This is a genomic window from Nocardia sp. NBC_01009 (assembly GCF_045208035.1).
GTDB lineage: Bacteria > Actinomycetota > Actinomycetes > Mycobacteriales > Mycobacteriaceae > Nocardia.
Genome location: NZ_CP108695.1, coordinates 7,008,248 through 7,065,918, shown reverse-complemented (window position 1 = coordinate 7,065,918; position 57,671 = coordinate 7,008,248). Strand labels below are relative to the sequence as shown.

The following is a 57,671-nucleotide window of genomic DNA, read 5'->3' as shown; positions in this document are numbered from 1 at the left end:
TCACGACCGACGAACTGGACCGGATCGCACACGAGTACATGTGTGATCATGGGGCCTATCCATCGACCCTCGGGTACAAGGGATTTCCGAAGTCGTGCTGCACCTCGCTCAATGAGGTGATCTGCCACGGGATTCCGGACTCGACCGTGATCGAGGACGGCGACATTGTGAATATCGACGTCACCGCCTACATCGACGGGGTGCACGGCGATACCAACAAGACCTTCCTCGCGGGCAATGTGGACGAGGAGGTTCGGCTGTTGGTCGAGCGGACCGAGGAAGCGACCATGCGGGCCATCAAGGCTGTTCGGCCCGGTCGTGCGCTGAATGTGATCGGCAGGGTGATCGAGTCCTACGCCAACCGCTTCGGCTACGGCGTGGTCCGGGACTTCACCGGTCACGGCGTGGGCCCCACCTTCCACAGCGGCCTGGTCATCCTGCATTACGACCAGCCTGCCGTCGACTCCATCATCGAGCCGGGCATGACCTTCACCATCGAGCCGATGATCAACCTCGGCGGCATCGACTACGAGATCTGGGGCGACCAATGGACCGTGGTTACCAAGGACCGTCAGTGGACCGCACAGTTCGAGCACACCCTGGTGGTCACGGACACGGGCGCTGAAATCCTGACCCTGCCGTGACAGGTGGCTGCGCTGGGCCGCGCGGTTCGACGCGGGTGTGCGCGCACCCGGGCGGCGCGGCAGCGGCGTGAAAGGCGCACTGCTCGTCGCGGGCACCACCTCGGATGCGGGCAAAAGCGTTGTGGTGGCGGGGCTTTGCCGAATGCTGACGCGTCGCGGCGTGCGCGTCGCGCCGTTCAAAGCGCAGAACATGTCCAACAACTCCGTCGTCACCCTCGACGGCGGGGAGATCGGGCGGGCACAGGCGCTGCAAGCGCAGGCGTGCGGGCTGGAACCGAGCGTGCGGTTCAATCCGGTGCTGCTCAAGCCGGGCAGCGACCGCCGTTCTCAGCTGGTGGTGCGCGGACAAGCGGTCGGCACGGTGGGAGCGCGCGATTACTTCCGGCACCGACAGGATTTGCGGGAGGTCGTTGCGGCCGAACTCGCCTCTCTGCGTGCGGAATTCGACGTGGTGATCTGCGAGGGGGCGGGTTCGCCCGCGGAGATCAACCTGCGGGCCACCGATCTGGCGAACATGGGACTGGCTCAGGCGGCTCGGCTGCCGGTTCTCGTGGTCGGCGACATCGATCGCGGCGGGGTGCTCGCCCACCTCTTCGGAACCGTTGCAGTGCTCGATCCCGAAGATCAGCAACTGATTTCGGGCTTCGTGATCAATAAGTTCCGCGGCGATGTCGAACTGCTGCGGCCCGGACTCGAACGGCTCACCGAACTCACCGGCCGTCCCACACTGGGCGTGATCCCCTTCGCCGACGAACTCTGGATCGACGCCGAGGACTCCCTCGGCACCGTCGCCGATGCTCCGGTCGGCCGTCCCCGCCCGCCCGTCGGTGCCGAATGGCTGACCGTTGCCGCCATCAGGCTGCCGCGTATCTCCAACTCCACCGATGTCGAGGCCCTCGCTTGTGAGCCGGGAGTCGCGGTGCGCTGGGTGAGCGAGCCGTCCAGGCTGTCGGAGGCCGACCTCGTGGTGCTGCCCGGCAGCAAGGCGACGGTCGATGACCTGGCCTGGTTGCGCCGCACCGGGCTCGCCGACGCGTTGACGGCTCGCGCGGCTGCGGGCAAACCGATCCTCGGCATCTGCGGCGGCTATCAGATGCTCGGCCGCCGGATCACCGACACCGTCGAATCCGGTGCGGGCGTCGTCGAGGGCCTCGGACTGCTCGATCTCGATATCGAATTCGCCGACCCGAAGGTACTGCGCCGGGCCTCCGGGCGCACCCTGCTCCCAGACGGGGAGCGAATGCCGTTGCAGGGCTACGAAATTCATCACGGAAGGGTGTGTCGCAGCACCGATCCCGCCTGGCTGGAGCTGGCAGGCGTACCCGAGGGCAGCGTCCGCGGTGCGGTGTGGGGCACCCACCTGCACGGTCTGCTTGAATCGGACGGGTTCCGTCGAATGTGGCTGCGGCAGATCGCCGCCGCGGCCGGACGACCGGGTTTCCTTGTCGCCGAGGATGTTTCGGTTGCTGCGATTCGCTGCGCCCAACTCGATCTGCTCGCCGACCTGGTCGAAGAGCACCTCGACTTCCCACAGCTGGAACGCCTGATCGTCGACGGTGCGCCCGGCGGCCTTCCTGTCCTCACTGCCGCGATGGCGCCGAGCTCCGCAAGTCGCTGAGCTGGGTGAACCCAGGAATGCATGGCCGGAGAAATAGTGGTGAACCCCACGTCTGACTCGCAGGTGAGGTTCGACACGCGGCTCTGTTCAACCGGGCCGTGTACCGTACTCCGGCATGAAATCTCGGCGGATCACGGTCGGTGACCGGGCTTGGACCGTGCGGGTCGACGGGCCCGAATCTCGGCACAGCGTGTTGCTGCTGCCCGACGCGGGTGATCCGGTCGATGTGTACGACCAGGTCTGTGCTCGACTGCACAATTCGGACCTGCGCACCATCGCGGTGGAATCGATAGCGGACCTGGACACCGCCGGTGTACACGGCATTCTCGACGAGCTCGGCGTGCCATGGGTGAATGTCGCCGGGCGCGGGTCGGGCGCGGAACTGGCCTGGCAGCTGTGTGCGGGCGGTTTCGGCCGGTTCATCAGCCTGGTGGTCGCCGATCGCGGCCACCCCGCGGTGCCCGCCGCGGATGGGACCGTGCTGGACGCAGCGTGCCGGCCGGTCGAACTCGCTGTCACCGTGCTGGTGACCAAGAACATGCCGCGTATGGTCGCGGATACGTCCGGACGCTACGTCTACGGCGAGTTCCGGGTGGTGGAGATCGACGTCGACAATGTGGCGACCGAAGCCGACCACGAGCTGGCGACCGAGATCGTGTTACGCACCAGCCTCTGGTGAGGCGGACTTGCGCAGGTAGATCGCCAGCCAGTCCAGCCAGTTGTCGAGTTCGGTGAACGCCTTCGCCAGCGGCTCGGCCGAGGACAGGAACACGTCGTGCCGTGCGCCGTCGATCGGGACGATGTTGGTGCGATCGCCGAGGCAGCCGGACCAGCGCTGGATCTGCCTGACGTCGAGCACCGCGTCCGCCACGTCGACCGTGGGTCCGTACTTGCGCGCGAACTTGGTGATCCGGGAACGCAGGATCAACGCGGGCACCCCGATTGCGAGACCCGCCTGCAGCTGGGCATGACCATTGCGGATGGCCCGCAACCAGCCGAAGCGGACCGGGAAGCCGCTCAGCGGCTTCCAATCGAGGTTGTAGTCCCATTCGCCCGCGACACTGTGGTGCAGGCTGTCGCCGTAGGAGCTGATCTTCCCGCCGGGTAGCTCGATCATCGACCGGAACTTGCCGAGCGCCTTGATCACGGGTGTGCCGATGGTCCGGTAGTACGAGGGGCCCTGCAGGTCGAACCACGGGCTGTTGAGCACCAAACCGGTGATGCCGGATGCGACGGTGCCCTTGGCCCGATTCAGCCGGTCCAGCCACAGCGGCACGATCAGCCCACCGGTGGAGTGCGCGACGAGCAGCACCTCGCCACCGGTCTCCTCGCGCACGATGCGCAGCGACTCGTTGAGCTCGGCGTCGTAGAGCGCCAGATCGGTGACGTAGTGCGGTGTCTGCCCATCGCGGAGCGAGCGTCCGCACTTGCGCAGGTCCAGGGCATAGAACTGGTGCCCGCGCCCGGCGAAGTGCTCGGCGAGATGCTGCTGGAAGAAGTAGTCGGTGAAGCCGTGCACGTACAGCACCGCGAGCTCGGTGGCCGCGGCGCCGGAATCCGGGGTGTACTTGACCAGTGTGGCCACCGCGTCACCCTCGCCGTCGGGATCGGGGCCGAACGCCAGGGTCCGCTGCTCGTAACCCGCGCCGAGAACGTCCGGTTGCCACTTCGCGCCCGTCGTGATGTCCGACACGCCTAGCGAGGTTTCGTTCGTCACGACAACCAATCTAGGCGACGTTTGCGTCGGATTGAAGTTCCAGCGTCGCCGAGGGCAGGGGAGGAATCTATGTCACATTCGACAGGTTCGTTGCCGGTGATCGAACCGGTGAGGTGCACAATTGGCAATAGGTGAACGGCGGGTAACCTACTCACCGCCGAGTCACGCCAGGCTCGTAAAACTCCATATAGCGCCCGTGCCAAGGCTAACCACCAAGAGGGTGGCAGCCGCAGAAGTGACAAGGAAGTCGATCTACCCGTGCCGAACGCTGCCATGACTGAAAAGACCGATGTGGTACTCATCGGTGCCGGCATCATGAGTGCCACCCTCGGCGCGCTGCTTCGCCAGCTGCAGCCGGATTGGTCGATCTCCCTGTTCGAACGGCTCGACGCCGTTGCGGCGGAGAGCAGCGACCCGTGGAACAACGCGGGCACCGGCCACTCGGCGCTGTGTGAGTTGAACTACAGCCCGCAGAAGCCCGACGGTTCTGTCGACGTCTCCAAGGCGATCGACATCAACGAGCGCTTCCAGGTCTCACGGCAGTTCTGGGCCTACGGTGTGGAGAACGGCCTGCTCAGCGATCCGTCGGGCTTCATCAACCCCATCCCGCATGTCAGCTTCGTGCACGGTGCCGACGACGTCCAGTACCTGCGCAAGCGCTACGAGGCGCTGTCGCGCCACCCGCTGTTCGAGGGCATGGAGTACATCGACACCCCTGAGGAATTCAGCCGACGACTGCCGCTGATGGCCAAGGGGCGCGACTTCTCCGACCCGGTCGCGCTGAACTGGACCGATGCCGGCACCGATATCGACTTCGGTTCGCTCACCAAGGAATTGCTCGCCTACCTCGGCAAGTCCGGCGCGGACCTGGCCTTCGGCCACGAGGTGCGCAACCTGACCAAGCAGTCCGACGGCACCTGGCTGGTGCGGGTGCGTAATCTGCGTACCCGCGAAACCCGCACGCTCATCAGCAAATTCGTTTTCGTCGGGGCAGGCGGTGGCGCGCTGCCGCTGCTGCAGAAGGCGGGCATCAAGGAGATCGCGGGCTTCGGTGGATTCCCGGTGAGCGGCCAGTTCTTCCGCTGCACCAACCCTGAGCTGATCAAGCAGCACGAAGCCAAGGTGTACGGCAAGGCCGCCGTCGGCGCGCCGCCGATGTCGGTGCCGCACTTGGATACTCGCGTCATCGGCGGACAGCCGGGCCTGCTGTTCGGCCCGTACGCGGGCTGGACGCCGAAGTTCCTCAAGGACGGCAAGCTGACCGACCTGTTCAAGTCGGTGCGTCCGGGCAACCTGTTCTCGATGCTCGGCGTCGGCGTTACCGAATTGGGCTTGGTCAAGTACCTGGTCAGTGAGCTGCTGAAGTCCGAGGCGGGCAAGGTGTACACGCTGCAGGAGTTCGTCCCGCGGGCCGACGGCCACGACTGGGAACTGATCACCGCGGGTCAGCGCGTGCAGATCATCCGTCGCAAGGGTGCAGGCGGCGTGCTCGAGCTCGGCACCGCCGTGATCGCGGCCGAGGACGGCTCCATCGCCGGTCTGCTCGGCGCATCGCCCGGCGCGTCGACCTGTGTGAGCGCCATGGTCGATGTGCTGGAGCGCTGCTTCCCGCGCGAGTACGCGGACTGGATGCCGAAGCTGAAGGAAATGGTCCCCTCGCTGGGCGTGAAGCTCTCGGAGAACCAGGCTCTGTACCGCGAAGTGTGGGACTGGACCAGCAAGACGTTGAACCTCACGGGCGTGTCGGACAACACGCGGAAATACGAGGGGGTCGCGCCGACGGCGTAGGTGTGGTACCAAAACGCGATGATGTCAACGGTTGCACTCAAACGGTCATGGGCGCAGGATCTCGACACCGCCACCCTTTATCAGCTGTTGAAACTCCGCGTGGAAGTCTTTGTGGTCGAGCAGAAGTGCGCCTATCCGGAACTGGACGGCCTGGATCTGCTGCCGGAGACCCGACACTTCTGGCTCGACGACGAGGGTGAGGTCATCTCGACGCTGCGATTGCTCGAAGAGCACGAAAACGGCGTGAAATCCTTCCGCATCGGCCGCCTGTGCACCGCGGTCCCCGCCCGCGGCCACGGCTACACCACCAGGCTGGTCCAAGCTGCCCTGGCCGAAGCCGGCTCCGCCACCGTGCGCCTGAGCGCCCAGACATACCTGGTCGACATGTACACCAAGTTCGGTTTCAAGCCCGACGGTGAAGAGTTCGACGACGACGGCATCATGCACACCCCCATGCGCAGGGGCTGAGTTTTTTTGGCAGCGCCTGCGGCGCTGCGTGTTCGCGGCCCCCTTGGTCTCGCTTCCGAGCCGTCGAGACTCGCGCCTTCGGCGCATGCGCTTCGACGGCTCGGAAGCGAGACGGGCCGCGAACTCTAGTGCTCGGTCTCGCTGCGCTCGAAAGGCGCATCGTGCCGAGTGGGGGCGTCGGTAGGTCGCGGCTGGTGGAGGGTGCTGGGGATCGGCTGGTGTGGCGCGAATAGAGTTGGGGCGTGTCCTTGTCCCATACGGAAACTGCACCGCATGCCCATTCGCTGAGTGGTTCGCGTCCTGGCGCGGATGGTGAGGCGGGGTTCCCGTTCTCGGCGGTGGTGGGGCAGGAGCGGTTGCAGCTGGCGTTGATTCTGTGCGCGGTGCATCCCGGGATCGGGGGGGTGCTGGTGCGCGGGGAGAAGGGCACCGCGAAATCGACAGTGGTGCGTGCGCTTGCGCAGCTGCTGCCGCCGGTGGTCGATGAGACGGGCGCGCGGCCGGCTCGGCTCGTGGAACTGCCGGTCGGCGCGACCGAGGACCGGGTGGTCGGTTCGCTGGATCTGGAGCGGGTGCTGCGGGACGGGGAACAGGCGTTCCGGCCGGGCCTGCTGGCGGCCGCCCATCACGGCGTGCTCTACGTCGACGAGGTGAACCTGCTGCACGACCATCTGGTGGATGTGCTGCTCGATGCGGCGGCGATGGGGCGGGTGCATATCGAGCGCGACGGTGTTTCGCATTCGCACCCGGCGCGGTTCGTGCTCGTGGGAACGATGAACCCGGAGGAAGGGGAGCTGCGTCCGCAGCTGCTGGACCGGTTCGGGCTGACCGTCGATGTCGCCGCCTCACGGGAGGTGGATGTGCGGATGGCCGTGGTACGCCGCAGGCTGGATTACGAGGCGGACCCGACCGGGTTCGCGGCGAGTTACGCGGCCGCCGACCGGGATATCGCCGAACGGATTCTCACTGCCCGCGATCGCGTCGCAGGCGTAGCGCTCGACAATGTGGAGTTGCGCCGAATCGCCGCACTGTGTGCGTCTTTCGATGTGGATGGGATGCGCGCGGACTTGGTGGTTGCCAGGACCGCGACGGCGCACGCGGCTTGGCGCGGCGCCGACACCGTGGGTGAAGAAGACGTGCGTGTTGCCGCCGAGCTGGCACTGCCGCACCGGCGACGGCGCGATCCGTTCGACGAGCCGGGCATCAGCGAAGAACAGCTCGACGACGCGATGCGCGACGCGGGCGAGGAAGCGGCGCGCGCCGAGCAGCCGGGTGGCGAAAACGGTACGGAGCAAGAAGAATTCGGGACCGACCGGGCGCAGGATCAGCCTTCGCCGGATCCGAGTCGCGCGGACGATTTCGGTCCGGACAGCGAGGGACCGGATTCCCCGGACGACGGACCCGACGGCGGCCCGGATTCCCCGGACAGCGGACCCGGCGGCGGGCAGTCGCCCGCGGCTCGCGAAGGCCGAACCGGTGCTCCCGCTGCGTCGGTCGTGGCTCCGCCACGCTGGGAAGTCCCCGGCGTCGGTGAGGGTGCGGCGGGCCGCCGCTCCCGAGCGCAGACCAGGCAGGGCCGCACCGTCCGCTCCAGTACGGACACCTCCGCCGGACTACATCTGCTCGGCACCGTCTTCGCGGCCGCCCCGCACCAGCACGCCCGCGGCCGCGGCGACGGTCCGCTGATGCTGTCGGCCGAAGATCTGCGCGGTGCGTATCGCGAAGGGCGCGAAGGCAATCTGGTCATCTTCGTGGTCGACGCCTCCGGATCGATGGCGGCAAGGGACCGGCTTTCCGCGGTCACCGGCGCTGTCGTCGCCCTGCTGCGCGATGCCTACCAGCGCCGTGACAAGGTCGCCGTGATCACCGTTCGCGGACAGGAAGCCGAACTCGTGCTGCCGCCGACCTCCTCGGTCGATATCGCGGTCCGCCGCCTGTCCGGCATGCGTACCGGCGGCAAAACCCCGCTCGCCGCAGGCCTGTTGAAGGCCCGCGAGGTGGTGCACCGCGAACGAGTCCGTGACCCTCGCCGTCGCCCCATGCTCGTGCTCCTCACCGATGGCCGCGCCACCGGCGGCGCCGATCCGGTGCCCCGTGCTCGCGCTGCGGCCGCGATGCTGGCCCACGAAACGGTGACCTCGATCGTTGTCGACTGCGAACGCGGCATGATCCGCCTCGGCCTCGCCGCCGACCTGGCCCGCAGCCTGCGCGCCGGCTACCTGCGACTCGGCGAGCTGACCGGTGAATCGGTAGCCGATGTAGTCCGCGCAGGCTCGGGTCGTTACGGCGCGCACCCGGCAATGCGAGCCGCTTGATCGTGACGGCACAACTGCCTGTCGTCGATAGCCGACGCCGCCTGCGCCGGCCATCGGGGCTGGTGTACCGCGGCGCGAGTTGCCTCAGCGCACCGCCGCTACGCCCTGGCCTCGACAGTCGATGTCGTCTGTACCTGATCCAGTCACCTCGGCGCGTGCACAGCGCTACGAACTACCTGTTCGTGGTGGCACAGCTATCTGCCCCCGACCCTTCGGCGGCTCCAGGTATGGCGCAGCCGGCCGACCGTCGGCACTGTTCGGCACAGCGTAGATCGACAGGCGATGGCGTCCACATGAGTGCGGGCGTACTGATCAATGGACTACCAAGGAGTTTCGATGCCTAAGGGTGTGCCGGAGACCGTTCCGGATGATGGGCTGACCACGCGGCAGCGGCGCAATCAGCCGGTGCTGGCGGTGCACACCGGGCCGGGCAAAGGGAAGTCGACCGCGGCGTTCGGGATGGCGTTGCGTGCCTGGAACCAGGGATTCGACGTAGCGGTGTTCCAGTTCGTGAAGAGCGCCAAGTGGAAGGTCGGCGAGGAAGCCGCTTTTCGTACCCTCGGCCGGCTGCACGAGGAAACCGGCGCTGGTGGCGCGGTCGAATGGCACAAGATGGGCGAAGGCTGGTCGTGGACCCGCAAGCCGGGCAGCGACGAGGACCACGCCGCCGCCGCGCTGGCAGGCTGGCGGGAGATCGCCCGCAGACTCGAAGCCGAGCAGCACCGCTTCTACGTTCTCGACGAATTCACCTACCCGCTGAAGTGGGGCTGGGTCGACACCGACGAGGTCGTCGAGACACTGCGAAACCGACCGGGCAACCAACACGTCGTGATCACCGGCCGTGACGCCCCGGTGGCCCTCGTCGAGGCCGCCGACCTCGTCACCGAAATGACCAAAGTCAAACACCCCATGGACGCAGGCCGAAAAGGCCAACGAGGCATCGAATGGTGACCCTCGCTTCGACGAGTGGGACATGGCTGCGCCGAACGCCGAGCAGCCCGCTGCACCATGTACCGCTCGCCGGCCGGCAGTGCGTGGGCCCGGTGTCGGCGGCCGATGGTGCTGAATGGCGGAGTGGATGCGGGTCCCGAGGGGTGCGGATTCGGTGAGCGTTCCTGCGGTGGTGATTGCCGCGCCGGCGTCGGGAAGTGGGAAGACCACGGTGGCGACGGGGTTGATCGGGGCGTTGCGGCGGGCAGGGCATCGGGTTGCGCCGTTCAAGGTCGGGCCCGACTACATCGATCCCGGGTATCACGGACTTGCCGCGGGGCGGCCGGGGCGCAACCTCGATCCGGTGCTGGTCGGCATGGAACGTGTTGTGCCGCTGTATCGGCACGGTGCGCAGGGATGTGACCTCGCGGTGGTCGAGGGTGTGATGGGGCTGTTCGACGGCCGCATCGACGAGAACCAGTCCGGGCCCATCGCCGAGGGATCCACCGCGCAGGTCGCCGGATTACTTGGCGCACCAGTGGTTTTAGTGGTCGATGCCCGCGGCCATAGCCAGAGCCTCGCCGCGCTGTTGCACGGGTTCGCCACTTTCGACAGCACGATCAGGCTCGGCGGTGTAGTCCTCAATCGCGTCGGCAGCGAACGCCACGATCAAGTACTGCGCGCGGCCTGCGAGCGCGTCGGCCTGCCCGTCCTCGGCTCACTGCCACGAATGTCCGAGCTGGAAGTCCCTTCCCGCCACCTCGGTCTCATCCCCGCTGTCGAACACGGCGCCGCCGCCACTGCCGCGGTCGATGCAATGACGGATCTCGTTTCCGCCCACGTCGATCTGCGCGCCATCGCGAGTCTTGCCCACACGACGGCCGCAGGTCCGATCTGGGATCCGGGAGTGGAGTTGCGCGCGCATTCGGCCGCGCCGCCGGCTGCGAGCGTGGCATGGGATCAGACGGTCGGAGCGAGTAGGCCCGGTCCAGCCTCGTCGATACAAACCGGTGCGTTGGTGGGCGCACACTCCGATGCTGGAGCTGAGGCAACGCGGCCAGACGAGGAAGGGCTGAGCGGTGACAGCCGGTCGGTGGTGCGGCCGACCTCGGAAGGGGAGCCGCACGGAACGCACGTCACCGGGCGGGAGACCACGCCCACGACCGTCGAGTCGCTGCCCCTCAGTGGTGCAGACATCGACCATGCCGCCGAAACTCTCACTGAGAAGGCAAGATTCGCGCCGGTGATCGCCATCGCCGGCGGGCCTGCGTTCACCTTCGGGTACGCCGAGCACCGCGAGCTGTTGATCGCGGCGGGGGCACAGGTGGTGGTTTTCGACCCGATGCACGACGAACTTCCCACCGGCACAGCAGGTCTGGTATTGCCGGGCGGGTTCCCGGAGGAACACGCCGCCGACCTGGCGGCCAATACTCGTCTGCTCGCGCAGGTGGCCGAGCAGGCCGGGCGCGGGATGCCGGTGCACGCCGAATGCGCCGGCCTGCTGTATCTCACCCGATCGCTCGACGGCCACACGATGGCAGGCGTTGTCGACGCGACTGCGGAATTCGGACCGCGCCTGACCCTCGGCTATCGAGATGCGGTGGCGCTCACCGATTCTCCGCTCTGGCGAGCGGGCGAGCGGGTGCGCGGCCACGAATTCCACCGGACCCGACTCGTCACCACCGGACCCGACACCCCCGCATGGGGTTGGCACGCCGGCGGCGACCGAATCCGCGAAGGCGCACTCGTCCACCGCGTGCACGCCTCCTACCTGCACACCCACCCAGCCGGAAATCCGCGAGCTGTAGCACGTTTCGTGGCCGCCGCAGCCGACTACACACCCACCCGTGCCGCCACGTGAGTTCGCCGTCGGCCTCGGTTTCCGACCGGGAACCTCGGCCGAGCGAATCCTCTCTGCCATCCGAGAAGCACTGGGCGACAAACCTATCCGCTGCCTGGCAACGCTCGATCGCCGTGCCGCCGAGCCCGGCATCCGGGCCGCAGCAGCCCACCTCGCGATTCCGGTCCGCGCCTACACCAACGCAGAACTGGCCGAAGTCCGTGTCCCCAATCCATCAACCCGGACCAACACCCTCCTCGGCACCCCCAGCGTTGCCGAAGCTGCCGCGATCCTGGCAGCCAACGGCTCGCTCACTATCCCCAAGCGAACCATCGACCACATCGTCATCGCCGCCGCACTCCATCGTCCTGCCCGCAGCGAATCAGCCTGCTCCCGAACAGCCCACGACGGCGAATTAGCAGGCAGCTCGTTGGTCCACGCGGGCGAATCGCGCATCGGCGATGACCCAGAATCATCGGGCCGCGAATCCCATCACCCCTCTGCTGTGGTGCTCCGCCGACCGGTCCGAGAGTTGGGAAGGCCGAGCCGCAGTCTGGTTCGGCTGTCGTCGGCGTCGGGGCGGCTCGCTCTGTTCTTGCCGGAATCTGCCGCGCCCACAGTAGGTTCTGCGCTCGGGCGCAGGTCGCCATTCTCCGGCAGTGCCCGTATCGGTGGCGTCGGCGTGGTTCGATGGCGGGATGGAGATCCGAGGTATCGACAACGTGCTGGTTCCGGTCGGCGACCTGGGTGCTGCGGTGGAGTTCTACGAGGGTGCGTTGGGGATGGCGGTGAAGTTCACGCTGCCGCAGGACGGTATCGCGGTGTTCGATGTCGGCGGGGAGGTAGCCGGGGTAATGGTCCGGGTGGATCCGAGCGCGGGTGCACAGGGGTTGTCGGGGATGCGGTTGTGGTTGGAGGTGCCCGATGCGCTGGCCGCGGCCGCGGAGCTCGAAGGGTACGGGGTGCCAGTGCTCGGTGCGCCGTACGAAGTCGGCACGGGATGGAGTGTCGAGGTCGCCGATCCCTGGGGGAATGTGATCGGGTTGACCGACTACGTCAAACGTCCGGAGCTGGCTCGACCGGAGAGCTGAAATCCGCACGGGGCGAGGCATTGTGGTGCATTGCTTCCGCACTGGAACATAGCGTAGCCGGGTGCGGGCACCGTTCGGAGTGCCCGCACCCGGTGCGGTATCAGGGCGCTACCGAGCCCCAGTCGGCGAAGCCGGTCGGGTCGTGGCGGCCGAGGCTGGCGTGTTCGAACAGGCCCCAACCTTCGGCGTCGTCGCACCGGGCGTGCGCGACATGGTCGATGACACCGAAGGGGACTCGGCTCGCGATGGCGGGATCGGTGAGGTCGTAGCTGCTGCTGGAGGACCAGTCGCGGCCCATCCAGCGGCCGTGCAACCAGTCGGGGTCGCCGCCGTAGCCGCAGCCGACATGCAGGGCGACATTGGTGACGGTCTTGATTTCGACCTCGAGCGGTTTGCCGTCGGGTGTGGTGAGTTCCAGTCGTGCGCCGACTGGATGCCTTGTGCCGGAACGGTAGTCGATGTGGATCCGCGGCCAGCCCAGCTGTTCGGTGCGGCCGTCGGGGAAGACGCGGACCGCGTCGTTGAGGGTGCGGGTCCCGTCCGGCTCCTCCTGCACGATGACCACGATGGCGAAGTCGTCGAAGCGAATCGGCACATACATCCACCAGAAGCCACCCGAGGGCTCCGCGGCGGCGCGGCCGGGCGGTTCGGGCTCGCCGACCGGTCGGATACCCCAGGAACGATCCCTGGTGCCCATCCAGATGTCCGGGTCAACGGTGAAATCCGTGCCGTCGACGTGCAGCGTGCCTGCCCAGGAGCCGACCTGTGCGAAACGGGTCGCCTGGATGATCGGCCGGTTGCCGTTGAGGATCAGGTGCGGCTGCTCCTGGACTGTCGGGAACGAGCCTTCCCACGTGAGGTCGAAGCCGAGGTCGTCGTGTTCGCAGATCACTCGGATCCGCTGCAACGGCTCCAGCACCTCGATGCGATAGCCGCCCACCTGCTGGTCCAGGCTCCGATCGCCGAGCGCGTCGGAGAAACGGACCGAACGCTGGGTGTCGCCACGCCGGACGGCCGCGTAGGCGTCGGTCACGCCGAGATTCGGGTACACGCCGAAGCCGGTGACGAAGAACGTGCCCCCGTCGCGGTCATGGCCGTTGAAATAGCTTCTGTCGTAGAAGTTCCGGTCGCTGCTGGCCACTCGGGCCAGGGACAGGTGTGTCTGATGGATCGGGTACTCGTCCAAGGGCACAGGCATTGCTGGTCTCAATCCCACTCGTAGGTTCCGGCGAGCAGCGCCTCCAGGCTCGCTCGATGCATCACGTAGTCGTCGCGGTCGGGGGTGTCGGTGTCCTCGCCGAAATGGATCATCCGGCGCTTGACTCTGGCCATCACGATGGCGTGGCGCAGCGCGGCGTAGACGATGTAGAAGTCGAGATCGCGGACCGTATATCCGGTGATCTCTTCATATTTGGCGACGATGTCGTCGCGGCGCAGGAAGTCGGCGAGGCCCGGCTGATCGAAGCGGGTGGCGATGTCCTGGAAGAAGCGGTGGATGAAGATGAGCCAGGCGATATCCAGCTCGCGGGGACCCAGGCCGGCCATCTCCCAGTCCAGCACACCGACCGGTTCGAAGCCGTTGTACAGGATGTTGCCCGGTCGCGAGTCACCCCAGGCGAGGACATCGGGCCCCGGATCGGCGGGCCAGTGCGCGTCGAGCCAGTCGAAGGTGCGCTCGATGATCGGGATCGGGTACCCGTCGTCGGCCAGCGCCCACCGATACCACTTGCGATGCCACTCGACATGCCTGCGCAGCGCCTGGCCGGGGCCGTCGAGCATCGGAAACCGGGTGGCCGGATCCGGGATCGCGTGGATTTTGGCGATGACCTCCACCGTGCCGGCGGTGAGCTGGGCGCGCTCTTCGGGGCTCGCATCGAACAGCCAGCCGATGAACACATACGGCGGATTGTCCGCGGGCACCCGTCCGTCGATTCGTTTCATCACGAAAAACTTGGTGCCGAGCACCTTTTCGTCGGTTTCCAGCCAGCACAGTTCGGGCACCGGCACGTCGGAGGCTTCGGCGACGCCCGCCATGATCTTGTATTGCGTTTCCAGATCATAGTTTTCGAACACGGGGAACGATTCGGCCTCCGGCGTCATCCGCGCCACGAACGATCCGGCCTCGTGCCTGCCGTCCACGCTCCATTCGGCGTCGAACAGCACCGTCGGGCTCGACATCCCGGCGCCCTGCGGACGCGACAGCGCCGAGATCTTCGGCGGGTGGTCAGCGGAGACCTTCGAATCCAGCCACCGGGACAAATCCTCGGCGAGGGCGTCGAGATCGCGGTCGCTGACAGTCAGCTGCCGTTGCGCGGTGGGATCGGGATCTTCGGCCATATTTCATCCTCCTGCACCATGAACCTTCGGCCAAAATGTAACGCGTTCTAGTTGCGTATGGCCAGGAAAACAGCAAGAAAATGTAACCCGCTCACTGGGTGGCATCGAGGGTTGACAGTACCGGGGTACTCATCCTTCGGGCTAGATCTCATACCCCGGAGGTAGGGGCTGAAATCGGGGACTTCCTGGAAGCGGACAGCCTCTCCGCCTCGATACGTTGCCCTCTTGTGGAGTCATCGACAGGCAGAGGGGTTCGGTGTGAGCGCGAGCGGTGTGGACGTTCTGGAGCGAGCGGACGGCGGCACGCCGAACGTCGAAGACAGGCCCCGCTGGACCGCGGCGACGCGGATCGCATTCCGTTTCAGCTTCGTCTACTTCGGCTTGTTCTGTGCTCTGTTCCCACAGATCCCGTTCGTTTTCACCGGCCTCTTCGCCAAGGATCTCGCCGAGGACACGGCGATGGGGTTGTGGGTTCCGCTCGGTCCGATCTTCGAGTGGACCGGACGGCTGATCTTCGGTACCGACGTTGTGCTGCACAAATATTCGGGCAGCGGCGATCAGCGGTTCGTCTGGGCGTTCGTGTTCAGCCTGCTGGCTGTGGCGGTCGTGGCGACGGCGATCTGGACCGTGCTGGATCGGCATCGACCGAATTATCGGATCCTGAATGCATGGTTCCTGCTCGCGGTCAGACTGTGCTTGGGCGGGCAGCTGCTCTGGTATGGGGTGGCCAAGATGATCCCGACCCAGATGCCGGAGCCTTCCCTCGCGGCATTGCTCCAGCCCTACGGCGAGTTCAGCCCGGCGTCGGTGCTCTGGAATCAGGTCGGATCGTCGCCGGTGTACGAAATCCTGCTCGGCTGCGCCGAAGTGTTCGGTGGCCTGCTGCTGTTCCTGCCGCGGACAGCAACCCTCGGCGCAATGCTCAGCCTGGTGAGTTTGGCGCAGGTATTCGTACTGAACATGACCTTCGACGTTCCGGTCAAGATTCTGGCGCTGCACCTGTTGTTGCTGAGCGTGGTGCTGCTCGCGCCGCAGGCTCGGCGGCTCGCCGACATGCTCTTGTTGGCGCGCCCTGCTGAGCCGGCTACCCAGCCGGAGCCGTTTACTCGTCGTCGGACGAAAATCATCGCGGTCACGGTGCAACTTGCGCTCGGGGTATGGGCGTTGTCCGGTGCGGTCCAGGTCGGGATGAAGTTCTGGGAAGAAGATGGCGGGGGTGCGTCGAAGCCGCCGTTGTACGGAATCTGGCAGGTTTCGGAGTTCACCCAGGACGGGCAGCCGCTCCCGCCGTTGACTACGGACGAGAACCGTTGGCAGCGACTAGTTTTCGATGTCCTCGGCGCGACCTATCAACGCATGAATGGCACGCTCGTGCCTGCTGCCGTCGTCGTGGACACCTCCGCGCACACGATCGTCCTGTCCGATCCGCCGCCGCAGCCGGGCGAGCAGTCGGCCCCGATTGCCACCTTCACCTTCGATCAGCCGTCCCCGGATCGGCTGAAGCTGGTGGGGCAGTTGGCCGGCCGGCCGGTGACCATCGCGCTCGAACAGGTCGATCTCGAGCAATTCCCTTTGCGTAGCCGTGGGTTCAACTGGGTGCAGGACTACCCCTACTTCCGCTGATCGGGTGCAGGCACCCCGACCCTGGTTCGGTTAACCCCCCGACGGAGACGGGGGTTCGCTCTGAGGACACCGAGTGGTTGGCCTCGATAGTTTCGAGCCGTCACCATTTCGTCGTCAGACAGGGAGTCCGCGTGGGTGCGATAGTAGGTCCGGAGCGGACTCGTGTTCGGGCACAACAGCATTCGGCCGCCGAAACCGGCAACCCGCGCTGGCGCCCGCTCACACGAGTCGCCTTTCGCATGTGCGTGGCCTACTTCGGGCTCTTCTGCCTGGTCTTCGCGCAGATCACCTACGTATTCACCGGGATTGCCGGGCAATGGCTTCCGGACGAAGCGATCCTCTGGCAGATGACCGCTGTCGAACCGATCGTCGCCTGGGTCGGCAGGCAGGTATTCGGCGTCGACGCCGTGCTGCACGACTCGGGCAGCGGTGATCAAGCGATCATCTGGCTGCTGGTTTTCTGTCTGCTGGTGCTCGCCGCCGTGATCACCGCCGTCTGGACCGCACTCGACCGACGCCGCGGCGACTACTCCGGGCTCACTGCCTGGTTCGTGGTCGTCATCCGGCTGTGCCTCGGCGGTCAGATGATCTTCTACGGGATGGCCAAAGTCATTCCGACACAGATGACGAGTCCGCCGCTGGCCGCCTTGGTCCAGCCCTACGGCGAGTTCAGCCCGATGTCGGTGCTGTGGATGCAGGTCGGCAGTTCACATCCGTACGAGATTCTGCTCGGCAGCGCGGAAGTCCTCGGCGGGCTACTGCTGTTCGTTCCGCGCACCGCGACGCTCGGTGCGATGCTGAGTTTGGTCAGTCTGGCCCAGGTTTTCGTGCTGAACATGACCTTCGACGTTCCGGTCAAGATCCTCTCGTTCCATTTGGTGCTGCTGTGCCTGGTGGTGCTGGCTCCGCAGGCGCGCAGACTGGCGAATGTCCTTGTGCTGGAACGGCCGTCCGAGCCCGCCACCCAACCACGACTCTTTCGCACCCTGCGAGCCGAACGCATCCTCGTTGTCGTACAGATCTTCCTCGGCATCTGGGTGCTGATCGGATGTGTGCGCAGCGGCTGGGACGCGTGGCGCGAATATGGCGACGGGGCAACGAAACCTGCCCTGTACGGGATCTGGGATGTCACAGAATTCGATGTGGACGGAGTTGCACTGCCACCACTGACTTCCGACGAAAATCGTTGGCAGCGACTCATTGTCGATACCAGCGGCGCGGCATATCAGCGGATGGACGGCAGCAGGGTGCCCGCCGAGGCCGTTGTCGATCCGGAGGCGAGGACGATCGCCCTTTCCGAACCCGCGCAGGAACCCTCGCGGCAGCCGAAGCAGTTCGCCTCGTTCACCTTCGAACAGCCGGGTCCCGACCGGCTCGTCCTGCGGGGGCAGGTGAACGACCGTCCGGTGACCGTGTCCTTGACCGAGCTGGATCTCGACAGCTTCCCGCTGCGTAGCTGCGGATTCCACTGGGTTCAGGACTACGCGTACTTCCGGTGACCCTCGCGGACCGGAAGGTCTCGGTGTCAACCGTCGGAGGCGATCGCGTTCAATTCACGGCCTTCCTGTCGGGTTCGGCTGCGGTGGTCGAGCCCAGCGGCCACCGGTGCGGATCCGGTGCGCTCACCGCGCCTCGATCTCATCGGCGACGCCGATGTCCTCGTGCCACAGTGCGGGCTGTTCGGCGATGAACGTGGTCATCACGTCGATGAGGCGCTGGTCGTCCAGGACCGTGACGTCGACCCCGTGCTCGGCGAGCCAGTCGTGGCCGCCGCTGAAGGTCTGCGCTTCCCCGACGATCACCGCGCCGATGCCGAACTGGCGCACCAGCCCGCTGCAGTACCAACACGGCGACAGCGTGGTCACCATGATCGTCGAGCTGTAGTCGCGGCGGCGGCCCGCCGCGCGGAACGCATCGATTTCGGCGTGGAGGCTGGGATCGCCGGATTGCACTCTGCGGTTGTGGCCGCGGCCCAGCAGTGTGCCGTCCGCGGCGAACAAGGCCGCGCCGATCGGAATACCGCCCTCGGACCGGCCGCGTAGCGCCTCGTTGTAGGCCACCTCGAGCAACTGTTCTGTCGGTACCCGTGTCATGGCTCCACACTGCAAGCAACCGGGCCGTGTCGCAACATGCAGATTGTCCGTGCCGTTCGTGGTTGTGGATGACAACGACCTAGTGCGCCGGCCGCCGGCTTACCCGACCGTCGGTCATCGAGTTACCGACCGCCTCTCTCGACCTCTCCGCTCGGCCGCAGACCAACCCGCCGAATCAACCCTGCCAACGCTCCGGCAGCGCAATGCCGACGCCGAGCTGACCACACATCGACGCGGATCAGCGGCTGACAGTGCTCGACTGATTGCGCCAATTCGGTGCGGGAGCGAGGAATTCGCCGGTGCCGGTGCGGAATGCGTCGCGCGCCTCGGCGTCGTCGCGCAGTTGCGCCATCATCCATGCCGTCGGATATCCCAGATAGCCGTAGACGCCGCTGGTGCACGGAGTCGACGCCTGTGCGCAGTCCGGTCGGCCTTGCACATCATTGTGATCGGGGCCGTTGAGCGTCGCCCATACCTTCGGCACGCTCGTTGCGGTCGCCTCGTAGTACGCCTGATTCGACTGCAAACCGACCGCCTGCCATGGCAGCGCCTGCGTCGAAGGGGAGATGAACCGGTCGGCCGAGCCGTTGACGAAGAACACCGAACCCGAGGTGAGCTTGCGACTGTCGGCGCACGTAGTCCCCGAAGAGCACCACAGCTGCGCCGGTATTTCGATCGGCACCGCAGTCTTGATTGCGCCTTCCGACGCCACCATCGCGTTGAGCACGCCGCTGGCGCCTTGCGAATGGCCCATCGCGCCGGCCGCCGCTGTGTCGAGCTTTCCGAAGAACATGCTCGCCGGATCGGCGGCGAGCCCCTTCAGATACGACAGCGAGCCGAGAATGTCACTGCCGGAGCCGGTCTGCTGGTTCTCGGTGCCGATCACCACGAAACCCCACGATGCCAGGTGCCGAAGCAGATAGGCGTACTGGCTCGGTACGGCCTTGGTTCCGTCGCCCCACACCACAATCGGGTGCTTTGCGCTGCCCGCGCCGAGGTCGGTCGGGTGCCAGACGTCATATTTCGCCCCGGTGGAATCGCAGCATCCGAACCCGATTTCTTCGGTCACCGCCCACGGGCCCTGCTGGAAGTACTTCGACTCGATGCCGGGAGCCGGTAGGTAGGGCTGCGAATCTGCCTGTGCGACACCCACTGTCGTACCGACCCCGGTCAGCGTCGCCGCTACCGCCACCGCACACATCGCTCGCGCCCACTGAGTCACGAGCTCGAGTATAGGAACGACGTCGTGTCGTACTCGGTTGGCGGCGCAGGCAAATCGGTCGGCTGCGGAGACCGTTTCGGCATTAGTGGGCCAGTGTCGGACAGTCGGATCGCGAGCTCCGCAGTGTGCAGCCGGGACGAGCTCGTCTGGCATATGCCGTGTTCCGAAGGTATATCCGGCATACTGAGCGGCACAGTCAGCGCTTGGTTTCGCCGTTTCGTAACCGATGGAGATCCATCAACTGCGGAGGTGACGACATGAGTGTGCTCGATCGTCGAACTGTTCTAGCAGGTGCTCTGACAGCGACAACCGCCCTGGTAGCGGGATGTAGTCGCGATGAACCATCCGAGCACACCGATACGACGCCGACCGCTCCGCAGACTGCGAAGGCTGCCTTCGATCGCCTGATGGCGGGCAACCGGCGGTGGGTCGAGGGCAACCTGAACCACCCGGACCGAGATCCGGATCGTCGTCGGTTACTCGCCCAGAATCAGCAGCCCTACGGCGTCATACTGTCGTGCATCGATTCGCGGGTCCCGCCGGAGCTGCTGTTCGACACCGGGCTCGGCGATCTATTCGTCATGCGAACCGGTGGACTCGCAGTGGGCCCCGTCGTGACCGGTTCCGTTGAATACGGCCCGATGACCGGCCGCACCCCGTTGATCGTTGTCCTCGGGCACCAGCGCTGCGGTGCGGTGGCCGCCGCCTATAAAGCGCTGCGCGAAGGCCCGCCACTGCCGGGCAATCTGCAGGCGATCGTGGAGGCGCTGCGCCCGGCATACGAGCGCATGGATTCGCCGGGCGCAGACCCGGTCGAGACGATGACCCGCATCCAGGTCGAGTTGACCGCCGGAGAGCTACGGCGCAACGACGACCTCGCACCCCTGGTTGATACCAACGCCCTTTCGGTTGTCGGCGCCTACTACTCGCTCGACACCGGGCAGGTCGAAGTGCTCGACGGAGCTCCGGCCTGATATCGACGGCCGCATGCCGCAGGTGATGGAGAGTTCCCCACCGCCCGCGGCTTGCGGTGCAGGGTCTGACACAAAGCCCGAATATTCAGGACGTAGGCTCGAATACTGTGCCGAATACGCCAACACCCACCGATGACCAGACGGAGTTCGATCCCGTCACCCGCCACGAGGGCGACCCGAACTACCTGGTCGGGCTCGATCTCGAGGGGCGGCGTGTCGTCGTAATCGGTGGCGGGACGGTGGCGCAGCGCAGGCTCGGACTGTTGATCGCCTCCGGTGCGGCTGTCCACGTGATCAGCCGTGAAGTCACTCCGGCAGTAGAAGGTATGGCCACCTCGGGGCAGCTCACCGTGACCCTGCGCGCGTACGCGGACGGCGATCTCGATGGCGCCTGGTACGCGATCGCCTGCACCGACGAACCCGAGACCAATGCCGCCGTGGTCGACGAGGCCACTCGCCGCCGCATCTTCTGTGTGCGCGCCGATGTCGCGCGGCTCGGCACCGCCGTCACTCCCGCAACGGCCCGCTACGACGGACTCACCCTCGGCGTGCTGGCGGGCGGTCAGCATCGCCGCTCGGCCGCCGTGCGCACCGCGCTGCTCGAGGCGCTGCAATCCGGTGTGGTGACCGATGATTCGACACCGGTCACCCCGGGCGTCGCGCTGGTCGGTGGCGGACCAGGCGATCCGGATCTGATCACCGTGCGTGGCCGCAGGCTGCTGGCCAGAGCAAACCTGGTGGTTGCCGATCGGCTGGCGCCGCCGGAACTGCTCGCCGAACTCGGACCGGATGTCGAGGTGATCGACGCGGCGAAGATCCCGTACGGCCGCGCGATGGCGCAGGAGGCGATCAATACGGCGCTGGTCGAGGGCGCCAAGTCGGGCAAATTCGTGGTGCGGCTCAAGGGCGGTGACCCGTATGTGTTCGGTCGCGGCTACGAGGAAGTGGAAGCGTGCGTTGCGGCCGGGATCCCGGTCACCGTGGTGCCCGGCATCACCAGCCCCATCTCCGTCCCGGGGGCCGCGGGCATCCCGGTGACCCACCGTGGTGTCACCCATGAATTCGTGGTGGTGAGCGGGCACGTCGCACCGGACCACCCGGATTCACTCGTCGACTGGTCGGCACTGGCCAAGTTGCGCGGCACCCTCGTGCTGATGATGGCTGTCGAGCGGATCGAACAATTCGCGACCGTGCTCATCGATGGCGGGCGGTCCGCCGACACGCCGGCGACCGTGATCCAGGAGGGCACCCTGCGCACCCAGCGCGTGCTGCGCGCGGACCTCGGCACCGTCGCCGCCCGGGTGCGCGACGAAGGCATCCGCCCGCCGGCCATCGTGGTGATCGGCCCGACGGCCGGGTTCTCCACCGATTCCGTGCACCCGCTTGCGGAATCCACGGGCGGATAGGGCATTTTTCGCTGACCCGCGCCGGTGGTGGCGACTCGGTCGAGTGTCACAAGTCCTCGCCTGATCCGTTGTGACTCGCCCGCGCGGACTCATGTCGGCCCGAATCGATACCGCCGAGTCAACTACAGTGGCTCACCGTGCTCGAGAATCCCCCTGCGACGATGCAGTATCCCGTGACGCAGCGGGCCTTCGGGCTCGCGATCCTAGTGCTGAGCGGGCTGCAGCTGATGGTTGTGCTCGACGGTACCGTGGTGATCTTCGCCCTGCCACGGCTGCAACAGGAAATGGGAATGTCCAGCGCGGGCGGCGCGTGGACAGTGACCTCGTACGGTCTCACCTTCGCGGGCCTGATGTTGCTCGGTGGCAGGCTCGGTGACGCCTTCGGTCGCAAACGCATGCTGATACTCGGTGTCGGACTGTTCACCTTCGCCTCGCTGCTGTGCGGGCTCGCGCAGGGCGAGGCCATGCTGATCGCGGCGCGCGCGGTGCAGGGCGCCGGTGCCTCGATCGCGGCGCCGACATCCTTCGCCCTGGTGGCAACCACTTTCGCACCAGGAAAGGTGCGCAATCAGGCAATCGCGATCGTCGGCTCCATGGTCGGCATCGGCTCGGTAGGTGGTCTGGTGGTCGGTGGTGCGCTGACCGAGATGAGCTGGCGCTGGATCTTCCTGATCAATGTGCCGATCGGTGCGCTGATCATCCTGGGTGCGATGTACCAGCTCGCGGACACCGAACACCACCGTTCCTCGCTGGATGTGCGCGGCGCGGTGCTCGGCACGCTGGCCTGCGCCGCCATCGTGTTCGGTGCGACCGAAGGACCGGAAATGGGCTGGACCAGCCCGGCCATCATCGGCTCCCTGATCGGCGGTGTCGTGCTGCTGATCATCTTCGTGGTGATGGAACGGCAGATCGAGGATCCGCTGCTGCCGTGGTCGCTGTTCGACAGTCGCGATCGCGTCGCGACCTTCCTCTTGATCTTCCTCGCCGGTGGCGTGCTCGGTGCGATGACCTTCTTCGTCGCGCAATTCCTGCAGAACGTGCTCGGCTACGGTCCGCTGGTCGCGGGCGTGGCGTCGATTCCGTTCACCATCGGCATCGGCATCGGTGGCGCGCTGGCCTCCAAGGCAGCGTTGCTGATCGCACCACGCTGGTTGCTGTGTGGTGCGGCCTTCGTCCTTTCTGCCGGATTGCTGTTCGGTTCGCAGCTCGATGGCGGGGTGAACTACCTGACCACCTTGCTGCCGTTGTTGATCGTGATCGGCTTCGGTGTCGGCGTGGCGATGGTGCTCGCGCCGCTGTGCGTGCTCGTCGGTGTGCCGCTGTCGGATATCGGCCCGCTTTCCGCCGTGGGGCAGATGTTCATGAACCTGGCGACGCCGGTGTTCATCGGTCTGCTCACCCCCATCGCGGCATCGCGCACACTGTCGATGGGCGGCCGCACCGGTAAGGCGGCGGATATGAACGAGGCCGAGATCTTCGCGCTGGGCAGCGGGTACACGCTGGTGCTCGCGGTCTGCTCGCTCGTCGCGGTGGTGGCCGGCTTCATCGCGCTGGTGCTGCGCTTCACGCCCGAGCAACTGGCTCAGGCACAGCACGCGCAAGAGGAAGCGCAGCAGACCGGTCCGATGCCGGTCGTTCGCCAGACCGGTCCGATACCGGTCGTTCGCCGGTCCGACTACCGGGGCTGACCGGGTGCCGGGTGACTCCGCTGCATCGGTGCAGTATCCCGTGACGCAGCGGGCATTCGGGCTCGCCATCCTCGTGCTGAGTGGGTTGCAGCTGATGGTGGTGCTCGATGGAACCGTGGTGATCCTCGCGTTGCCACGACTACAGGACGAGCTCGGGCTGACCAGTTCCGGCAGCGCCTGGATGGTCACCGCCTACGGGCTCCCGCTGGCCGGCTTGATGCTGCTCGGCGGCCGGATCGGTGACTCCTTCGGCCGCAAACGCATGTTCATCGTCGGTGTCGCGCTGTTCACGCTGGCCTCGCTGCTGTGCGGGCTCGCCCAGAACGAGGCAATGATCATCGCCGCCCGCGCCATCCAGGGCACCGGAGCCGCGCTCGCGGCCCCCACTGCATTCGCCTTGGTAGCAAGCACATTCGCGCCGGGAACCGTGCGCAATCAAGCCTTCGCGATCTTCGGTTCGATGATGGCCGTCGGCTCGGTCGGCGGGTTGGTGATCGGCGGTGCGCTGACCGAGGTGAGTTGGCGGTGGATCTTTCTGATCAATGTGCCGATCGGCGCATTGATCATCCTCGGCGCGGTGTATCGGCTACGTGACACCACCCATCAGCGGCTGACCTTGGATGTGCGCGGCGCGGTGCTCGGCACACTGGCCTGTGCCGCCCTGGTGTTCGGGGCTACGGAGGGACCAGAATTCGGCTGGAGCAGCCCGGTCATCGTCGGTGCACTGGTCGGCGGCGCGGTATTGCTCTTCGTCTTCGTTTTCGCCGAACGCCGAGTGGACAATCCCCTGCTGCCGTGGTCGCTGTTCGATCACCGCGATCGGGTCGCCACCTTCCTCGCGATCCTGCTGGCAAGTGGTGTGCTCGGTGCGACAACCTATTTCGCGGGCCTGTTCATTCAGAATGTGGTCGGTTACAGCCCGCTGGTCGCCGGAATCGCCTTCATACCGTTCACCATCGGCGCCGGTCTCGGGACCGCGCTGTCGTCGAGACTGGCGATGGGGATCGCACCACGTTGGCTGCTGAGCGCGGGGGCGGGGATTCTGGTCTGCGGATTGCTGTTCGGCTCGACCCTCGATCGCGACGTGCAGTATGTGCCGACGCTGCTGGGCCTGTTCGTCGTGATCGGTCTCGGCATCGGTATGGCGATCGTGCTGATCCCGCTGTGCGTACTCGTCGGCGTTGCGCCCGCGGATATCGGCCCGCTCTCGGCGGTCGGCCAGATGTTCCTGAACCTCGGCACACCCATCGCGATCGGCCTGCTCGCCCCGGTGGCCGCCTCGCGAACACTGGCACTCGGCGGTCGAACCGGCAGTCCCACGGGCATGACGGTCGCCGAACTCGATGCGTTGGGCAGCGGATACACCCTGGTGCTGTTCGTCGCCGCGGTCGGCGCGCTGCTGGTCGGGCTCGTCGCAATGACGTTGCGGTACACCGCCGCCGAGATCGCGCAGGCGCAGCACACACAGGAAGAGGCCCAGCAGAGCTGAAACTGCCTGGCCCCGAGCGGATTACATGCGGCCTGCGACCTTGCGTGGAGTGACGCGCACGATGACGCGGGGTCCGTCGTTGACCGACGCCGGATTGAATTCCAGATAGGGCAGCCCGCTGTACTTGTGCGACAGCTCATTCGGCAGTGTCTTGTCGGGATCGGGCGTCATGGTCGCCGTGCCACGAATCTCTGCGTATACGTACGGATTCTCCGGCGGATTGATCATCACGGTGATGCGCGGATCGCGGGCGAGGTTCTTGCCCTGCTGGCGGTCCACGGTGGTGGAGAACAGCAGGTCTTCGCCTTCACGCTTCACCCAGACGACGGTCAGGTGCGGTTGTCCGTTGGGTCCGATGGTCGCCGCGGTCGCGAACACCTTCGACTCGTCCAGGTACTTCTTCAGGTCATCGGAAAGCACGGTGGTAGGGGTCACGTACAACTGGAACAGCCCACAGGTGGTTGGAATTCCGTCTCCCAACTCCATCATCGATCGACGAGATGGCAAAACGGCGCCCGTGTTATCTCAGTCGACGTGTTGGTCGGCCCTCAGCAGGGCGTCGTCGAGGATGGTCAGACCTTCCTTTGCCTCGCCTTCGCTGACGATGCAGGGTGGCACGACGTGCAACCGGTTGAAGTTGACGAATACCAGCAGCCCCGCCGCGCGGCAGGCCGCGACGATCTCGGTCATCGCCGGACTGCTACCGCCGTAGGGGGCGAGTGGTTCGCGGGTCGCTCGGTCGCGGACGAGTTCCAGGGCCCAGAAGACGCCGATCCCGCGGACCTCGCCGATGCTGGGGTGGCGCTCGGCAAGATCCCGGAGGCCGGGGCCGAGCACGCGCGCACCGATGTCGGCGGCATTCTCGACGATGCGTTCGTCGGTCATCGCGTTGATGGTCGCCACCGCCGCGGCCGTCGCCAAGGGGTGACCGGAGTAGGTCAGCCCGCCTGGATACGGTCGATCATCGAACGTCGCTGCAATGGCCGGGCTGATCGCGACGCCACCGAGCGGCACATATCCGGAGTTCACGCCCTTGGCGAAGGTGAGTAGATCCGGTACGACACCCTCGAAATGCTCTATCGCGAACCACTTTCCGGTGCGGCCGAACCCCGACATCACCTCATCAGCGATGAAGATGATGCCGTACTTGTCGCACAACGCCCGCACCCCGGCCAGGTATCCGGGCGGCGGGACCATGATTCCCGCTGTGCCGGGGACGGATTCTAGGATGATCGCGGCAATAGTGCTCGGCCCCTCGAAGACGATGGTCTGCTCGAGATGCGCCAGCGCGCGCTCGGTTTCCTCGGTGTCGTCGCTCGAATGGAACTGCGAGCGATAGCGAAAGGGTCCGAAGAAGTGCACGACGCCGCTATTGCCGTGGTCGTTGGGCCAGCGTCGCGGATCGCCGGTGAGGTTGATCGCGGTCTCGGTGCCGCCGTGATACGAACGGTAGCGCGCCAGCACCTTGTAGCGGCCGGTGTGCAGCCGCGCCATCCGCACCGCATGCTCGACGGCGTCGGCGCCGCCGTTGGTGAAGAAGATCTTGTTCAACGCGCCCGGCGTGCGTTCGGCGATCAACCGCGCGGCCTCCGAGCGTGCCTCGTTCACGTGCTGCGGTGCCACGGTGCAGAGCTTGGCCGCCTGCTCCTGCACCGCGGCAACGACTTTCGGATGTTGATGCCCGATATTGGTGTTGACGAGCTGAGAGGAGAAATCGAGCAGCCTGTTGCCCTCGCCATCCCAGACGTGGCAGCCCTGCGAGGCGGTGATGGTCATCGGGTTGATCTGCGCCTGCGCGGACCACGAATGGAAAACGTGGCGGCGGTCGAGTTCATAGGCGCGGGCAGCGGCCTGCCGCGCCTGGTCGGGCGTCAATCCGTTGGGCAGCGTCATCGGCGAGTTCTCCTGCGTCACTTGGTCTGTGGGCGGTGCTTTCGCGGGCGTTACTTGTTCTGGGGGAAGCCCAATTCGAGCCCGCCGTGGCTCGGATCGAGCCAGCGGCTGGTGACGGCCTTGCCTCGGGTGAAGAAGTGGACGCCATCGGTGCCGTGTGCATGCGAATCGCCGAACAGCGAATTCTTCCAACCGCCGAAGCTGTAGTACGCCATGGGAACCGGGATCGGCACGTTGATGCCGACCATGCCGACTTCGACCTCGTTGTGGAAGCGCCGGGCCGCGCCGCCGTCGTTGGTGAAGATCGCAGTGCCGTTGCCGTAGGGGTTCGCGTTGATCAGCGCCAGCGCGTCGTCGTAGGTGTCGACCCGGACCACCGACAGGACGGGACCGAAGATCTCGTCGGTGTAGACGCTCATATCGGTGCCGACGTGATCGAGAATCGTCGGCCCGAGCCAGAACCCGTTTGCCGCGCCGTCGGCTTCGATGCCGCGGCCGTCGAGAACTACGGTGGCTCCGGCGGATTCGCCCGCATCAATGTACGCGGCGACGCGGTCGCGGTGCTCCCGGGTCACCAGAGGACCCATGTCGGTATCGCGGGTGCCGTCGCCGGTCTTGATCGTCCCGGCCCGTTCGGCGATCTTGGCGACCAGCTCGTCGCCGACGGAGCCGACCGCGAGCACCACGCTGATCGCCATGCAGCGCTCGCCCGCGGAGCCGAAACCGGCGTTGACCGCGGCGTCGGCGGCCAGGTCCAGATCCGCGTCCGGCAGCACGAGCATGTGGTTCTTCGCGCCGCCGAGGGCTTGCACCCGCTTGCCGTTCGCGGTGCCGCGATGGTAGACGTATTTCGCGATCGGGGTCGAGCCGACGAACGAGACGGCCTTGATGCCCGGGTTGTCGAGCAGCTCGTCGACGGCGACCTTGTCGCCCTGCACCACATTGAAAACGCCTGCGGGCAGGCCCGCTTCGTGCCACAGCTCGGCCATCCACAGCGACGCGGACGGATCCTTCTCGCTCGGCTTGAGCACTACGGTGTTGCCCGCGGCGATCGCGACCGGGAAGAACCACATCGGCACCATCGCCGGGAAATTGAACGGCGAAATAACGGCCACCGGACCCAACGGCTGGCGGATCGAGAAGATGTCCACCTTCGTCGAAGCGTTCTCGGTGTATCCGCCCTTGATCAGATGCGGGATGCCACAGGCGAATTCGACGATCTCCAGACCGCGGGCCACCTCGCCGAGCGCATCGGAGAGCACCTTGCCGTGCTCGGCGGTGATCAGCTTGGCCAGTTCCTCTTTGCGTTCGTTGAGCAGCTCACGGAACCGGAACAGCACCTGGGTCCGGCGGGTCAGCGAGGCGTCGCGCCACGCGGGGAACGCCGCGGTCGCGGAATCGATCGCCGCCTGCACGTCCTCGACGCTCGCCAGCGCTACCTGCCCGGTCACCACACCGGTCGCAGGATTGGTCACCGGCGCGGTCGCGGCACTCGTTCCTGCGAAGCCCTTGCCGTCGACCCAATGCGCGATTGTCTGCATATCTCCTCGATTCGATCCGTGAGCGTCGGTGTGTAGCTGCCTCCGGGCGTCGGTGCCCTCGGCGTCATCGGCGTGGATTCGGCTGTATTCCCAGCGTGCGCCGGGATCCAGAATGCGCGCGGGTTGTCGTTCCTACTGGTGCTTTGCTGGATCCCGGCGTGCGCCGGATCGAAGTTGTCGAGTCTCACTCTGCCGCATGAATCGGCATCCGTGAGCCGACAATCTGTACGCGATTTGCGTTTTCGTATTACGATTCGTCGGTGTTGCTGTCTGTTGCGGATGTCTTGGCCATGCCGGTGGTGCGTGCGGGGGATCCGCAGGTCGTCGGTGGGGGATCGCTGGATCGTCCGGTGCGGTGGGTCCATGTCAGCGATCTGCCGGAGGTCGCCGAGCTGCTGGTCGGCGGCGAACTGATTCTGACCACCGGACCAGCCTTGAGTGGCAGTGACACGGCTACGGTCGACTATCTGTCGGCGTTGGCGGGAGCGGGCGTGTCCGGTCTGGTCGTCGAGCTCGGCGACGCCGTGCCTGCCTTGGCTCCGGTGGTCGCGACCACCGCCGACGCGCTCGGACTGCCGGTGATCGCACTGCACCGGATTACGAGGTTCGTCGAGATCACCGAGGCGGTGCACCGGGTGATCGTGGCCGATCAATACGCCGAGCTGGAGTTCGCGAGGACGGTGCACGAGACCTTCACCGAACTCAGCGTCCGGCGCGCCTCGCTGGCGGAGATCGTCAAGACCGCCGCGGGCATGCTCGACTGCTCGGTGGTGCTCGAAGACCTTTCCCATCGGGTGCTCGCACTGACCGCGCGGCACACCACCACCTCGGCGATTCTGGAGAACTGGGAGACCACCTCGCGCATGCTGCCCGAAGGCTGGGATGTGGTGGCGGTCGGTCCGCACACTCAGCGGTGGGGCAGGCTGATCCTGCGCTCCAGCTGGGTGCCGACCCCACGGGCGCGCATGGTGCTCGAGCGCGCCGCCCAAACCCTGACCCTGCATCGGATGATCGACAAGGATCGCTTCGGACTGCACCGGCAGGCGCAGACCGGCCTCATCGACGACCTGGTCAACGGCAGAGTGCTCGACGAGCGTGACGCGCAGGCCAGGGCCGCGGCGCTGGGTCTGCTTGCGCGCCGGGCGAATTACGTGCCACTCGCGATGGATGTTGCCGCGCTGGACGAAACCGATCAGGTCGCCAGGCAGCGCCGCAGCGTGGGCGTGCTCGACGCGGTGACGCACGGCCTCGGGTTGACGAAAGCCGCCGCGCTGACCGCGGCGGATCACGGCGATCGCGTCAGCATGATCCTCGCGGTCCCGCGTACCGCCGACCTCGACGAGGTGCTGCACGGGATCTGCCTGGCGATCACGGCCGAAGTGCGCCGTGTCGACGGTGTGCAGCGCGTGGTCGTCGGCGTTGGCGCGGAATCGGAATCGCTGCTGGACACCGCGCGCGAACTGGCCCACGCCATGCATGTCGCCGAGGTTGCGCTATCGCTGGAAACGTCCGCGCCGCGGCCCTTCTATCGCGGCGGGGACGTTCGGTTGCGCGGCCTGCTCTCCCTCATCCGCAACGAGCCCGGCGTGCAGAGCTTCGCCGAAACCGAGCTGAGTGCGCTGCTGCGCTACGACATTCGGCATGCGGCCGACCTGACCCGCACGTTGCGGCAATTCCTCGATGTGGCGGGCAACAAAACCGAACTCGCACGCAGACTCAACATCAGCAGGCCGACGCTCTACGACCGGCTGGCGCGCATCGAGCGCATTCTCGACGTCGATCTCGAGGACGGTGAGTCCCGCACCTCGCTGCACACCGCTCTGCTCATTCGAGATCTGACCGCGAACGCCGACAAACTGTAAGCCGACGCCGCTGTTGCCGCCCACATCGCAAGAATTGTGATGAAAGTCACATGATTCGGCTGACGGTTTCGTGAGCCGCGGGACATCTTCTTCGATCCCACCGCGCGTTCTGTGGGTCAACGGGCCCTTCTGACCCATGTGGTATCGCTATGCCGTGGGGCGTGGAAGAGTGCTGCCCTCGCAGGAGCGGGCTTGTGGAAGTCCTGGCATCGGCGGACCATCGTAGAAGTAGCCATCACCGGGTCGGGAGTCTCATCATCGTCACCTAGCTAAGGAAACGTTGAAATGACCACGAAGATTGCTTCGACGCTCGCCGCGATTGCCATCACCTTGCTTGTCGGCACAGCTGCAGCTCCCGCTGCCTCTGCCGAACCGGTAACGCCGGCACCGACTCCTGCGCTGGGTTCGGTGGCCTTCTGCTTCAACATCCCGCTGGGCGTCTTCAGTTTCAGCATCTGTATCTGACGCCTGCCGAGCAGACCGAGTCGCGATTGGTCGAGCGGGTTGCTACTTCGCTCGCGGACACAGGCTCACGTTCATTGTCGGCATCGGTGCGGTTCGCAACACCGGGTCCATGTGCAGACCGAGGTAGGGCGCGAACTACTCGTGCCGGCGGTCGCACAGCGGTCGCCGGCGCGCGGGAGAGCCCGGAGGGCAAGGTCGGGCTCTTAGCAGTCAGTCGTCGATCAGCAGGTCGCGGATCTTCTTCTCGTAGAAGTCGATCGCCGACAACACGATCGGTAGGTCGTGGTAGTCGCATCTGGCCTCATCGAGGAATCTGCGCAGGTCCTCGCTGTCGTGCTGGCAACCGTAGTCCGTCGGGTACCGCTGTGCGGTGTGTGCGGGCGAGGCCCAGACCAGGCCGCGGGCGGCAAGGAGATCGTTGATGGCGCGCAGCTTCCCGGCCCGCACGGATAATTCCGACGAATGGTCCCGATAGATCTCCAACGCGGTGGGCGAATCCGGGAATGCGTTCTCGAGTCGGTCGGCAGTTGCTGCGGCGGTCACGGCATCCCAGATCGGCTGGGCGACCAGTGCCAGCAGGATCGGCGACCCGTCGAAGATCGCGGCTGCGGCCGGTTCGTCATTGATGTCGAGGCAGTTGCGTTCGAAGCACCAGAGCAGTTCGTCGATTTCGGTAGGCGGAGATTCGCGCTCGAATTCGGTCGCGTCGGCGTCGAGGACGAGCCTGCCGTCGTTCAGGCGGTCCAGGAAGTACCGCAGCAGCACGTCGGTGCCGAGGTCTTCGATAACTCCGTCGACCGCTCCCGACCGGTCGTAGTTGCCTGCAATCCCCAGTGAAATCGGTTGGTACACATCGCCATTGCGGCGGATCAACACCGCCGTCGCACCGATGCCGTCCAGGCCGATACCGGTGACCATGCACCGGCAGTCGTAGAAACCCATCGCGGCAGCCTATGTTCAGCGCACGGCGAGTGGATCCGGAGGAATGCCCAGGGGATAGAAGCCTGCACAACACTGCCATCGTGTCGGCGAGTCCGCGTGGCCCGCCTCAGGTGATGATCAAAAGCTCTGCAGGGGAGGCGATTTCGGTCTTCAGGCCCGACTTGGTCGCGATGCGGGCGACTGCGCGGATGTCGGTGGGGTCGGCACGGGTGAGGACCAGAGCCCTGGCGAGCAGACCCTTGTGGTGCTTGTTGAAATGGCTCACCACGGTCCGGGTGCCGTCGGGGTGTTCGGTCAGGACGTTGGCGGTGATCGCGCCGGGGACCCGCCCCAACTGCTGGTAGCTGCCCGAGCGGAGATCGATGACCAGCTCACCTGCGGCTTCGGCGTGCAGCGCCTCGGGAAGCGCGTCGCGCCATATCGCCGAAAGGGTGGGCAGGCCGGGGAGTTTGGAACCACCGGAAAGGCGGTAGGCGGGGATCGCGTCGGTGGCGCGGATGGCGCCGAACAATGCGGAGCCGATGGCGAGCCTGGCGTCGGCCTTGGCCCGCTGCGTCTTGGTGAAGGCGCGGGCGTCGAGAGCGTCGTAGAGGACGCCGGTGTAGCGCTCCAGCGCAGGCCGGGTCGGGGAGGTGCGCAGGCTCGCATTGCGGGCGATCTCGACGTCGGCTCCCTTGCCGAGACTGAGGACAATGCGGGCGTCGTCGGGGTCGGCCGCCAACTTGACCACCTCGTTGATCAGGCGGTCGCGTACCGGGGTGAGCTGCGGCATCGCCAACGACGTCAGGTCGAGGGGCGCGTCACAACCACCGTCGGACTTGGTTTCGGAAGGAGGCAGCAGCACCAGCACGAGCGGATACGGTACCGGCGTGCTCGGTCGGGGCTCGGAGGCGGTAGCCGGGGTAACTACGCAGAGCCCCCGATCAGGCCGAATTAGACCAATGCCTTGCAGACATCGCCCGGCCAGCGACTACCCTGTCGTTCCGTGATCACCCGCCTCTCCCGCCTGTTCCTGCGTACCCTGCGCGACGATCCCGCCGACGCCGAGGTGCCCAGCCACAAACTCCTCGTCCGCGCCGGATACGTGCGCCGGGTCGCCCCGGGTGTGTACTCGTGGCTGCCGCTGGGCCTGCGGGTGCTGCGCCGGGTCGAGAACGTCGTCCGGGAAGAGATGGACGCCATCGGCGCCCAGGAGATCTCGCTGCCCGCACTGCTGCCGCGCGAGCCGTACGAGACCACCAACCGGTGGACCGAATATGGTCCCGGCCTGTTCCGGCTGCAGGACCGTAAGGGCGCCGACTATCTGCTCGGCCCCACCCACGAGGAGCTGTTCGCGCTCACTGTGAAGGGCGAATACAACTCGTACAAGGATCTTCCGGTCACGTTGTATCAGATCCAGACCAAGTACCGTGACGAGGAACGTCCCCGCGCGGGCATCCTGCGTGGGCGCGAGTTCGTCATGAAGGACTCCTACTCCTTCGATCTGGACGAGGACGGACTGAAGCGCAGCTACCAGGCCCACCGCGATGCCTATCGCCGTATCTTCGAGCGGCTCCGCGTCGACTATGTAATCGTGGCCGCGACCTCGGGTGCGATGGGCGGCAGCGCGTCGGAGGAGTTCTTGGCCGAGAGCCCGGTCGGTGAGGACACCTATGTGCGCTGCGTCGAGTCCGGGTACGCGGCCAACGTGGAGGCCGTGGTCACGCCCGCGCCCGCGGCGATCCCGCTGGAAGGGCTGCGCGCGGCTGTTGTGCACGACACCCCCGACACCCCGACCATTGCGACGCTGGTCGATTGGGCCAATGGCGCAGGCATCGCGGAGAGCTACGGTCGTCCGGTCACCGCGGCCGACACCCTGAAGAACATCATGGTGAAGCTGCGCCATCCGGACGGCAAGACCGAAATCGTCGGCATCGGCATCCCCGGTGACCGGGAGGTGGACGACAAGCGCCTCGGCGTGTCGGTCGAACCCGCCGAGGTGGAATTGCTCACCGAGGCCGATTTCGCCGCCAATGATTTCCTGGTCAAGGGGTACATCGGGCCGAAGGCGTTGCTGGACAACGGTGTTCGCTACCTGGTCGACCCGCGAGTGGTGACCGGCACCGCGTGGATCACCGGCGCCGACGCGCCTGGCAAGCATGTGGTCGGCTTGGTCGCCGGCCGCGACTTCACCCCGGACGGCACCATCGAGGCCGCCGAGGTGCGCGACGGCGACCCCTCACCCGACGGCGCGGGCCCGCTGGTTTCGGCGCGCGGCATCGAGATCGGACACATCTTCCAGCTCGGCACCAAGTACACCGACGCGTTCGACGTCGATGTGCTCGGCGAGAACGGCAAGCCGGTCCGGCTCACCATGGGCTCTTACGGTGTCGGGGTGTCCAGGATGGTGGCTGTCATCGCGGAGCAGCAGCACGACGACAAGGGTCTGCGCTGGCCGCGCGAGGTCGCTCCGTTCGATGTGCACGTGGTGATCGCGAACAAGGACGAGTCCGCTCGCGACGGCGGCGAACAGGTTGCCGCACAACTGGATGCGGCGGGCCTCGAGGTCGTCCTCGACGATCGCAAGGCCTCGCCCGGTGTGAAATTCAAGGATTCCGAGCTGATCGGTGTGCCGCTGATCGTGGTGGTCGGCCGCGGCTGGGCCGAGGGCAAGGTCGAGATCCGCGACCGGTTCACCGGCGAATCCATCGAGGTACCAGCGGAATCGGTGGTGGATTCGGTGCTCGCGCAGGTCCGCGGCTGACGGTGGCTCAGTCCGTCACCTCGAGTGGCGGTTGCTGAGGGAGCGCCGCTGCGAACGACGCTCCATTCGGCGGGTTTTACCTAGCCCTCGACAACCGGACCAGGAAATAGAAAGCCCCGGCGGCTGCGGCAAACGCTGATGCAAAGCGGCCCAGTCGACCGGGGCTTCCTGGTGCTTGCGGATAAGGCTCACACCTCTTTTCTGGGCGCGGCGTCGGAACAAAGCCGCGGCCCTCGAACGGAGGTGTCGCGGATCTTGCCGAGCCGCCATCGACCATCGAGGTGTCTTCCTGTGTCGCGACGGGCCGGATGTATCGGACCTAGTGCGGAAAGCGCGTCCGACCTACGGTTCCGTAGGGAAGATTCGCCGGGCCGACTATGGTGGACCCCCTCCGGGCTGCTGTTACTCGCTGGTAAGTTAACCGACATGACGAGCACCGACGCGTTGTTGTTCAACCCCGCCACCTACGACCCACAGCAGTTCGACGCCGAGACGCGGCGACTGTTGAAGGCCACCATCGAGTGGTTCGAATCGCGGGGCAAGCGACAGCTGCTCACCGATGACGCGGACGCGGTGTGGGTGTCGGAGTTTCTCGAGTTCGCCAAGAAGGAAAAGCTGTTCGCGACCTTCCTGACGCCCGCCGCCTATGCCGACGGCGACGCGAACCGGCGCTGGGACGCGGCCCGCAATGCGGCGCTCTCAGAGATCTTCGGGTTCTACGGTCTCGCGTACTGGTACGCCGAGCAGGTCACCATCCTCGGCCTCGGCCCGATCTGGCAGAGCGACAACGAGGCCGCCAAGAAGCGGGCCGCCGCCGACCTCGCCGACGGCCAGGTGATGGCGTTCGGTCTGTCCGAGCGTGACCACGGCGCCGACATCTACAACACCGACCTGGTGCTGACGCCGACCGAACCCGGCAGCGCCGACGCCGAAGCGGGAATCCTGTTCCGCGCCAACGGCACCAAGTACTACATCGGCAACGGCAACGTCGCCAGCATGGTATCGGTGTTCTCACGCCGCTCCGACATCGAGGGCGCCGAGGGCTACGTGTGGTTCGCCGCCGACAGCCGCCACGACGACTACGAGCTGATCGACAACGTCATCCACGGCCAGCTCTACGTCAGCACCTTCGCGCTGCACAACTACCCGGTGACCGCCGAGGACATCCTCTCCACCGGTCCCGAAGCCTTCTCCGCCGCGCTGAACACCGTCAACGTCGGCAAGTTCAACCTCTGCCACGGCAGCATCGGCATGGTCGAGCATTCGTTCTACGAGGCGATCACCCACTCGAACAACCGCATCCTCTACGGCAACCCGGTCACCGACTTCCCGCATGTTCGGACGAACTTCGTCGATGCCTACGCCCGCATCACCGCGATGAAGCTGTTCAGCGACCGGGCCGTCGACTACTTCCGCACGGCCAGCCTCGAAGACCGCCGCTACCTGCTGTTCAACCCGATGACGAAGTCCAAGGTGACCTCCGAGGGCGAGACCGTCATGACGTTGCTGCTGGATGTGCTCGCCGCCAAGGGTTTCGAGAAGAACACCTACTTCGCCCAGGTCGCCCGCTACATCGGCACCCTGCCCCGGCTCGAAGGTACCGTGCACGTCAATGTCGGCCAGATCCTGAAGTTCATGCCGAACTACCTGTTCAACCCGAAGGAGTACCCGGAGGTCGGCACCCGCCTCGACGCGGCCGACGACGAGTTCTTCTTCCGGCAGGGCCCGGCGCGCGGTGCGGGCAAGGTGCAGTTCGCCGACTGGACCCCCGTCTACGACAAGCACACCGATGTCGCGAACGTGGCCCGCTTCTACGAGCAGGCCCAGGCCCTGCGCACCCTGCTGACCACGGCCGCCCCCGACGCCGACCAGCAGAAGGACCTGGACTTCATGCTGACCATCGGCCATCTGTTCTCCCTGGTGGTCTACGGCCAGCTGATCCTGGAGCAGGCCGCGATCACCGGCCTCGACCGCGACGTGCTCGACCTGATCTTCGACTTCCAGATCCGCGACTTCAACACCTACGCCACCACCCTCTACGGCAAGCCCACCGCGACTGCCGCACAGCAGGCGTGGGCCGTCGGCGCGCTGCGCACCCCGCTCGCGGACCGCGAGCGTTTCGACCGCGTCTGGAACCAGGTCGCCTCCTACGACGGCGCGTACACGATGCGCCCGTAGTCACCGCAACTCGACGGGATCGGCCGACCTCGGAGGGGGTCGGCCGATCCCGTTTTACCCCTGAGCGGGCGTACCGTGGCCGCGGTCGCTATCGGGACACTGACCACTTGCGGGTACCCGCAAACAAGTCGGATCCCAAAAGCACGGCTGTCTGTTCTGCCACCGTGCGTCAGCGGTCGGCGCCGGTCGCACGCGTCGGAGTGCGCTGTGGGCAGGACCGACCGACGGACGTCAAGCCATGCCCGGAAAGGCGACCGTCGGGGGGGCGGCGCCGAGGATCGCCTGCCAAGTGGCTTGGCGCAGAGCCGATTCGGTGAGCGCTTCGATGCCCATCCAGCGGACGAGTTCGGTGTCGGCGCGTTCGACCACGGAGCGCCAGGCGACCGCGCAGTCGGTTTCCACGGTGACCGCGAGGTTGGCCGCTGGGATCGGGTCGTCGATCGGGAACGGGGCCGTGTAGGCGGCATCCGGTGGTGGTGCGGTGGTGCCCGCCGCGGTCAGGGCCTCGACGGTGCTGTCGCGGCGGGCTCGGTGCGCGGCGGTGTATTGGGTGACGAGCCGGTCGCGTTCGGTGGAGGCGTAAGCGTCGATCACGCCGTAGGCGTATACCGCCGCGTATTCGGCGTTCAACGCGTCGATCAGGGCAAGGCGCTCGGCGTCGGTCATGCCAGCAGCACTCCCGCCTCGGTTGCGCAGGCCGCGCTGATGGAGGCCAACAGCCCTGCCCGGTAGCCCGATAGGGTGCGCGCGAGATCGCCGGCGGACTGTTGGGACGTGGCGAGACGATCACGTAACTGATCGATCGTCGGAGGTGTGAGGGGTGGTACGGCCGCACCCGCCGCCGTCGGTGCCGATCCCGTGTCGGCCGGGGTGTCCATCGAACGGGTGCGATGCGTCGGGGTGGTGCCATCGCCGAAGACCCCGATCACCCGGTTGATCTCGGCCCGCAAGGCATCGGCGTGCGCGGTGCGTTCGCTCGCGATCGTGGTCAGCGCGGCGTGCCGCTGCGGCGTCAGCGCGATCGCCGCGGTCGCTGCTACGGCGTCGGCGCGGGCCAGAACCTCTTGTGCGGCAAGCGGATCCGGCTCGTAGATCGTGTCGTCGGCGCAACCGACTGCCGCGCCGAGCGTCAGCGCGCCGACCGTGCCGCCACCGGCGATGCGCAATGCGGTGCGCCGGTCCACCGTCACGCGGTGACCGACCGATAAGCGGTCCGCGCAACCATGCCGGTCGATGGCGATGCCGGAGGTACACCCGGCGCGCGGCGGGGCATGATGGCGGATGGGCACGGCACCATCGTGCCAGATTCGCGCGGTGTCCCCGACCATCCGTCGACCGGCCTGTTCGCCGGAGACCGGCCGCCGCATACACAGGAAACTTGCCTCAGGCCGCTGGTCCTTTACACTCTCGTGGCGCGTTACGCTAGACCTTCGGTAGAGAATTTTCCCGCCACGTCACAACTGAACCAGGAGTCGCCCCATATGCCGATGCCGACCGAGGAAAGGCTGAGCCAGCTGGTTGCTGGACTCGTCGAACGCCGAGGATTCGACCTCGAGGGCGTCGAGATTTCGACGGCCGGCAAGCACGCGGAAGCGCAGGCTCGGGTGAAGGTGATCGTGGACAGCGACGACGCTGCGGATCTGGACACCATCGCGGAACTCAGCAGGGAGCTCTCCGAGCATCTCGACGAGGCAGGCGATTTCGGCGAGACGGAGTATCTGCTGGAAGTCACTACACCCGGCATCGATCGCCCGCTCACCGTCGAGCGGCACTGGCGTCGCGCCCGTGGGCGTAAAGTGCGGATCTCGCTACGACCCGGGGTGCCCGCCCCTGATTCGGGTGGATCGGACAAGTTCGAAGCCAGGGTCGGTGCGCTCACCGGCGGCACGGTGGCGCTGGTGCTCGGCGGCAAACGCAACCCGCATCGGGTCAGCGTCGCGCTCGCCGACATCGCCGAAGCCGTCGTCCAGGTCGAGTTTTCGCCGCCCGGTGCGGGTGAGCTCGAGCTTGCGGGTGGAGTTGTGCCCGGCCGTCCGCGGCCGGGACAGGAAGAAGAAGTTCTAGGAACGACCGATGCATTGTCCGAATCAATAACAGCGTCCGATTCGCCGACCGAAGGGATCGTGGAATGAACATCGAAATCGAAGCCCTGCGCGCGATTGTCGCCGACAAGGGGATCTCGATCGAGACCGTGATCTCCGCGATCGAGTCGGCATTGCTCACCGCCTACCGGCACACCGAGGGCCACCAGCCCAACGCGCGCATCGACATCAACCAGAAGACCGGCGTCGTGCGGGTGATGGCCATGGAGGTCGACGCCGACGGCAACATGATTTCCGAATGGGACGACACCCCAGAGGGATTCGGCCGGATCGCCGCGACCACCGCACGCCAGGTGGTGTTGCAGCGACTGCGCGATGCGGAGAACGAGAAGTCCTTCGGCGAGTTCGCCACCCATGAGGGCGACATCGTCGGCGGCGTCGTGCAGCGCGACGCGCGCGCCAACGCCCGCGGCACCATCGTGGTGCGCATCGGTAGCGAGATGCACGGGACCGAGGGCTTGATCCCGCCCGCCGAGCAGGTGCCCGGCGAAACCTACGAGCACGGCGACCGGATCAAGTGCTACGTCGTCGGCGTCTCGCGCGGCCCGCGCGGCCCGCAGATCACGCTGTCGCGGACGCACCCGAATCTGGTGCGCCGGCTGTTCGCGCTCGAGGTTCCCGAGATCGCCGACGGCTCGGTGGAGATCGTCGCGGTCGCTCGTGAAGCCGGGCACCGCTCCAAGATCGCGGTGCGCACCACCGTGCCGGGAGTCAACGCCAAGGGTGCCTGTATCGGCCCGATGGGGCAGCGGGTGCGCAATGTGATGAGCGAGCTGGCAGGCGAGAAGATCGACATCATCGATTTCGCGGAGGACCCGGCGACTTTCGTCGGCAATGCGCTCTCGCCGTCCAAAGTGGTATCGGTCACCATCGTCGATGCGGAGGCGCGCGCTGCGCGGGTCGTGGTGCCGGACTTCCAGCTCTCGCTGGCGATCGGCAAGGAGGGGCAGAATGCCCGCCTGGCGGCCCGCTTGACCGGCTGGCGCATCGATATCCGCAGCGACGCGGCCCCTGACATGGGCGGCAGTGTGCGAACGGAAGCGCATCGAAGTTGACCGACACCGCTCGCGGTGAGCCGCGTATGGGCCTGATACCGGATGCTTCGGATGACATGTTGGTAACTTCCGCGGGGGCGGGGTTCGGTGATCTGACCGGGGCAGCGGTAGAGTGGTCTCAGGTTCAACGCGAGCCTTCGGTTTCCTTGCCCGACCGCACCAGCCAGCAGCCAGCGACGCCCCAGCGTCCGGCAGCTCCGGTGCGGACTTGCATCGGATGCCGAAAGCACGAGTTGGCCGTCGACCTGTTGCGGATCGTGGCGCGGGAATGTGAGACCGGCACAAATGGTTCTCATGCTTTTGCGATCGTTCCCGATCCACAGCGCAGACTTCCCGGACGGGGTGCCTGGTTGCACCCCGTTTCGGTTTGTTTGACCGCAGCAGAGCGACGCCGAGCATTCGGCAGAGCACTACGAGTGTCCGGACATCTGGATATCTCAGCCCTGGAGAAGTACCTCGAGAACAGGCACGAGCACTCATGAGCACACCGTGAAGCACCAACGATGAACGTCCATCGGAGATAACCCGAGGTCGTGCGGGCCCGCCTTCCCTAGGCGGAGGCACTGCTCGACCTCTCAGTGAGGAGAGCAGTGGCAGGCAAAGCCCGCGTGCACGAGTTGGCCAAAGAACTCGGTGTCACAAGCAAAGAACTACTCGCAAAGCTCAAGGAGCAGGGCGAGTTCGTGAAGTCGGCGTCCTCGACGGTGGAAGCACCCGTCGCACGTCGGCTGCGCGAGTCGGTGGCGGCGAAGTCCGCACCGGCCAATGGAGCAGCCAAGTCCGAGGCGCGGCCCGGATCGGCGTCGACGACCCGTCCGGCCGCCAAGCCCACCCCGGGTGGCCCGCGTCCGGGTCCACGTACTCCGGCTCCGGCCCCGGCAGCCACCCCCGCGGCTCCGGCCGCACGGGAAACCGCTGAGCCCGTCGCCCGGCCCGCCGAGCGCGTCGCCGACGCGGTGCGCCCCGGTCCGGCCGTGAAGCCGGCTCCCGCGGCCCCGGTCGCGCGCGAATCGGCGCCGGTTCAGGACGCCGCACAGTCGGCTCCCGCGGCGAAGGCTGCTCCGGCTCCGGCCGGTCCGCGCCCGACCCCAGGTGGTCCGCGGCCCGGTCAGCCGCAGCAACAGCGCCCCGGCACCCCCGCGCAGGGCTCCGGCCCGCGCCCCGGTGGTCCCGCGGGCGGTCCGAAGCCAGGCCCCAAGACCCCTCGGGTCGGCAACAATCCGTATTCCTCGGCTCCCGAGCGTGAGCGCCCCGCGCCGCGTCCTGCCCCCGGCCAAGGCGGTCCTCGCCCGGGTCCCGGGCACGGTCCGCGTCCCGGCGCACCCGCGCAGGGCGGCGCCCGTCCGGCTCCCGGTCAGGGCGGTCCCCGTCCGGCCGCTGGTCAGGGTGGTCCCCGTCCGGGTGGACCGCGGCCGAGCCCCGGCTCGATGCCGCCGCGCCCGAATCCCGGTGCCATGCCTGCTCGTTCGGCCCGTCCGGGTCCGGGCGGCGGCGCGGGTGCCGGTCGTCCGGGCGGTCCCGGCGGTCGTCCGGGTGGACCCGGCGGTCGTCCCGGTGGCGGTGGCGGTGGCTACCGCGGCGGTCCCGGTGGCGGTGGCGGTGGCGGCACGGGTGCGCCCGGTGCCGGTGCGGGTGCTCCCGCGGCGGGCGGTTTCCGTGGTCGTCCCGGTGGCGGCGGTGGTCGTCCCGGCGGTCCCGGTGGCCGTGGTGGCGCAGCCGGTGCCTTCGGTCGTCCCGGCGGCGCGGTCCGTCGTGGCCGCAAGTCGAAGCGGGCGAAGCGCGCCGAGTACGAGAACATGCAGGCGCCCGCCGTCGGCGGCGTGCGGCTGCCGCGCGGCAACGGCGAGATCATCCGTCTCGCCCGCGGCGCATCGCTGTCGGACTTCGCGGAGAAGATCGACGCCAACCCGGCCTCGCTGGTCCAGGCGCTGTTCAACCTCGGCGAAATGGTCACCGCTACCCAGTCGGTGAACGACGAGACCCTCGAGCTGCTCGGCAGCGAGATGAACTACGTCGTGCACGTCGTCAGCCCGGAGGACGAGGATCGCGAGCTGCTCGAAAGCTTCGACCTCACCTACGGCGAGGACGAGGGTGGCGAGGAAGACCTGCAGATCAGGCCGCCGGTGGTGACCGTCATGGGTCACGTCGACCACGGTAAGACCCGACTGCTCGACACGATCCGTAAGGCCAACGTCCGTGAGGGCGAGGCCGGTGGCATCACCCAGCACATCGGCGCCTACCAGGTGCTGACGCACGTCAACGACGAAGACCGACTGATCACCTTCATCGACACCCCGGGTCACGAGGCGTTCACCGCCATGCGTGCTCGTGGTGCGAAGGCCACCGACATCGCGATCCTGGTGGTCGCGGCCGACGACGGCGTCATGCCGCAGACGGTGGAAGCGATCAACCACGCCCAAGCGGCCGACGTGCCGATCGTGGTGGCGGTCAACAAGATCGACAAGGAAGGCGCGAACCCGGACAAGATCCGGCAGCAGCTGACCGAATACGGTCTGGTGACCGAGGAGTACGGCGGCGACACCATGTTCGTCGACATCTCCGCCAAGCAGGGCACCAACATCGAGGCGCTGCTGGAAGCGGTCGTGCTGACCGCGGACGCATCGCTGGACCTGCGGGCCAACCCGGACATGGACGCCCAGGGTGTCGCCATCGAGGCGCACCTCGACCGCGGCCGTGGTCCGGTGGCAACCGTGCTCATCCAGCGCGGCACGCTGCGTGTCGGCGACTCGATCGTGGCGGGCGACGCCTACGGTCGCGTCCGTCGCATGGTCGACGAGCACGGCGAGGATGTTGTTGCGGCGCTGCCGTCGCGACCGGTCCAGGTCATCGGCTTCACGTCGGTGCCGGGCGCCGGTGACAACCTCCTGGTTGTCGACGAGGACCGCATCGCACGTCAGATCGCCGACCGCCGCAATGCGCGTAAGCGCAACGCACTGGCCGCTCGCAGCCGCAAGCGGATCAGCTTGGAAGATCTGGATGCCGCACTGAAGGAGACTTCGGAGCTGAACCTGATCCTCAAGGGCGACAACTCCGGTACCGTCGAGGCCCTCGAAGAGGCGCTGCTCGGTATCCAGGTGGACGACGAGGTGCGTCTGCGGGTCATCGACCGTGGTGTCGGTGGTGTCACCGAGACCAACGTCAACTTGGCGTCGGCGTCGAACGCGATCATCATCGGGTTCAACGTCCGTGCCGAGGGCAAGGCGACCGAGTTGGCCAACCGCGAAGGCGTGGACATCCGGTACTACTCGGTGATCTACCAGGCCATCGATGAGATCGAGAAGGCCCTCAAGGGCATGCTCAAGCCGATCTACGAAGAGGTCGAGCTGGGTCGCGCCGAGATCCGCGCGATCTTCCGGTCCTCCAAGATCGGCAACATCGCCGGCTGCATGGTTACCTCCGGTTCGGTCAAGCGCAATGCGAAGGCCAGGCTGCTGCGTGACAACGTGGTGATCGCCGAGACGATGTCGATCTCCTCCCTGAAGCGTGAGAAGGATGACGCCGCAGAGGTCCGCGAGGGCTTCGAATGCGGTATGACCGTCACCTACTCCGACATCAAGGAAGGCGACATCATCGAGGCCTACGAGCTGCGCGAGAAGCCGCGCGACTGATAGCCGCAACAGCGTCGCGCCCGCCCGTCACCCCGGCGAAAGCCAGGGCTCGGGTGGGCGCGACCTGACGGCGCTATCGTCTCGATACTGAAGAATCTCGACACTGAAGAGGTGTGCGTGTACCTCGGTGCACTGGAGTTCGACATCCTGCTCGGTGACGTGCATTCACTGAAGGAGAAGCGTTCGGTGATCCGGCCGGTGCTGGCCGAGCTGCAACGCTTCGGGGTGAGTGCCGCCGAAGGCGGGGAACACGATCGGCATCGCCGGTCGTTGCTGGGAGTCGCCATGGTCAGTTCCGGAATGGATCATCTGACCGAGGTGCTCGACAAATGTGAGCGGCACGTTGCCGCCCGTCCGGAGTTAGAGTTGCTGGCAGTGCGCCGCAGGGTCTTCGGACCCGAAGACTGACGTTTTATTGTGAGGAGGGTTCAGCCATGGTGGATCAAGCCAGGGCACGCCGACTCGCCAAGCGGATTTCCGCGATCGTGGCGACCGCGATCGAGTACGAGGTGAAGGATCCGCGCCTGAATTTCGTGACCATCACCGACGCCAAGGTCTCCCCGGATCTGCGGGACGCCAAGGTGTACTACACGGTGCTGGGCGAAAGCTTGGACGTCGAACCCGATTACGAGGGTGCGGCCATGGGCCTGGAGAAGGCGAAGGGCGTGCTGCGTTCGAAGGTGGGCGCAGGCACCGGCGTGAAGTTCACCCCGACGCTGGCCTTTGTGCTCGACAAGGTGCCGGAGGTGGCTGCGGACATGGAGGCATTGCTGGCCAAGGCCAAAGCCGCCGACGAAGCGGTGGCGAAGGTGGCGGCCACCGCTACCCACGCAGGCGAGTCCGATCCGTACAAGGTCGAACGCGACACCGACGAGTGACATGCGGTAGGCAATGACGACGATGCCCGAAGCAGTTGGTCTCGGCGCGGCGGATCTCGATGCGGCCGTCGCGGCATTGGCGGCCGCACGCTCGGTCACCATCCTGTGCCACGTGCAGCCCGATGCCGACACCATCGGCAGCGGGCTGGCATTGGCGTTGATCCTGCATCGTCGCGGCATTCCGGTGTGGGTGTCGTTCGCCGAACCGGCCGATTTGCCCGTTTCGATGCGGTCGTTGCCAGGCGCGCATCATTTGGTCGCGCCGGAGCAGGTACCGCGTGAGGTGGACCTGCTGGTGGCCGTGGACTGCGGCAGCGCGGGCAGGCTCGGCGCTTTGGCCGACCGATTGTCCGGTGCCGCAACAACACTGGTGCTCGATCATCACCGATCCAACACCAGGTTCGGTACGGTCAATGTGGTCGATCCGAACGCGGAGTCGACGACCAGCGTGCTCGTCCGGTTGCTCGACGCGTGGCAGGTGCCGATCGATCCCGAAGTGGCGCACTGCCTTTACGCAGGGCTTGTCACCGACACCGGCTCGTTCCGGTGGGTTCGGCCCGGCACCCACCGTTTGGCCGAGCGACTGCTGGCCACCGGTATCGACGGTGCGGAGATCTCCCGCACGCTGATGGACACCCATCCGTTCAACTGGCTGCCGATGCTGTCGCGCGTCCTGGGCTCCGCGCAGTTGGTGCCCTCGGCGAATGGCGGCACGGGCCTGGTGTACGCGTTCGTACGTCGCGCCGATGTGGCCGAGGTCAGCTCGGAAGAAGCGGAGAGTGTCGTCGACATCGTCCGCACCACCGCCGAAGCAGGCGTTGCCGCGGTCTTCAAGGAGTCACGCACCATCCAGGAGCGCTGGACGGTGTCGCTGCGTTCCCGCGACACCACACCCGGCAGCGCCGACGGCGTCGACGTGGCCGCGATAGCAACTGCCTTGGGTGGCGGCGGACATCGCTTCGCTGCCGGTTACACCACCAACGGCACGCCCGAATCCATTGTCGCGGCACTGCTGGCCGCTCTCGGGTGAGCGGGTGAGTACTGAGGACCTCGGCGGGGGCGCTGGGCACGAGTCCATCGTGGTTGCCGCGCCGCCGGAGCGCGCTGATCCGGCGGCGAATGCCGGGCCGAGGCGGATTCTCGGACTTGCGGTGCCGACGCTGGGTGTGCTCGTCGCCGAACCGATCTATCTGCTGTTCGACCTTGCGGTGGTCGGTCGGCTCGGGGCGTTGGCGCTGGCCGGGCTTGCGGTCGGGGGATTGATTCTGGCTCAGGCGAGTTCGCAGCTGACCTTCTTGTCCTACGGCACCACCGCGCGCGCTGCCCGCAGGCATGGTGCAGGGGATGAGCGCGGTGCGGTGGCCGAGGGCGTGCAGGCGACGTGGATCGCCGTCGTATTGGGGGCGCTGATCGTCATTGCGGTGCAGCTGTTCGCGACTCCGCTGACGAATGTGATCGCAGGCGGTGGGGATATCGCGGCTGAGGCGCTGCTCTGGGTGCGGATCGCGTTGTTCGGTGTCCCGCTGATCCTGATTTCGATGGCGGGCAACGGATGGCTGCGTGGGGTACAGCAGACCCGTCGACCGTTGTTGTTCGTGGTTGCCGGGCTGTCGGTTTCGGGTGTGCTGTGCCCAGTACTGGTGCACGGGCTGCTCGGTGCACCACGCCTCGAGCTGCCAGGATCTGCTGTGGCCAATGTTGCCGGGCAGGCCGTGACGGCCGTGTTGTTCCTCAGTGCTCTGGTGCATGAACGGATTTCGCTCGCTCCGCACTGGTCGGTTATGCGTGCGCAGTTGGTGCTCGGTCGCGACCTGATCGTCCGCAGTCTCGCCTTCCAAGCCTGTTTCGTCTCGGCGGCCGCCGTCGCCGCCCGATTCGGCGCTGCCTCCGTCGCCGCCCACCAATTGGTCCTGCAACTCTGGAATTTCCTTGCCTTGACACTGGATTCGCTCGCGATCGCCGCGCAAACCCTGGTCGGAGCCGCGCTCGGTGCAGGCGACTCGCGGGGCGCACGCAGCCTGGCACGTCGCATCACTCGCTGGTCGGAGCTCTTCGCATTGATCTTGGCGGCGTTCTTCGCCGCGGGCGTCGTAGTGATACCGAAACTCTTCACCGACGACCCCGCCGTGTTGGACCGCACACACGTCGCGTGGTGGTTCTTCGTCGCCATCATCCCGGTCGCAGGCATCGTCTTCGCGCTCGACGGCGTCCTGCTCGGCGCGGGCGACGCGGCCTACCTGAGGACCACCACCCTCGGCGCAGCGCTGCTCGGCTTCCTCCCCGCGATTTGGCTATCGCTTGCCTTCGACTGGGGTCTTGCCGGGATCTGGTCCGGCCTTGTCGGATTCATGCTGCTGAGGTTGATCGCCGTGGTCTGGCGGGCCGAGTCGGGCCGATGGGCGCAGGTCGGCATGGAAATTCCCGGACGGGGCCGCGCAGCCGCCTGAGCCTGGAAGACTCGCCGGTGTCGAGCTCAGCTCTCCGCGGTGTGCTGAGCAGAGCTCAATGCGCCCGGCGGGGTACCCGGCTCAGCCTTCCGCAACTCGGGTACCGGACGGCTGGCTTCCAACGTGGTCCACTGGCAGTGGATGCGTTGTCGGAGTAATCCCGCGGATGGCAGACAAGGCGAGCTGCCCCGATCGGCTGGGTCGCATCAGCGCTCGACGTAGCGTCGGACGACCACCGTTGCGGGGCGAATGGAGCGGCCGGAGACGGTGAGGCCGGGTTGGATCAGACCATCGACGGTGCGATCCGCCGTCGGGTCGTCGGTTGGCGAGACGTCGGACGCCTCCATGGTGAGCGCGTCGAAGGGTGAGTTGGGTCGGGGTGTGACGAGGGATCCGCCGCGGCCGACGATGAGGCGCTCGACGCGAGTGGCCATGGCGTCGAAGGCATCACGTTCGCGGGGGGACTGCGCGGTGGCGACGCAGGCGGCGGTGTCGGCGTACAGGGCGAACAGTTCGACGACCAAGGGAAGATCGGCTCCCGCGCGGTCCCGATCGGCACGTGCCTTCGCCGTATCGATCATGCGCTCGATCGTCGCGGCCTGGCGGGCGATCACGCGGGACAGGTCCTCGATGCGCTCGGCGAGTTGATCGATCGTGGTCTTCGGATCTTCGATCGACCGGGCGGCTGGTTCCGTCATATTCGCACCATAACCGGACGTGATCAATCGGGTTGGGCGCCGGCCGGATTCGGCGGTGTTCGCGGCTGGGAATCGGTCGGATCCGGCTGCTACCATCGCGTCTCATGGGGGTTTACGGCATCGACCTGGGCACCACGAACTCGGCCATCGCGCGCATCGACGCCGACGGCCGACCCGAAATCATGGTCGGGATGACCGGTGACTCGACGGTTCCCTCGGTGGTGCTGTTCGCGTCCGCGAACGATCATCTCGTCGGTGAAGGCGCCCGGCGGCAGGCCCGGCTGGATCCGGAACATGTGTGCGCGTTGGTCAAACGCCGCATGGGCGACAGCGAGTGGCGGTTCGCGGCACACGGGAAGACCTGGTCGGCGCCCGCGGTATCGGCGCTGATCTTGAAAAGCCTTGCCTCCGACGCTGAATTCGGTGGTGGCGAGCCGGTCAAACGTGCCGTCATCACTGTCCCCGCCTATTTCGGTGACGAGGAGCGTCGCGCGACGATCCAGGCGGGCACCTATGCCGGTCTCGATGTTGCCGGTGTGCTGTCGGAGCCGATCGCCGCGGCGCTGTCCTATGGGTTCGGCCGCCTCGACGGCAGTATGGCTATCGATAAGCACCCGGCGCGCGAGACCGTGCTCGTCTACGACCTCGGCGGTGGCACGTTCGACGCCACTGTCATCGAGCTCGCCGATCGCCGCATCTCGGTGCTCGCGGTCGAGGGCGACCATCAGCTCGGCGGTGCCGATTGGGACGAGCGGATCGCCCTGTATCTGTCGCAGCAATTCTGCGTGGCCAATCCGGATGCCGAAGACCCGCTGGACGATTCGGCGGGATCGCAGATGCTGGTGCTGGCCGCCGAACGGGCCAAACGTGAGTTGACCGACGCCGACCACACCGATGTGGTGGTCGCCCACGACGGTGCAAGGGCCGTCATCTCGCTGACCCGCGACGACGTCGAGACCATGACCGCTTCACTGATGCAGCGCACGATAGATCTCACCCGCGACTGCTTGGCCGCGGCGAGTAAGCGCGGCGTCTCGTCCGTCGACCGCTTGCTGCTGGTCGGCGGTTCGTCCCGAATGCCCATGGTGGAGCGTGAACTTCAACGGGAGCTGGGGCTGGCCGGTGAACTGAGCGATCCCGATCTTTCTGTGGCACGCGGCGCCGCGCTGTACGGGGAGAAGCTCGAGATGGAGCGGCTGATCATCGCCGACCTGGTGACCAGGGGCCGGCTCCGCGACGGAGCGGGCATCCGGGATGCGCCGCAACAGGATCTGGACAATGCGATCGGGCGGGTCGCCGCGTCGTTCGGGCAGCCGGTGAGCCTGGTGCGCCGGATGCTGGAAATTCAGGTCGACACGGTCGTCTCGCGCGGATTCGGTGTGCTCGCGCTGGACCAGCGGTACGGGTTGGCGGCGACCTGGCTGGTCAATCGGAATCAGACGTTGCCGGTGCGGGTGCGGCGGTCCTTCGGCACGGTCCGCCCGGACCAGGACGAGATCGCCCTGACCGTGGTCGAGCAGCAGGGGCAAGCCGCGTCGATGCGGCCGGAGGACACGAAAGTACTGATAGAGGGGCGCATTCGGGGGATTCCGCCCGGGTATCCCGAAGGCAGCGAGGTGCGGGTGACCTTCGAAATGGGTTTCGACGGCGTGCTGCACGTGACGGCCCATCACATCGATGCCGACATTCCGTTGGTCCTGTCGACCCAGACCGGGGCGACATTGTCACAAGTCGACGTCGAGCGTGAGCTGGATCAGGTCCAGCGCTCGCGCCGGCGCAGTAGCTGAGTCACCTGATGGAGGCATTCGACCCGAACGACTATCGCAAGCGTGTGCTGGCCGGCGTCGAGCGCAGAGGCGGCATCGAGCACTCGGATCCGTTCGAGCTCTACGACATTCCGCTGGCGGAAGCAGAAACGCTGAGCGACGCCGAGGTGGCCGCACGGGTCGCCGAGGTGTGGGGTTTCTGGCAGCGTCAGCGCGATCATCCGAAGTACCGGGTGCTGGTGGGGCTGCTTGTCGATGCGCACTCCATTTTGTCGGGGCTGATGCTCGTGGCGGGAACGCGGCGGGCCGAGGCGGCGCGGGTGCGCGAGCGCCGTGCCCAGCGCGACGCGGATCGATACGACATGCTCGATACCGCGATATCCCGCTTGGTGCAGCGCTACGGCGGCGTACCGGCCGGAAAAGTCGAGGGGCTGACCGAGATCGGCGCGATGGGCGGGCTCACTGCCGCGGAGGTTGCGACGCGGATGCGCAGGCACCGAGTCATCGCTGACGCCGAACCCGCCGCTCCCAGCGTGCTCACCGACCAGCGCAGGCGGCAGATCCGCCAGCTGCTCGCTGAATGGGAGCGGCTGCTGGAGGGACCGCCGACGCCGACCTTGTTCGCCCTGCTCCGAGTGGATTCCACGAACGCGGGCCGGACTCGCGAGATTCGGCTGCGTGCCGAGGCATTGCGCGCCCGGTCTCGGGAACTGCCGCCGGGGCGGGTTCGAGTGGTGTTGGATGAACTGCTGGTTCATGTTCACGACGTGCTCGAGTCCGGTGACGCTGCCATTGCGGAATACCTGCGCGCGGTGGCGGAGGATGTCGCCGCCGAGCTTCGCCCGAAGGTCAGGGCCGCGGTGCTCGTAGAAGACGAGCTCGTCGGTACGGACTTCCAGTATCTCCTCGACGAGGCTGTCGCGTTGGGGCTCGACCGCGCCGGCGCCACTCGGCTGCTTACCGGGCTCGCCGCGGAACTCGGTGCTTCCGTGGAGGATTCGTCGCACGGCGTGCCACCCCGAACACCTACGTCGTCCGATACATCACTGCCGAGGACCGCGCCGCGTGGCACGACCGCACCCCGACCGCGAACCGCATCGACGTCGAGTACGTCGCCGACTCGATCGGGAACGCCGGTGCCTCGGCAATGGGAGGCGCCGTTGAAGGCGGCACGCGCGGCGTTGCGAGCCGGCCGTCCGAGCGAAGCGGCGCGTCAGGTCGCCGAGGCACGTCGGCTCCTCGGCGCCGATGATGACGGCCTGACACCCATCAGGTCGGTCGCCGACGAAGTGGATCGAGTGCTCGCGACGGCCGCAGCGCAGTGGCGCAGCGCGAGCGCGGCTTGCGCGGCGAAGCGATACGTCGAGGCCGTGCCGTACCTGGAGTCCTTGCAGCGCACCGCCTCCGACGTGCCGCCCCCACAGCGGGGGCGTACCCTCGACGAACTACTTGCCGAAGCACGGGCGGCGATCGCCGAAGCGGACCGGCTCGTTGCCGCAGCACAGGCGGGGCCCGCCGAGGCACTGCTGCGCGGTCTGCTCGACGCCAAAGCTATCTGCGCCGACCATGAAGGCGCAGCAGCCGCGCTCGCGCAGGCGCCTGTCGAGGCGCCGGCCCGTGTCGAAGCCACCCGCACCGCAACCGGATCGGTCCTGGTGGTCTGGTCACCATCATCGACTGCCACAGTCGATTACCGAGTGACCCGCCTGCAACCGGAGGGCTCCTGGCGCGTAGTCGGCCGCACCCGAGCCACCGAACTCGAAGACGGTGGCGCACCCGCAGGCCGGCTGCCCGTCTACGCGGTAGCCGCCGCAGTCGCCGGGAAGTACTCGGAGATCACCCGATCCGACACCGCACGCACCCTGCATCCCGGCGCCGAGTCGCCGAAACAACTTGGTGAGCAACAACTCTCACTATCCGAACCTGCGCTGGACGATTCGATACCGGCGTCGACCGATCCCGAGGTCCGTCCCATGCCCGCGCAGGGCGATCCTGGCGATTCGCCGGGTGCCGCTGTGTCATCGTCCGACGATGCTGTGCCCGCTACGGGCGATGACCGGCATTCGCCTCGTGATTACGGCTATTCGAGGGGTGATGGTGAGTTCTCGCCGGAGCGTCGCGGAAATGTGCAGAGTCATGGTGCGACCTCGCCGGTCGAGCCGGAGCATTCGCAGGGTCGTCCGCAGGGCGATGGCGGTGACTCGTCCGGCGAGCATGCGTCCTCGCCGGCCGAAAGCGAGTATCCGCTGGCCGATCGGGGGCGCTCCGACGGCGATCGTGCACCGGCACAAGATGATCCCGCATACCGGCACGATGATCCCGCTTCCGGCGGGATCCCCACTGTCACGGGCTTGGCCGAGCAAAACGGCCTGCTGGTGTTCACCTGGCCGAGTGGTGTCACCGAGGTGATGGTTGTCATCCGTGCCGACGAACCGCCGAGCACCTCGGACGACCCGTGCGCCCGCGCGTGGAAGGTCACCAATATGCGCTACGAGATCGACGGCGGCGTCCGCATCCCCGAGGGTATAGACCGCCCCTGCCACATCGCGATCGCGTCATGCCGTCGCGACGCCACGGGAAAGCTCACTGTTGCAATAGGTTTCGCAGACACAGCCCGAATCCACTGGGAACGCTAGCCGGTTTCTCGTAAGTGGCGATCGGACGTCGTTGCTGCGGCCGATGCTCCTCCAACCGGGCAATCCAACGCAAACACAACCTCGGCTAGCTGGCCGTCCGCGCCGCACTCGCCTCGACCACACCACCACCGCTGGCCCACTTGCCTACCGCACACTCCGGCGCTGCATCGCCGAAGTCCGCGGCCCCGGCCGGGCCGCAAACCTGCCGACTCGGCTCACCTTCAGTGACAATTCCGCCGCCGAGCTCTTGCCACTCGAAGTGAGCCATCCAGGTCGCAACCCTGCGCCTGGCTCATACTCCCAGGCGCCGGACATCAGCGCGCCGCATGCGGCGAGCGTGCGGTGGTCTGTGCTGAGCGCGTGCTCGCGGGTGGTGAGTGGTGGGCGAGGGAGCGGGTCGGCGGGCGGAGAGTGGTGTGGCTGTGCCAATGTAGGTGTGGTGATACCCAAGTTGATGGCGGTGAGCGACGTTCATGTCGGCCACCAGGGGAATCGTCCGGTGGTCGAGGAGATCAGGGCGGATTCGCCGGAGGACTGGTTGATCGTCGCCGGGGACGTGGCGGAGAAGAGCGACGACATCCGGTGGACGCTCGAGCTGTTGCGCGGCCGGTTCGCGAAGGTGATCTGGGTGCCGGGTAACCACGAATTGTGGACCACGGCAAAGGACCCGGTCCAGATGCACGGTGCGGCGCGATACGACTATCTGGTGTCGATCTGCCGCGATCTCGATGTGCTCACGCCAGAGGATCCGTTCCCGGTATGGGAGGGCGCAGGCGCGGAGGAGCACGGCGGACGGGTGACCTTGGCCCCGATGTTCCTGCTCTACGACTACTCGTGGCTGCCTGCAGGGACCACCACGAAGGCCGAGGGACTGGCCGTCGCCCGCGACCGCAACGTAGTGGCGACCGACGAGTTCTTGCTGTCGCCGGACCCGTTCGCGACCCGCGACGCCTGGTGCCATGCCCGAGTACAGGTCACCCAGCGCAAGCTGGACGCACTCGCGCCCGGCACGCCGTTGGTGATGATCAACCACTTCCCGCTGGTTCGCCAACCCACCGACGTGTTGTTCTACCCGGAGTTCGCCCTCTGGTGTGGCACCGACCTGACCGCCGACTGGCACACCCGATACAACGTGGTGTGCTCGGTCTACGGCCACCTGCACATCCCGCGCACCTCCTACTACGACGGCGTCCGATTCGAAGAGGTCTCCCTCGGTTACCCCCGCGAATGGCAACGCCGCGGCCTGCCCGACCGCCTGCTGCGCCAGATCCTGCCTGCCCCGGAGTACCCGCCGGGCTCGCTGAACAGTTGGGGCGGCCATTTCAAGGTCACGCCGGAAATGGAAGCGGCCGCCGCCGAAATGCGGAGCAAAGCAGAACGTCGCCGCGGAGTCTGACTCCGCATGCTCGCGCCATCCAGGCTGGACTACGCTCGTTGGCGATGATCGAGAAAATTCTGCCTGCTGGTGTGGCCTCGGCCGAGCTGTTGGAGTACCCGGAGGAGCTGACGGCGCATCCGGCGGAGGAGCATCTCATCGCGAAGTCGGTGGAGAAGCGGCGTCGGGACTTCATCGGAGCCCGGCATTGCGCGCGACTCGCGTTGGCGGAGCTCGGCGAGCCGCCGGTGGCCATCGGTAAAGGGGAGCGGGGTGCGCCGGTGTGGCCGCGCGGCATCGTCGGGAGCCTGACGCACACCGATGGGTATCGGGCGGCGGCGCTGGCGCACAAGCTGCGGTTCCGGTCTGTCGGGATCGATGCGGAACCGCATGGTCCGCTGCCCGAGGGCGTGCTGGATTCGGTGAGCCTGCCGCCGGAGCGGGAGTGGCTCACCAGCGCGAGCCCTCTCGTTGCCGTGCATCTCGACCGACTGCTGTTCTGTGCCAAGGAAGCCACCTACAAGGCATGGTGGCCGCTGACGTCGCGTTGGCTCGGCTTCGAGGACGCGCACATCACCTTTACCGTCGATGAGAGCTCCGACGGTGCCGGTACCGGAACCTTCCACAGCGAGCTGCTGGTGCCAGGGCAGACCAATGACGGTGGCGTGCCGTTGACCTCCTTCGACGGTCGCTGGATGATCGGCGACGGGCTCATTCTCACCGCGATTGTGCACGGCTGATGGCCGGCTCGACGGTGCGTCCCGATGTGCTCGGCGGTCTGCTGATCGTGGACAAAGACGGCGGCTGGACCAGCCACGATGTGGTAGCGAAGTGTCGGAAGCTGTTGCGCACCAAGAAGGTCGGTCACGCGGGCACATTGGACCCGATGGCCACCGGGGTGCTCGTGCTCGGCGTGGAGCGCGCCACCAAGCTGCTCGGGCTGCTCACCCTCACCACCAAGGCCTACACTGCGACCATTCGCCTCGGCCAGGCCACCACCACCGACGACGCCGAGGGCGAGGTGCTCGCAACGACACCGGCGAACCACCTGTCCGATGGCGAAATCGCCATGGCCACAGCGGAACTGACCGGCAATATCGAACAGGTGCCTGCCACCGTCAGCGCGATCAAGGTGAACGGCGAACGCGCCTACGCGCGCCATCGCGCCGGTGAGGACGTGCAGCTCGCCGCCCGTCCCGTGACGGTGTCCCGCTTCGATGTTTTGGCCCGCCACGATATTTCGGACGGCGATTTCGTAGACCTCGACGTCGAAGTCGAATGCTCGTCGGGCACCTACGTGCGCGCGCTGGCCCGCGACCTCGGTGCCGCTCTCGGCGTCGGTGGCCACCTGACCGTGTTGCGCCGCACCCGAGTCGGTCCCTTCACCCTCGAACATGCACGCACCCTGGACGAATTGGCGCTCGCCGCGGAAGCCGACAACCCGCTGCTGAGCTTGGGCATGGACAACGCCGTCCGGACCGCCTTTCCACACCGCACGATCAGCGCGCAGGAGGCCGAGTCGCTGCGCGACGGGCGTTGGCTCGAGCCGATCGGCATCAAGGGTGTGCATGCCGCGCTCACCGAGGACGGAACAGCCATTGCGCTGCTGGAGGAGAGCGGTAAGCGCGCTGCCTCGGTGATGGTCGTGCGTCCGCGCGGGTTGGTCGACTGAATCGTGCCCGTGCTGTCGGACTACACCAATGTCTACGACACGGCGCTGAATATTCTGCGAGACAAGCGATATCAGCTGTAGTTCGACCCGGCCAGCGAGCTGTTCGGTGCCGAGAAGGACTGCTGGGATTTTCGCACCGACAGTCCGTCGGCATTCTCCGGTGATGTGGCCGGAGTTCACCTGCCGCAGCCGAGCACAAATCGCCTGCGATGCCGTCGGCTCCGATGCGGACCGCGATGTAGCGGCTGCGGGCGTAGCGAGTGGCAGGCGTGTGCCTCCTGCGCCGCTCGCCCGGACAGGCTCCGGCGCAACGGAATCCGTAGAGTGGCCAGTGGCCGGACGCAGGCACTCGGGATCGGCGGCGGCGGTGGGAAGGCATGGGCAATGAGTGAACGACCGGTCGACACTTTCGAACTGTGGGATCGTGACGGCGACGGGCTGGTTTCGGTGGACGACATCACCGAGGGCATCCGCGCCCTCGGACTGGACGTCGATGCCGAGGCGATCGAACGCCTGGTCGCGGCCGCCGACACCAACGGCGACTTCCTGGTCTCCAAGGCCGAATTCGACGCCGCTCTCGTCGCAGGCCGCATAGAGGTCACCGACGCCGACGCCGCCTTCCGCGTCTTCGACACCAACGGCGACGGTCAAATCTCTGTCGACGAACTCGAATCCCTGATCCGACATGTCGGTGCGGGCCGCATCGACGAACCAGCCGAATCCCTCCTGGCCGCCGCCGACACAGACGGCGACGGCTACCTCTCGCTTCCAGAATTTCGAGCCCTCCTCGACTTCCTCTCCCGCTGACCGCGGCGGTCCTGTTTGTTACGGCGGTCGCGCTGGTCGCGGTGCTGTGCTCACTCAGGCGGTCGTGCCGGCCGCAGTGTCGATAGCCCATCAGTCGGGTGTAGGTCACGGAACGGACCGGACTGCGACCTTGCTTATGAGGGTTGACCTGGGTTAACTCCGGCCGCCGTCGGGGCGATAGTTCAGGTGTCAGGAGGAACGATCGATCGGAAGGCCGATGGCAATGGGGATGCGTGTCGTTCAGCGGGCAATGGTTTGCGCCGCGGTGGTCGTGGCCGCCGTTGCTTGCGGTGCTGGCAATGAATCGTCAGTGTCATCGCGCGGGGGTTCGGTAGCGGTGACGAGTACGGGCACAGCGCCGGGGTCGACGACTCACCCGGGCGCGCCGCAGGGAACCACTATTCCCTCCCTGGCCGCACCCGAGGCGCCGCCGATCCTCCCACCTCCGGACAACTCGGCGTTGGTCATCAAGACGCGGACCGTATCCGGCGGCGCAGTTCCGAACGTGCCGGTGGCGGTTCGGCTAATACAGCCGTGCGATCCTGCGCGGCATGACATTCCGGTCGGCGAGACGGCCGAGACGCGGCAATGGACCGGGACCACGGACGGGAACGGCACCACCACCTTCGCCGTCCCGGTGGGCTGCTACCTGTTCACCATGCAACCGCCACCGGGATCGTCGCCGGTGCCCGAGGGCATGCACAGCGCCTTCGTGACCGCACCCGGCCAGATCGTGTCCGGCGTACTGCGATTCGAAGATCCGGTGCCGCCACCGTGCACCGCGGAAGCGATCATCGACGACCTCGACGTTCCGCCATACCTCGCCGCCGCCCAGGCCACGGTTTCCGAATGTGAGGGTGGCTGGGCGGTCATCGTCTGGGATGTCCCCGGCGACTCCCAACGCATCGTCGTCCACAACCCCGACGGCTGGACCACCTACGTCGGCTTCCCACACGACACCTGCTGGACCGAAGCCCTCGCCGACAGCGTCCCCGCTCGTCTGCAGCGCTACTTCCCAACGTGCTGAGGCCCCCCTGGCTGCCCACAGCGGAACCCACGCATCTCCTCGACTAATGCCTGCGCGCAGGTCGCGAGTGTCTTCCTGTAGGTGAGTGCGCGGTCAGTCGGCGGTGGTGAGCCAGATGGCCTGGGCGGCGGGGCTGCCGAGGTCGATGGTGCGGTCCTCGATGCGGATGGCGATGGTGCCTGCGAAGTCGCGACGTTCCACGACGGCGATCGGTGTGTCGAGGGCGATGCCGACGGAGTCGAAGTAGCGCAGCATGTCGGGATCGGCATCGGATATGCGGGCGACGCGGCCGGATTCGGCGGCCGCGAAGTCACTGAGCTGGCGGGCCGGTGGGGTGGGGACGGCGCCGTCGACCGAGGGGATGGGGTCACCGTGCGGGTCGCGGTCCGGGAAGCCGAGTTTGGCGTCGATGCGGGCCATCAGGAGTTCGGAGACGGCGTGCTCGAGCACCTCGGCCTCGTCGTGTACCTCGTCCCAGCCGTAGCCCAGCTCACTGACCAGGAACGTTTCGATCAGCCGGTGCCTGCGCACCATGGCGATGGCCGCGAGGCGGCCGTCCTCGGTGAGTGTGATGGAGCCGTAGCGAGCGTGTTCCACCAGACCCTGATCGGCGAGTTTGCGGACCGCCTCGGAGACGGTGGAGGCCGAAACGCCGATCCGCTCGGCCAGCAGTTTCGTCGACACCTTCTCCTGCGACCACTCCTGCGCGGTC

The 57,671-nt window shown here is 66.7% G+C and carries 48 protein-coding genes and 1 pseudogene (2 of these 49 running past the window's edge); 35 read left to right on the top strand and 14 right to left on the bottom strand.

All coding sequences use genetic code 11. The features are described from left to right. The 3 genes from map to OHA42_RS31830 all read left to right on the top strand — a co-directional run. A protein-coding gene (map, locus tag OHA42_RS31840) for a type I methionyl aminopeptidase (RefSeq protein WP_406231414.1) crosses the window boundary here: on the top strand, window positions 1–644 show its 3' portion. It extends 220 nt beyond the left edge of the window; 644 of the gene's 864 nt are visible here — the last part of the coding sequence; its start codon lies off the left edge, out of view; the stop codon is at window positions 642–644. A gap of 67 nt (window positions 645–711) precedes the next feature. Continuing rightward, a complete protein-coding gene (locus tag OHA42_RS31835) occupies window positions 712–2,262 on the top strand; it encodes a cobyric acid synthase (protein ID WP_406239738.1) in 1,551 nt (516 codons plus the stop codon). A 115-nt stretch (window positions 2,263–2,377) separates the two neighbouring features. Next, a complete protein-coding gene (locus OHA42_RS31830) occupies window positions 2,378–2,941 on the top strand; it encodes an alpha/beta hydrolase (protein WP_406231412.1) in 564 nt (187 codons plus the stop codon). Here the strand turns inward: OHA42_RS31830 and OHA42_RS31825 are convergent. After that, window positions 2,921–3,979 carry an alpha/beta hydrolase gene (locus tag OHA42_RS31825; RefSeq protein WP_406231410.1) on the bottom strand — a complete coding sequence of 353 codons (1,059 nt, stop codon included), beginning with the start codon at window positions 3,977–3,979 and terminating at the stop codon, window positions 2,921–2,923. The genes OHA42_RS31830 and OHA42_RS31825 overlap by 21 nt on opposite strands. 273 nt (window positions 3,980–4,252) lie before the next feature. Here OHA42_RS31825 and mqo point away from each other — a divergent pair, with 273 nt between their 5' ends. The 7 genes and pseudogenes from mqo to OHA42_RS31790 all read left to right on the top strand — a co-directional run bounded on the left by mqo (window position 4,253) and on the right by OHA42_RS31790 (window position 12,411). Further along, window positions 4,253–5,767, top strand: coding sequence for a malate dehydrogenase (quinone) (mqo, locus tag OHA42_RS31820; RefSeq protein WP_406231408.1), 1,515 nt, complete (start codon window positions 4,253–4,255; stop codon window positions 5,765–5,767). A gap of 18 nt (window positions 5,768–5,785) precedes the next feature. Further along, window positions 5,786–6,235 carry a GNAT family N-acetyltransferase gene (locus tag OHA42_RS31815; RefSeq protein ID WP_328403867.1) on the top strand — a complete coding sequence of 150 codons (450 nt, stop codon included), beginning with the start codon at window positions 5,786–5,788 and terminating at the stop codon, window positions 6,233–6,235. A 284-nt stretch (window positions 6,236–6,519) separates the two neighbouring features. Continuing rightward, complete coding sequence (locus OHA42_RS31810; protein WP_406239736.1) at window positions 6,520–8,550, top strand: magnesium chelatase subunit D family protein; 2,031 nt, start codon at window positions 6,520–6,522, stop codon at window positions 8,548–8,550. A 336-nt stretch (window positions 8,551–8,886) separates the two neighbouring features. Beyond that, a complete protein-coding gene (gene cobO, locus OHA42_RS31805) occupies window positions 8,887–9,501 on the top strand; it encodes a cob(I)yrinic acid a,c-diamide adenosyltransferase (RefSeq protein ID WP_328403865.1) in 615 nt (204 codons plus the stop codon). Between the two features lie 127 nt (window positions 9,502–9,628). Beyond that, window positions 9,629–11,341, top strand: a complete 1,713-nt coding sequence (locus OHA42_RS31800; RefSeq protein ID WP_406231405.1) for a cobyrinate a,c-diamide synthase — start codon at window positions 9,629–9,631, stop codon at window positions 11,339–11,341. Beyond that, a pseudogene (locus tag OHA42_RS31795) lies at window positions 11,328–11,618 on the top strand (cobalamin biosynthesis protein); the annotation flags it as partial. The gene OHA42_RS31800 and the pseudogene OHA42_RS31795, both read left to right, overlap by 14 nt. A gap of 361 nt (window positions 11,619–11,979) precedes the next feature. Next, window positions 11,980–12,411 carry a VOC family protein gene (locus OHA42_RS31790; protein ID WP_328403859.1) on the top strand — a complete coding sequence of 144 codons (432 nt, stop codon included), beginning with the start codon at window positions 11,980–11,982 and terminating at the stop codon, window positions 12,409–12,411. 100 nt (window positions 12,412–12,511) lie between these two features. On the opposite strand, the gene OHA42_RS31785 is transcribed toward OHA42_RS31790, so the two are convergent. Further along, the gene (locus tag OHA42_RS31785; protein WP_406231404.1) at window positions 12,512–13,609 is read right to left on the bottom strand and encodes a hypothetical protein; all 1,098 of its coding nucleotides are present in this window, start codon (window positions 13,607–13,609) and stop codon (window positions 12,512–12,514) included. Between the two features lie 8 nt (window positions 13,610–13,617). Next, window positions 13,618–14,748 carry a phosphotransferase family protein gene (locus OHA42_RS31780; protein WP_406231403.1) on the bottom strand — a complete coding sequence of 377 codons (1,131 nt, stop codon included), beginning with the start codon at window positions 14,746–14,748 and terminating at the stop codon, window positions 13,618–13,620. Window positions 14,749–15,006: 258 nt separating this feature from the next. Between OHA42_RS31780 and OHA42_RS31775 the strand changes: the two genes are divergently transcribed. Both OHA42_RS31775 and OHA42_RS31770 read left to right on the top strand, forming a co-directional pair. Continuing rightward, on the top strand, window positions 15,007–16,371 hold the full coding sequence (locus OHA42_RS31775; RefSeq protein ID WP_406231402.1) for a DoxX family protein: 1,365 nt from the start codon (window positions 15,007–15,009) through the stop codon (window positions 16,369–16,371). Between the two features lie 131 nt (window positions 16,372–16,502). Further along, window positions 16,503–17,870: a DoxX family protein gene (locus OHA42_RS31770; protein ID WP_406231401.1), complete on the top strand. Its 1,368-nt coding sequence runs from the start codon at window positions 16,503–16,505 to the stop codon at window positions 17,868–17,870. Between the two features lie 123 nt (window positions 17,871–17,993). Here the strand turns inward: OHA42_RS31770 and OHA42_RS31765 are convergent, their stop codons facing one another. Both OHA42_RS31765 and OHA42_RS31760 read right to left on the bottom strand, forming a co-directional pair. Continuing rightward, window positions 17,994–18,440 (bottom strand): nucleoside deaminase, encoded by a 447-nt coding sequence (locus OHA42_RS31765; protein WP_406239734.1) that lies wholly within the window; start codon window positions 18,438–18,440, stop codon window positions 17,994–17,996. Window positions 18,441–18,702: 262 nt separating this feature from the next. Further along, complete coding sequence (locus OHA42_RS31760) at window positions 18,703–19,686, bottom strand: hypothetical protein (protein ID WP_406231400.1); 984 nt, start codon at window positions 19,684–19,686, stop codon at window positions 18,703–18,705. 257 nt (window positions 19,687–19,943) lie between these two features. Here OHA42_RS31760 and OHA42_RS31755 point away from each other — a divergent pair, with 257 nt between their 5' ends. The 4 genes from OHA42_RS31755 to OHA42_RS31740 all read left to right on the top strand — a co-directional run bounded on the left by OHA42_RS31755 (window position 19,944) and on the right by OHA42_RS31740 (window position 25,243). Beyond that, a complete protein-coding gene (locus OHA42_RS31755; protein WP_406231399.1) occupies window positions 19,944–20,660 on the top strand; it encodes a carbonic anhydrase in 717 nt (238 codons plus the stop codon). Window positions 20,661–20,845: 185 nt separating this feature from the next. After that, window positions 20,846–22,066 carry a uroporphyrinogen-III C-methyltransferase gene (gene cobA / locus OHA42_RS31750; protein WP_406239732.1) on the top strand — a complete coding sequence of 407 codons (1,221 nt, stop codon included), beginning with the start codon at window positions 20,846–20,848 and terminating at the stop codon, window positions 22,064–22,066. 161 nt (window positions 22,067–22,227) lie between these two features. Further along, on the top strand, window positions 22,228–23,754 hold the full coding sequence (locus OHA42_RS31745) for an MFS transporter (RefSeq protein ID WP_406239730.1): 1,527 nt from the start codon (window positions 22,228–22,230) through the stop codon (window positions 23,752–23,754). 28 nt (window positions 23,755–23,782) lie between these two features. Next, complete coding sequence (locus OHA42_RS31740) at window positions 23,783–25,243, top strand: MFS transporter (RefSeq protein WP_406231398.1); 1,461 nt, start codon at window positions 23,783–23,785, stop codon at window positions 25,241–25,243. A 21-nt stretch (window positions 25,244–25,264) separates the two neighbouring features. On the opposite strand, the gene OHA42_RS31735 is transcribed toward OHA42_RS31740, so the two are convergent. The 3 genes from OHA42_RS31735 to OHA42_RS31725 are packed head-to-tail and all read right to left on the bottom strand — an operon-like array spanning window position 25,265 to window position 28,677. Beyond that, window positions 25,265–25,732, bottom strand: a complete 468-nt coding sequence (locus OHA42_RS31735) for a PPOX class F420-dependent oxidoreductase (RefSeq protein WP_406231397.1) — start codon at window positions 25,730–25,732, stop codon at window positions 25,265–25,267. A gap of 36 nt (window positions 25,733–25,768) precedes the next feature. Beyond that, window positions 25,769–27,136, bottom strand: a complete 1,368-nt coding sequence (locus OHA42_RS31730; protein WP_406231396.1) for an aspartate aminotransferase family protein — start codon at window positions 27,134–27,136, stop codon at window positions 25,769–25,771. A 50-nt stretch (window positions 27,137–27,186) separates the two neighbouring features. After that, a complete protein-coding gene (locus OHA42_RS31725) occupies window positions 27,187–28,677 on the bottom strand; it encodes a CoA-acylating methylmalonate-semialdehyde dehydrogenase (RefSeq protein WP_406231395.1) in 1,491 nt (496 codons plus the stop codon). Window positions 28,678–28,937: 260 nt separating this feature from the next. Between OHA42_RS31725 and OHA42_RS31720 the strand changes: the two genes are divergently transcribed. Beyond that, window positions 28,938–30,539, top strand: coding sequence for a PucR family transcriptional regulator (locus tag OHA42_RS31720; RefSeq protein WP_406231394.1), 1,602 nt, complete (start codon window positions 28,938–28,940; stop codon window positions 30,537–30,539). Window positions 30,540–30,824: 285 nt separating this feature from the next. After that, window positions 30,825–31,004, top strand: a complete 180-nt coding sequence (locus OHA42_RS31715) for a hypothetical protein (RefSeq protein WP_328403828.1) — start codon at window positions 30,825–30,827, stop codon at window positions 31,002–31,004. A gap of 210 nt (window positions 31,005–31,214) precedes the next feature. Here OHA42_RS31715 and OHA42_RS31710 read toward each other — a convergent pair whose 3' ends face one another. Together OHA42_RS31710 and yaaA are read right to left on the bottom strand one after the other, a co-directional pair. Next, complete coding sequence (locus OHA42_RS31710) at window positions 31,215–31,946, bottom strand: hypothetical protein (RefSeq protein WP_406231393.1); 732 nt, start codon at window positions 31,944–31,946, stop codon at window positions 31,215–31,217. A gap of 106 nt (window positions 31,947–32,052) precedes the next feature. Next, the gene (gene yaaA / locus OHA42_RS31705; protein ID WP_406231392.1) at window positions 32,053–32,796 is read right to left on the bottom strand and encodes a peroxide stress protein YaaA; all 744 of its coding nucleotides are present in this window, start codon (window positions 32,794–32,796) and stop codon (window positions 32,053–32,055) included. A gap of 135 nt (window positions 32,797–32,931) precedes the next feature. Between yaaA and OHA42_RS31700 the strand changes: the two genes are divergently transcribed. Next, window positions 32,932–34,689, top strand: coding sequence for a proline--tRNA ligase (locus tag OHA42_RS31700; RefSeq protein ID WP_406231391.1), 1,758 nt, complete (start codon window positions 32,932–32,934; stop codon window positions 34,687–34,689). 426 nt (window positions 34,690–35,115) lie between these two features. Further along, on the top strand, window positions 35,116–36,867 hold the full coding sequence (locus OHA42_RS31695) for an acyl-CoA dehydrogenase family protein (RefSeq protein WP_406231390.1): 1,752 nt from the start codon (window positions 35,116–35,118) through the stop codon (window positions 36,865–36,867). 231 nt (window positions 36,868–37,098) lie between these two features. Here the strand turns inward: OHA42_RS31695 and OHA42_RS31690 are convergent, their stop codons facing one another. Then, window positions 37,099–37,533: a ferritin-like domain-containing protein gene (locus OHA42_RS31690; RefSeq protein ID WP_406231389.1), complete on the bottom strand. Its 435-nt coding sequence runs from the start codon at window positions 37,531–37,533 to the stop codon at window positions 37,099–37,101. Continuing rightward, entirely contained in the window at window positions 37,530–38,051 is a 522-nt protein-coding gene (locus OHA42_RS31685; RefSeq protein ID WP_406239728.1) for a hypothetical protein, read from the bottom strand. The genes OHA42_RS31690 and OHA42_RS31685 overlap by 4 nt, the downstream gene beginning before the upstream one ends. 297 nt (window positions 38,052–38,348) lie before the next feature. Between OHA42_RS31685 and rimP the strand changes: the two genes are divergently transcribed. From rimP to OHA42_RS31645, 8 genes are all read left to right on the top strand, one after another. After that, on the top strand, window positions 38,349–38,999 hold the full coding sequence (gene rimP / locus OHA42_RS31680; protein WP_406231388.1) for a ribosome maturation factor RimP: 651 nt from the start codon (window positions 38,349–38,351) through the stop codon (window positions 38,997–38,999). Then, window positions 38,996–40,024, top strand: coding sequence for a transcription termination factor NusA (gene nusA, locus OHA42_RS31675; RefSeq protein ID WP_406231387.1), 1,029 nt, complete (start codon window positions 38,996–38,998; stop codon window positions 40,022–40,024). The genes rimP and nusA overlap by 4 nt, the downstream gene beginning before the upstream one ends. Before the next feature lie 146 nt (window positions 40,025–40,170). Further along, window positions 40,171–40,506 (top strand): YlxR family protein, encoded by a 336-nt coding sequence (locus tag OHA42_RS31670; protein WP_406239726.1) that lies wholly within the window; start codon window positions 40,171–40,173, stop codon window positions 40,504–40,506. 108 nt (window positions 40,507–40,614) lie between these two features. Next, window positions 40,615–43,653 (top strand): translation initiation factor IF-2, encoded by a 3,039-nt coding sequence (gene infB / locus OHA42_RS31665; RefSeq protein WP_406231386.1) that lies wholly within the window; start codon window positions 40,615–40,617, stop codon window positions 43,651–43,653. A gap of 117 nt (window positions 43,654–43,770) precedes the next feature. Then, complete coding sequence (locus OHA42_RS31660; RefSeq protein ID WP_406239724.1) at window positions 43,771–44,061, top strand: DUF503 domain-containing protein; 291 nt, start codon at window positions 43,771–43,773, stop codon at window positions 44,059–44,061. 26 nt (window positions 44,062–44,087) lie between these two features. After that, window positions 44,088–44,531 carry a 30S ribosome-binding factor RbfA gene (rbfA, locus tag OHA42_RS31655; protein WP_406231385.1) on the top strand — a complete coding sequence of 148 codons (444 nt, stop codon included), beginning with the start codon at window positions 44,088–44,090 and terminating at the stop codon, window positions 44,529–44,531. A 13-nt stretch (window positions 44,532–44,544) separates the two neighbouring features. Then, on the top strand, window positions 44,545–45,561 hold the full coding sequence (locus tag OHA42_RS31650; protein WP_406231384.1) for a bifunctional oligoribonuclease/PAP phosphatase NrnA: 1,017 nt from the start codon (window positions 44,545–44,547) through the stop codon (window positions 45,559–45,561). Between the two features lie 49 nt (window positions 45,562–45,610). After that, window positions 45,611–46,978: an MATE family efflux transporter gene (locus OHA42_RS31645; RefSeq protein ID WP_406239722.1), complete on the top strand. Its 1,368-nt coding sequence runs from the start codon at window positions 45,611–45,613 to the stop codon at window positions 46,976–46,978. Between the two features lie 206 nt (window positions 46,979–47,184). Here OHA42_RS31645 and grpE read toward each other — a convergent pair whose 3' ends face one another. Then, window positions 47,185–47,676, bottom strand: a complete 492-nt coding sequence (gene grpE / locus OHA42_RS31640) for a nucleotide exchange factor GrpE (protein ID WP_406231383.1) — start codon at window positions 47,674–47,676, stop codon at window positions 47,185–47,187. 104 nt (window positions 47,677–47,780) lie between these two features. Here grpE and OHA42_RS31635 point away from each other — a divergent pair, with 104 nt between their 5' ends. The 7 genes from OHA42_RS31635 to OHA42_RS31605 all read left to right on the top strand — a co-directional run bounded on the left by OHA42_RS31635 (window position 47,781) and on the right by OHA42_RS31605 (window position 56,959). Next, the gene (locus OHA42_RS31635) at window positions 47,781–49,463 is read left to right on the top strand and encodes an Hsp70 family protein (protein ID WP_406231382.1); all 1,683 of its coding nucleotides are present in this window, start codon (window positions 47,781–47,783) and stop codon (window positions 49,461–49,463) included. Window positions 49,464–49,471: 8 nt separating this feature from the next. Continuing rightward, a complete protein-coding gene (locus OHA42_RS31630) occupies window positions 49,472–52,078 on the top strand; it encodes an Ig-like domain repeat protein (RefSeq protein ID WP_406231381.1) in 2,607 nt (868 codons plus the stop codon). Window positions 52,079–52,517: 439 nt separating this feature from the next. After that, entirely contained in the window at window positions 52,518–53,474 is a 957-nt protein-coding gene (locus tag OHA42_RS31625) for a metallophosphoesterase family protein (RefSeq protein WP_406239720.1), read from the top strand. A gap of 44 nt (window positions 53,475–53,518) precedes the next feature. Beyond that, window positions 53,519–54,193 (top strand): 4'-phosphopantetheinyl transferase Npt, encoded by a 675-nt coding sequence (gene npt, locus OHA42_RS31620; RefSeq protein ID WP_406231380.1) that lies wholly within the window; start codon window positions 53,519–53,521, stop codon window positions 54,191–54,193. Next, complete coding sequence (gene truB / locus OHA42_RS31615) at window positions 54,193–55,125, top strand: tRNA pseudouridine(55) synthase TruB (RefSeq protein WP_406231379.1); 933 nt, start codon at window positions 54,193–54,195, stop codon at window positions 55,123–55,125. The genes npt and truB overlap by 1 nt, the downstream gene beginning before the upstream one ends. Before the next feature lie 384 nt (window positions 55,126–55,509). Further along, the gene (locus OHA42_RS31610) at window positions 55,510–55,932 is read left to right on the top strand and encodes an EF-hand domain-containing protein (protein WP_406231378.1); all 423 of its coding nucleotides are present in this window, start codon (window positions 55,510–55,512) and stop codon (window positions 55,930–55,932) included. 337 nt (window positions 55,933–56,269) lie between these two features. Continuing rightward, entirely contained in the window at window positions 56,270–56,959 is a 690-nt protein-coding gene (locus OHA42_RS31605) for a hypothetical protein (protein WP_406231377.1), read from the top strand. A gap of 93 nt (window positions 56,960–57,052) precedes the next feature. On the opposite strand, the gene OHA42_RS31600 is transcribed toward OHA42_RS31605, so the two are convergent. Then, window positions 57,053–57,671 carry the 3' portion of a metal-dependent transcriptional regulator gene (locus tag OHA42_RS31600; protein WP_406239718.1) on the bottom strand. The gene runs 50 nt beyond the window's last position, so only the last 619 of its 669 coding nucleotides appear in the window; the start codon falls outside the window, past its right edge; its stop codon occupies window positions 57,053–57,055.

Excerpts from the sequence above, each read along its gene's own strand:
- OHA42_RS31830 (WP_406231412.1), top strand. The coding sequence starts at position 2,378 with ATGAAATCTCGGCGGATCACGGTCGGTGACCGGGCTTGGACCGTGCGG.
- mqo (WP_406231408.1), top strand. The coding sequence starts at position 4,253 with ATGACTGAAAAGACCGATGTGGTACTCATCGGTGCCGGCATCATGAGT.
- OHA42_RS31815 (WP_328403867.1), top strand. The coding sequence starts at position 5,786 with ATGATGTCAACGGTTGCACTCAAACGGTCATGGGCGCAGGATCTCGAC.
- cobO (WP_328403865.1), top strand. The coding sequence starts at position 8,887 with ATGCCTAAGGGTGTGCCGGAGACCGTTCCGGATGATGGGCTGACCACG.
- OHA42_RS31800 (WP_406231405.1), top strand. The coding sequence starts at position 9,629 with ATGCGGGTCCCGAGGGGTGCGGATTCGGTGAGCGTTCCTGCGGTGGTG.
- OHA42_RS31785 (WP_406231404.1), bottom strand. The coding sequence starts at position 13,609 with ATGCCTGTGCCCTTGGACGAGTACCCGATCCATCAGACACACCTGTCC.
- OHA42_RS31780 (WP_406231403.1), bottom strand. The coding sequence starts at position 14,748 with ATGGCCGAAGATCCCGATCCCACCGCGCAACGGCAGCTGACTGTCAGC.
- OHA42_RS31755 (WP_406231399.1), top strand. The coding sequence starts at position 19,944 with ATGAGTGTGCTCGATCGTCGAACTGTTCTAGCAGGTGCTCTGACAGCG.
- OHA42_RS31745 (WP_406239730.1), top strand. The coding sequence starts at position 22,228 with ATGCAGTATCCCGTGACGCAGCGGGCCTTCGGGCTCGCGATCCTAGTG.
- OHA42_RS31735 (WP_406231397.1), bottom strand. The coding sequence starts at position 25,732 with ATGATGGAGTTGGGAGACGGAATTCCAACCACCTGTGGGCTGTTCCAG.
- OHA42_RS31730 (WP_406231396.1), bottom strand. The coding sequence starts at position 27,136 with ATGACGCTGCCCAACGGATTGACGCCCGACCAGGCGCGGCAGGCCGCT.
- OHA42_RS31725 (WP_406231395.1), bottom strand. The coding sequence starts at position 28,677 with ATGCAGACAATCGCGCATTGGGTCGACGGCAAGGGCTTCGCAGGAACG.
- OHA42_RS31715 (WP_328403828.1), top strand. The coding sequence starts at position 30,825 with ATGACCACGAAGATTGCTTCGACGCTCGCCGCGATTGCCATCACCTTG.
- OHA42_RS31710 (WP_406231393.1), bottom strand. The coding sequence starts at position 31,946 with ATGGGTTTCTACGACTGCCGGTGCATGGTCACCGGTATCGGCCTGGAC.
- OHA42_RS31695 (WP_406231390.1), top strand. The coding sequence starts at position 35,116 with ATGACGAGCACCGACGCGTTGTTGTTCAACCCCGCCACCTACGACCCA.
- OHA42_RS31690 (WP_406231389.1), bottom strand. The coding sequence starts at position 37,533 with ATGACCGACGCCGAGCGCCTTGCCCTGATCGACGCGTTGAACGCCGAA.
- rimP (WP_406231388.1), top strand. The coding sequence starts at position 38,349 with ATGCCGATGCCGACCGAGGAAAGGCTGAGCCAGCTGGTTGCTGGACTC.
- nusA (WP_406231387.1), top strand. The coding sequence starts at position 38,996 with ATGAACATCGAAATCGAAGCCCTGCGCGCGATTGTCGCCGACAAGGGG.
- rbfA (WP_406231385.1), top strand. The coding sequence starts at position 44,088 with ATGGTGGATCAAGCCAGGGCACGCCGACTCGCCAAGCGGATTTCCGCG.
- OHA42_RS31650 (WP_406231384.1), top strand. The coding sequence starts at position 44,545 with ATGACGACGATGCCCGAAGCAGTTGGTCTCGGCGCGGCGGATCTCGAT.
- grpE (WP_406231383.1), bottom strand. The coding sequence starts at position 47,676 with ATGACGGAACCAGCCGCCCGGTCGATCGAAGATCCGAAGACCACGATC.
- OHA42_RS31635 (WP_406231382.1), top strand. The coding sequence starts at position 47,781 with ATGGGGGTTTACGGCATCGACCTGGGCACCACGAACTCGGCCATCGCG.
- OHA42_RS31630 (WP_406231381.1), top strand. The coding sequence starts at position 49,472 with ATGGAGGCATTCGACCCGAACGACTATCGCAAGCGTGTGCTGGCCGGC.
- npt (WP_406231380.1), top strand. The coding sequence starts at position 53,519 with ATGATCGAGAAAATTCTGCCTGCTGGTGTGGCCTCGGCCGAGCTGTTG.
- truB (WP_406231379.1), top strand. The coding sequence starts at position 54,193 with ATGGCCGGCTCGACGGTGCGTCCCGATGTGCTCGGCGGTCTGCTGATC.
- OHA42_RS31610 (WP_406231378.1), top strand. The coding sequence starts at position 55,510 with ATGAGTGAACGACCGGTCGACACTTTCGAACTGTGGGATCGTGACGGC.